A 54826-nucleotide genomic window follows, 5' to 3' on the forward strand; every position below is an offset into this window, starting at 1 on the left:
AGGGGGGGGGGGGGGGGGGGGGGGGGGGGGGGGGGGGGGGGGGGGGGGGGGGGGCGCGGGGGGGGGGGGGGGGGGGGGGGGGGGGGGGGGGGGGGGGGGGGGCCGGGGGGGCCCGGGGGGGCACGGGCGAGGAAGCCGCCCCCGCCCCCGCCGCCCCCGCCCCCGCCGCCCCCGCCAGCGCTACACCCGCCGCACCCGCATCCACCCCCGCGCCCGCGCCCGGGAAGCCGGCCGCCCCCGTCGAAGGCGCTACGCGTCCTTGAACTCCTGGCGCTGCCGCCCGAGCCCCTCGATCTCCAGCTCCACCACGTCACCGGCCCGCAGATACGGCTTCGGCTCCGGCTGCCCCATCGCCACACCCGCCGGCGTACCGGTGTTGATGACGTCGCCCGGGTAGAGCGTCATGAACTGGCTGACGTACCGCACGACCTCACCCACCGGGAAGATCTGGTCGGCCGTCGTACCGTCCTGCCGGACCTGGCCGTTGACGCTGAGCTTCATGGCCAGCGCCTGCGGGTCGGGCACCTCGTCGGCCGTGACCAGCCACGGGCCGAGCGGGTTGAACGTCTCGCAGTTCTTGCCCTTGTCCCAGGTGCCGCCGCGCTCGATCTGGAACTCGCGCTCGGAGACGTCGTTGGACACGGCGTACGCGCCGACATGCGCGAGACCGTCCTCCGCCGACTCCAGATAGCGGGCCGTGCGGCCGATGACGACCGCCAGCTCGACCTCCCAGTCGGTCTTGACGCTCTTGCGCGGTACGAGCACGGTGTCATCAGGTCCGACGACTGTGTCCGGCGCCTTGAAGAAGATGATCGGCTCGGCCGGGGCCTCGGCGCCGGTCTCCCGGGCGTGGTCGTGGTAGTTCAGCCCGATGCATACGATCTTTCCGATCCGGCCGAGCGGCGGGCCCACCCGCTGTCCGGCGCCGCCCTCCAGCACGGGCAGTTCGCCCGCCGCCGCGGCCGCCCTGATCCGGTCGAGCGCGTCGCCGTCGGCGAGCAGCGCCCCGTCGATGTCCGTGACCTGGCCCGACAGGTCGCGCAGGGTCGTACCGTCCTGGTCGAGCAGCGCCGGCCGTTCGGCGCCTGCCGTACCGACACGCAGCAGCTTCATGAATCTGACTCCCTCTGGTCGCACGTGCCCCGGCCGACGGGTTGCGGCCGCCGGCGGGATCGTCCGATCGTCCAAGACATCCGATCACTGTGCAAGGGCCGATTCACACCGTGGACCGGGACCGGACCCCGGCCGGTCCAGGACCGCACCCGGGGGCCCGGGTCAGACGGCGGGCGACATGGCGCCGACGGCAGGCATGTCGCGGTAGAGGAAGTACCGCTCGCACGCCGTCCATGTGGTGCTCGTCACGACGTACAGGGCGGCGGCCAGCGGCACGAAGCCGACGGTGAACAGCGTCGCGAAGGACATCAGCGGCATCAGCTTCGTCATGGCCCCGAGCCCGGCGATCGGCGCTCCGTCGGGTCCTGCCCCGGCCGCGGGGGCGGGCGACTTGGCGAGCTGGATCTTCATCCGCCGGTAGTTGAACGTGGCGACGCCGGCGACGATCGCGAAGAGCGCCAGATACACCAGACCCGCCCCGCCGAACAGCCCGCCGTGCGCGAGCGCGTCGCTCCAGCGGTCGCCGAGCGGAGCGGCGAAGAGGTGGTGGTCGAGCAGCCCGTTGGGCCCGTCACCGATCTGCTTGCGCGAGAAGAGGTGGTACATCAGGAAGAACGCGGGCATCTGGAACAGCCCCGGCAGACAGCCGGAGAGCGGGGAGACCTTCTCCTCCGCGTGCAGTTCCATGATCGCCTTCTGTAGCCGCTCCCGGTCCTTGCCGTGCTTCTTGCGCAACTCGGCGAGCTGCGGCTGCAGCCGGGCGCGCTCCTTCTGGCCGCGCGCGGAGGCGCGGGAGAGCGGATGGATGGCGAGACGTACGCAGGCGGTGAAGACGACGATCGCCGCGGCGGCCGACGAGGCGTGGAACAGCGGCTGGAGCAGATCGGCGAAGTTGGTGACCAGACTGGCGAACACAGACATGAGCCAGGACATATGAGCCCTCCGAGGGGTCTCGTCGTGCCGGATGGAAGACAACTCGGCATGACGACCCGCGCGGGGTCAGGCAGACAACAGGCAGGACCAGCTAGCTGGTCCCACCGCCCCTACGCGGCCGTCGGCAGACGACGGCCGGGCGCTCGGGGCCTCGTACGCCCTCGGGCGTCGGGATCCCGCTGCGGCAGGAAGGCGGTGCGCTGCTCGCGGTCGCGGATGGCGGTGCGCACCCGCTGACGCGGTACGGCGGGCACGGCGCGCGCGGAGATGACGGCGCACACGACGAGCGCGCTGCCGGCCGCGGCTGTGGCGGCGAGGGCGACGGCGGCGGAGAGGCTGCCGGCGTCGACGAGCAGGACTTCGGTGAGGACGAAGAGCAGCAGCCCGGTGGGGTTGGGCAGCCGACGGGGCAACCGGGCCCGGGTCGGTCGCGGTGCGCTGCCGGCCATGGTCCTGCCCCCTCTCGCTTCGTCGGCGTCCTTGAAGACCGCCCTCCAGCCGTTATACACGACGCCCCTCGCGCGGCGGTGGGAACGGCGGAACGGCGGCGGCTACCCGCGCGCAGCCGCCGCCTCGCGCCCGTCAGACCCCATCCGCCAGCGCGCTGGTGTCGGCGAGCACGTCGGCGTCCGGCCGGGGGTCAGGGCGGCCGGCGGGGCCCGCGTACGTGACGGCCACCGCCACCAGCAGGTTCAGGGCGAGCCCCACGATCCCCGCGTTCAGGCCCCACACCGGGTCGTGGTCGGTGAAGACCAGGGCGCACACCAGCGCCACCCCCACCGTGAGCCCGCTCAGCGCGCCGGTCAGAGTCAGCCGCCGCCACACCAGCGCGAGCAGCAGCATCGGCAGCAGTTGCGCCATCCCCTCGTACGAGATGAGCGAGAGCCGCACCAGCGTGTTCGGCACGGCGTACGTCATCACCAGCGCGACCACCCCGGCGACCACGACGACCACCTGCGCTGCGCCCTTCTGCCTGGCCTGCCAGCGCGGTACGAGCGACAGCACGCTGCGTCCCCACATCGTCCCGATGACCAGCATGAACACGGCCATCGGCACGACCGACGACAGTGCGGCGGCGACCCCGACCACGCCCACCACCCAGGCGGGCAGCGAGTCGACGATCAGCTTGAAGAGCGCGAGGTTCGATTCGGCGCCGGCCAGTCCGGGGACGACGAACAGCGCGGCGAGCCCGAGCAGCATCGGGACGAACAGCAGCACGTTGTAGGCGGGCAGCCAGATCGCGTTGCGCCGCAGCACGTCGGCGCTGCGCGCGCCCAGGTAGCCGGCGACGGTGGTCGGGAAGATCACCACGGTGAGCGCGTTCATCAGCGACGTCGTGACGAACCACGCGCTGCCCATCCCGCTGTGCCCGTGCCCCGGCAGCGTCAGCCACTGGCGCTTCTCCGCCACGATCCGGTCGAGGAGCGGCCCGTACCCGTCGAAGTAGTGCAGCGGTACGTAGACGGCGAGGAACGCGAGCGTCCCGATCACCATGACGTCCTTGAGCACGGACACCCACGCGCTGCCGCGCAGCCCGCTCACCACGACGAAGCCGGTGGTGACGGCGAAGGCGATGAAGTAGGCCCAGTTGAGGCTGATCGCGCCGTACGAGATGGTCGAGACGACCACGCCCATGCCGGTGATCTGGAGCTGGATGTACGGCAGCAGGAAGACGGTGGCCAGGACCGCGGTCAGCGCGCCCAGCCAGGGCCGGCCGAAGCGGTGGGCGATCATGTCGGTGATGCCGACGAGCTGGTGGCGGCGGGCGTAGCTCCAGAGCATCGGCCCGACGACGTAACCGACGGCGTATCCGCAGGACATGTACGCGACGACGTACAGCACCGGCGCGCCGAAGTCGTACCCCCAGCCGGCGCCGCCCAGATAGCTGAAACTGGTGTAGCCCTCGCCGGCCATCAGCACCCAGATGAACACGGCCCCGAGGCTGCGCCCGCCCACGGACCACTCGGCGATCCCGCCGGTCTTCCCGCCCCGGCCGCGTACGGCGAGGAGCCCGAGCACGACGGTGGCCACCATGAAGACCCCGAAGATCGAGGTGGCGACGGCGGCGTTCACTCGCTGTCCCGACGCGACTGCGGCTGGTGCCGGTGCTGATGCTCGCGCTGCTTGATCAGCCGCTGATCGCCCCGGTAGGCGCGCCAGACGGCGAAGGGGGTGAGGAGCGTCGACACGAAGAGCCAGAAGGGCAGGAACGGGACGCCGGCGATGACGGGGTCGACGCGGTTGACCCAGGGGACGGCGACGAGGAAGAGCACGAAGGGGACGAGCAGCCAGAGCAGATGAGGACGTCGTAGGAACACGGCAGCACACTACGGGGACACGGAAGGTGAGCGGCGGGGGGACGAGCGCATCCCTGCCAAGGCCAGCGGACGGACGACAGGACCGCTAACAGGTAACGCCCCAGACCGGAACAACCCTGCCCCGGCCCCCGGGCAGCAGTACCGTGAGGAGCATGCGCCCCGACATGTCTGCCGACCACATCACGGAAGCCGAGCGCCTGCTGCGCACGGCGGCCCGGTACCCCGAGGACCACGAGCCCCTGCTCCTCCAGGCCGCCGCCCATCTGGAGCTGGCCGACGCCCGTGACCGCGCCACCGGCCTGTACGACACGCTCCTTGCGGCCTCCCCCGAACACCCTCAACTGGTGAAGGCGCTCCAGGCGGCCAACCTCTGGGAGTACGGCCATGATGCCGAGGCCCGGGTGATCATCGAAGGGCTGCGCGCGGCGGAGCCGCTGGACCCGGCCCCCTGGGAGATCCTGGCCGAGACGCTGGAGAAGCACGACGAGCTTGAGGCGGCCCACGACTCGTTCACCACGGCCCTGAACCTGCTCCTCACCCCGGGCGAGGAGGTCCCGTACCCCACTCACTCGCTGCTGATCGGCCGCCACCGGGTGCGCAGGATGCTGGGCCTGGCCCACGACGACTGGGACGGCCTCGCCGACCGCGTCAACCCGGCGTCCGTCACCCTGGACGAGCTCCACGACCCCAAGCGCCTGTGGACCCTGGGCTCCGACAACCCCGCCGAACTCCAGGCCGAGATCACCCGCCTCCGCGCCGAACTGGGCTCCTACCGCACGGCCCTGTCCCGCCCCTTCCCGGTGGCGGTCCTGCACTGGCCGGCCCCGGAACTCACCGAACTCCTCGCCGCGTACCCGACCCTCTCCGCGGAGTACCCGTCCCGCGAGGCCCACCTGTCGGCCCTGGAGACGTCCCTGCGCGAACTGGCAGCGGCAGGCACCCCGAACCTCGGCATCGTCACGGGCACGGTCCCGTCGTACGAGGCCTTCGCCGCCTCGGAAGCCACACCCCCCTCGGACCCGTACCTCCTCCCCCAGTACGCCACAACCCTGGCAGCCCGAGGCCGAGCCACCCCCTGGCCCCCAGCCAGAAACGCCACCTGCTGGTGCGGCTCAGGCCACCCCTACAGGGAATGCCACGGCGCCGTCTAGGACGTACAGCGGCAGGTCCCTTCATCGTCAAGATGTCAGTCGTTGCTGCTAAGAATCAGGAACGACCGCGCAGCTTCGATGAAGGGACCCGTGGACGATGGGCGTATTGGACGACGACTCTCCGGCCACAGGGCTCTACGAGCAGTTGATCACCCTGCGACTCGCGGCGCAGCTAGAGGCGTTGGACAGCAGAACGCTGCGGCCCATCACCGACGCGGTCGGAGTCGAGTCTCAGCCTCATGTCCTGGCTAGGCACGTTGCCGAGACCGTCAAGCGGGTCCTGCAAGGGCTGCCTGCAGCGGAACGGGTCCATGCCGCGAACCACATTTTGGAGTCAGTCGGCACGCTGGTAGGCGCTCGCGAGTGGGTCGACTTGGTCGCCGACGGGCCCCGACAACTCATGGCTCTCGCCGAGCAGAAGGCGCCAGGCGTCTACGCCATCCGTCCGGCCACACCGTTGTCAGATACCGCGCTCCTCACCAATTCGCCCGAGGATCCCAATCTGGGCTTCGAGCTGCGCGCGGAGTTGGCGACAGCGGACCGAGTTGACCTGTTGTGTGCCTTTGTGAAATGGCATGGGCTTCGGGTACTGGAGGGAGCGCTCCAAGGCGCTCATGAGCGCGGGGTACCCATCCGCGTCATCACGACGACCTATATGGGGGCGACAGATCGGCGGGCGTTGGATCGGCTGGTCCGCGAGTTCGACGCCGAGGTAAAGGTCAACTACGAACTCCGATCAACTCGTCTCCACGCCAAGGCTTGGCTCTTTCGCCGCAAGTCGGGCTACGACACTGCTTACGTGGGCAGCTCCAACCTTTCCAAGGCTGCCCTGCTGGATGGGCTTGAGTGGAACGTTCGCCTTTCCTCGATCTCGACACATGACGTACTGAGGAAGTTCGAAGCGACCTTTGACTCTTATTGGAGCGAAGCCGCCTTTGAGATCTACGACCCTGATCACCACGGCGAACGTCTCACGCAGGCTCTTCGAGATGCGGCAAGGGGCACTCTGGGTACCAGCAGTCGCCGGATCAGCCTCTCTGGCCTGGAAGTACGCCCCTATCCACACCAGCAGGACATGCTGGAGCGGCTTGAGGTCGAGCGGGACGTCTACGACCGCCACCAGAATCTGTTGGTGGCAGCGACAGGTACAGGCAAGACCGTCATGGCTGCGCTCGACTTCAGACGACTACGCAGGAAGCTCGGCCGGGAACTACGGCTGCTCTTCGTCGCGCACCGCAGGGAGATCCTGGATCAGTCGCTGTACACGTACCAAGGAGTCCTGGACGACGGAAACTTCGGAGAGCAGCTAGTCGGCGACGAGATCCCAGCGGAGTGGAAGCATGTCTTCGCCAGCGTTCAATCACTGCATGCTCGCGCACTGGAAAAGCTGGCGCCTGATCATTTCGATGTCGTCGTCATCGACGAGTTCCACCACGGTACGGCTCCGACCTATCGGAAGATCGTCGAGCACTTCAGACCCGTCGAGCTTCTAGGGCTGACAGCGACGCCGGAGCGCACAGATGGAGTGAACGTCCAGAATGAATTCTTCGATGGACGCATTGCAGCAGAGATGCGACTGTGGGAGGCGCTAGAGAACGACCTCCTGTCCCCCTTCCACTACTTCGGAATCACCGATACCACCGATCTGACGGCAGTTCAGTGGAAGCGTGGTTCTTATGACTCGACCGCACTCAGCAACGTTTTCACCGGGAACGATGCCCGAGCCCGACTCATCGTGAAGGCAGTCGAGGACAAGGTCGCTGACCCGGGCAGCATGCGCGCGCTGGGCTTCTGCGTATCCGTTGCCCATGCGCACTTCATGGCCGACTTCTTCCAGAAGGCAGGCGTCAACGCCGTTGCCCTGTCGGGTGCCACACCCGGCACCGAGCGCCGGGCAGCGCTGGACGCGTTGAAGGCCGGCGAACTACAGGTGATCTTTTCAGTCGACCTCTTTAACGAGGGCCTCGACGTTCCGAACGTCGACACTCTGCTACTTCTGCGCCCAACCTCCAGCGCGACTGTCTTCCTGCAGCAACTGGGCCGTGGTCTGCGCCGTGACGAGGGCAAAGCTGTCCTCACAGTGCTGGACTTCATCGGCCAGCACCGAAAAGAGTTCCGCTTCGAGGAGCAATTCCGCGCTCTCACCAACCTCACGCGGCACCGTCTGACCGACGCCATTGAAGATGGCTTCCCCCAGCTCCCTACCGGCTGTCAGATCATCCTTGAGCCCAAGGCCAAGAAACTGATCATCGAGAACATCCGGCAGCAGATCGACATCAACATCACCCAACTGACCAACGAGGTGCGGCAGTACGCGCTGCCGGACCTCTCCACGTATCTGTCGGAGAGCGGTCGTGACATCAAGGAGCTCTACAAGGGATCTAACCGCTCCTGGACCAGGCTCCTCCGAAGGGCCGGGCTGCTCTCCGCCGCGGAGCCTGAGGGGGAAGACACGCTACTGAAGCGCGCGGCAGCCTTCCTTCATGTGGACGACCCAGTCCGTGCCGCTGCCTATACGCAGCTCCTAGAGGACGATGCACCCTCTTACGACGAACTAAGCGAGCCAGAGCGGGCCTTCGCCCGCATGCTGTACTTCACCTTCTGGCCCCACGGCGGCTTCACCACCTACCAAGCTGGCCTCTCATCCCTCCGTGACCACTCCGCGCTCCGTAGCGAACTGCGCCAGGTCATCGCCTACGTCCAAACCCGCCTGGACCATGTGACACCCGCTCTACCTATCCCGCACAGCACCCTGCCCCTGCGGATCCACGCCTCGTACAGCCGCGAGGAGATTCTCACCGCGCTCGGTGTTTCCACCATCGGGGGCTTCATGCCAGGCCACTTCCGCGAGGGAGTGCGCTGGTGCGAGCAGGCGAAGATCGACGCCCTGCTGATCACGCGAGAGAAGGACGAAAGAGACTTTTCCCCGCAGACGCGCTACAAGGACTACGCCATGAGCGAGACGCGTTTCCATTGGGAGTCCCAGAACCAAACATCAGAGTTGTCCCCCACCGGCAGGCGCTACCAGACGCACCAAGCCAACGGCACCCACGTGCTGCTCTTCGTACGCCGCTACCAGAAGACAGACATCGGCGGCCCGCAGCCCTGGATGCTGCTCGGCCCTGCGGACTATGTGTCTCACCGCGGCAGCAAGCCAATGGGTATCACCTGGGAGCTCAGCACCCCACTCCCCGCGGACGTCTGGACCTACTCAGCCATCGCCGCCAGCTAGAGAGTTCAGCGGCCAGCGCACGCTCGGCGAAATCAATCCGATTCGGAGATTCGCCAATAGGCCTGGTGAGCTAGGGCGAATTTGGATTCTATGCGATGTTGCTTGACCGTGCGCAGGGGCACCCCGTTGTCAACCGACGCATCTCCAAACCGGTCGACCACTCTGAGATCCTCAGTCAGGTAGAGCGCGCCACGGTCAAGTCGAACATGGCAGTTGGGGCACAGGCACAACACGTTGCTTTCGACATCGGGACCTCCATTCGTTCCGCCCAATGCCTGAAGGTGAGCTCCCTCTGCATAGCTCTCGCCGTCGGGCCCAACCGTCAAGGCCAGACCGCAGATCTGGCAGGTGTAGTCATGCCAGCACTTCACCCGTCGGGAGACTGCGGTATCGCGAACTATGCGCGTGATTGTGGCAGTCTTCCTGGAAGGGACCTTGTCGATGAAATCTTGCACTTGTTCGGCAAGGGGTGTCAGTCCTTGGTCCGCGTCCGGGAGGCGCTGCAGCTTGAACTGGCAAATCCTGAAGCCCTCCTTGCCAATCACCGTCGAGGAGTCCACGACCTCGTAGAGACCGTCGTAGCGGTATCCGCTAGAAGGTGAGTACGCCGATTCGCCTTTGTATCCACGGATGACACGGATCGGATATCCCTTGACCTGGCTCCGCAGCAGCCCGGCGTTCCCCGGCTTATCCCACGACTGATCCGCTACCTGCTGCTTCTTGGTGTTCTGACCACCAACGCCCGTGTAGTCAATCTCATCCCAACCATCCTTATCGTCGGGGTAGCCCTTGTTCAACACGATCGCGTCGGCTGCCGGCTGCTTCTCGGCATCAAGGCCCCACGAGATGCCGTCTTGTTCCATCTTGTGGAGCCTGGCGGTCATGACGTCCCGCCGGGAGGCGAATAGAGCTCCGGGAAGAACGTCACCTACGTGTCCGAAGACAGCTTGATACGCAGCCATGCATACATGCTGCCGAACATATGATCGAAGTTGATCGATGCGATCGAACATTTATAAAGTCGTGTCTGAAAATGATGGATCTTTGGCGCGAATCGACCCATCCTGCCCCTCCCACTCCGGGCCGGCTCACACCCGCGGTGCCACGTGTTGGGGACGTCGTTGCTCGGTTGGTGGAGCATCTCGCGTGCAACGAGTACGGGTGGTTCTGCGAGACGTTCGGGCGCGGCGTCGGGACGCTGTGGTTCGATCCCGAAGCCGGGGAGGACATGGGCGTCGAGCCCGACGAGAGCACCGCGAGGATCGTGCACCTCTACGGGCGGTCCCGTACCGAGGCCGGTGGGCGCTCATCCACCTGATCGAGGAGACCGCCCGGCACGCCGGCCATATGGATATTTTGCGGGAGCTGGTCGACGGCGGCACGGGTGATCATCCGCCGCTGTAATCGGTTCGTCGGTGATCCCCATGAGCCGGTACGGTACGCGAACTACTCATGGGGAGGGGATCGTTGATGCAGGTGGGAAGACGAAGACCGGTACGTGGCGCCGCGTTGCTGGCGGGGGTGCTGGCCTTGGTTTGCGTCGCGGGGTGCGGGGTGCGCGACGCCGACCGGGCGCGGTCGGGTGAGGGGCGCGGCGGGCACGGGATTGCTGCCGTTTCGGTGGAGGCGTTGCCTGAGCGGTTGGAGACGGACGGGACCACCATCACGGTGGGTGATCCGGCCGCCAAGCACACGTTCGGGCTGTACGAGGATCCCCGGTGTCCCGTCTGCCGGGAGTTCGAAGTGACCGGCGGCGCTGAGGCGATGGTGGCGGCCGCGCGGAAGGGCCGGATCAGGATTCAGTTCACACTGGCTTCCTTCCTGGACGACGGGCTGGGCGGACACGGGTCGGTCAAGGCCGTGAACGCGCTGCGGGCCGCTCTGGAGCAGGGCAAGTTCTTGGAGTACCACGACGTGCTCTACGCGAACCAGCCTCCCGAGCAGATCGACGGATTCACCGACCGCACTCTGCTCGCGCTCGCCGCGAAGGTGCCGGGGCTGCGGGGTAAGGAGTTCGACACCGCGGTGAGGACGATGCGGTACCGGGGCTTCGTGACAGCGTCGGAGCTGGCGTTCGAGGTGGACGGCGCCGCCGGGACGCCGGCGTTGCGGATCGACGGGTCGCTGCTGTCGGAAGCCGAGACCGAGTTCATCTTCGACAAGGACATGACCGCGAGACGCATCCTGGCCGTGATCTGACCGGCCCTCCACGAGGGTGTTGACGGGGCGTCAGGGGTGCGGGCGTACCACTACCGACGGGGGGTCCTTGCGGGCTTCCGCCAGGCGGAGTTTGGTGAGGACCGCCGCCACCAGCTCCTGCGGGTGGTCGCGGACCAGGGCCGGGACCGCGCTCACCACGTCCACGCCGTGGGATTCCAGGAGCAGTCGGCGGCGGAGCGTCGCGCGATACGCGGTGATGCCCAGGTGGTACTCCTCCGAGTCGACCTCCAACGCGACCCCCGCGTACGGCCAGTACGCGTCGGGTCTCGCCAGGAACGCGCCCGCGGCGGTGAGCAGCGTGGGGTTCCACAGGGCCGGCGGGACGCGGGCCGCGGTGAGGACGTCGCGGGTCTCGCCTTCGGCGATCGACCGTACGCCCACGCGCAGTTCGTGGATGACCGCGCGCAGCGCCGGGTTGCGCAGGGCGTGGGACGCGCGGAGTTCGGCACGTAGATCGTCCGGGTGGCAACTGGCCCGCTGCACGGTGTTGGCGAGCACCGCGCGCACCCGGTCCGCGGACGGTTCGTGGCGCGCGAAGTCGGACGCGGCACGGACCGGGCGTACGCACGGGATGCCGTTGACGAGGAGCGTCGGCGGCCAGCGGGTGGTGCGGCGCAGTTGGACGTACGAGGCGTCGCGCAGGCTGCGGCGGGACGCGACCAGCACCTCGGCGCGGTCCGTCGCCACCCCCCGTACCCCGTACAGCGCGAGCGCCGCCTCGCCCGTCAGCACCGCCGTCGCACCGGACATCGCGCCCGGCCCGACCCCGGCGTCGTCTATGGGGCAGGCGCCCGCGCCTCGTGCCGTCACCGCGTACAGGACCGCGCCCAGCAGCCGCTGCCGCGCGTCCGGGTCGCCCGTCTGTATCAGCACCACCCCCGGCAGCAACCGCTGCCACGGGCCGCCGCTCGCACAGCGGCGCGCCGCTGTGCTGGGGCTCAGCCCCGTGGCCCGCAACTGGCGCGTGGTGGCCAGCCGCAACTGGCTGCGGGCTAGGCGGTTGACGGCCGCGTCCGCGGCTGTGGTCCTGGGCATGTCCGTTCCGTGCCCGTCCGAAACGGGTGGGTAACCAGACGCTACGCTCTGTTACTTTCTTTTGCGTCCCCCGTTGCGTTCCGCGCCTCGTTACGCTCGACAGCGACCAGGAACAGCTACACGAGAACAGCTACACAAGGGTGGGCAGCAACATGGCCAAGATTCCGGCCGCAGCCGTAGCCGCAGGCGGGCTCGTCGGCGGCTACGCCGTCGCACGCTGGACGAAGAAGCGTCCCCTCGGCGGCGCGGCGCTCCTCGCCGCGGGTGCCGTGGCCGCTACGCAGTGGCAGCAGGCCGCGGGGACCAAGGCGACGGTCGCCCTGAGCAGCGCGTACGTCGCCGCCTTCGCCGGGTCGCACCCGCTCGCGAAGAAGCTCGGCGCCTGGCCCGCGGTCTTCACCGCGGCCGGCACGGTCGCCGCCGCCTCCTGGGCCGTCACCCGGCGCGCGCAGAGTTCCTGAGACCAGGATTTCCACGTGATTTTCGCGTCGCTCTGAACGGTCTCGGGGCGCGCTCCGTACCTAAGAGCAACTCCCCCATGGTGATCGGGCGCGTGAGCGGATCAAAGGGATCCGCTCACGCGCCCGGTGCTTTCGTCCGGAGGTCCTACGCGCCCAGCGCGTGCGTCACCACGTAGATGACCAGCCCAGCCAGCGCGCCGACCACCGTGCCGTTGATCCGGATGAATTGCAGGTCACGGCCGATGTGCGCCTCGATCTTCTTCGACGTGTCGTCCGCGTCCCAGCTCGCGACCGTGTCCGAGATCAGCGACGTGATCTCCGAGCGGTACGTGGAGACGACGTACGCGGCGGCGTCCTCGATCCAGCCCTCCAGCTTCCCCTGGAGCCTGCTGTCCGTCGCCAGCCGCGCGCCGAGCGAGAGCAGTGAGGCGCGCGCCCGCAGGCGCAGCTCGCTGTGGTCGTCGTCCGCCGCCGAGATGATCATGGCGCGTACGGATGACCAGGCCGAGGCGATGACGTCCTGCACCTCGGGACGCGACAGCAGGTCCGACTTCAGCCGCTCGACGCGCTCCTTCGTCTCCGCGTCCGACTGAAGGTCGGCTGCGAAGTCCACCAGGAAGCGGTCGATGGCGCCGCGCGCCGGGTGGGCGGGCATGTCGCGCATCTCCGTGAGGAAGCGCAGCAGCTCCTTGTAGACGCGGTCGCCGATCTTGCGGTCCACGAACCGCGGCGTCCAGCCCGGCGCGCCGCCCTGTACCGCGTCCATCACCGAGTCGCCGTGCATGACCAGCCAGTCGTGGGCGCGGGAGCAGATCAGGTCCACGGCGCGGTGGTGCGCGCCGTCCGCCACGACCTTGTCGAGGGTCTTGCCGATACCCGGCGCGACCTCGGCAGCGTTGGCCCTGCGGGTGATCGCCTCGCCGACGACGGCCTGTACGTCGGAGTCGCGCAGCACGGTCAGGGCGCCGCGCAGCGCCGTCGACAGCTCGGCGGTGACGCGGTCGGCGTGCTCGGGCTCCGCGAGCCAGGCGCCGAGCCGGCCGCCGATGCCGAGGGCGCGCAGCCGGGCCCGTACGACGTCGGCGGAGAGGAAATTCTCCCCGACGAACGCGCCGAGCGACGTCCCGAGCTGGTCTTTCTTGTTCGGAATGATCGCGGTATGCGGGATGCGCACGCCCAGGGGGTAGCGGAAGAGCGCCGTCACGGCGAACCAGTCGGCCAGCGCGCCGACCATGCCCGCCTCGGCCGCCGCCGCGACGTAGCCGGGCCAGCCGCTCACACCCGAGTTCTTCGCCCAGGTGGCGAGTACGTAGATCACGGCGACCAGCAGCAGCAGGCCGGTGGCCGTGGTCTTCATCCGGCGCACACCGCGCCGCTTCTCCTCGTCCGCCGCCGTGTACGAGAACGCCGGCAGCGGCGACCGCCCGCCGGGGCCTCGTGAACCGGGCCCCGGTCCTCCGGGCCCCGGTCCTCCGGGCCCCGAGCCCCCGGATCCCGGACCCTCCGCCCCCGACCCTCCAGCGGAATTCGGCGCGCCGGGAACCTCCGGGGCCTCCACGGCCTCTTCCCCTCTGCCCGCTTCCGCCGAGGCGCCGTCCTTGGACGCCTCGACCGGATTCGTACGTTCCATGCGCTCCACCCGTCCGCGTACGCATTCGTTCTTCAGACCTGCCCCTAAGACCTGCCCGTACGCATTGTCCCTCTTGAGGTACTCCCGGGGCGCACGACGAGTTCCCTCGTCATGTCGGATGATTGTCAGTGCAGCGAAGAGTGAGGGGAGCCGGGGGAATGACCAGAAGAAACGGATATGTGCTGTTCGGGTCGCTCATCGGGGTCGTGGCCCTGGTGTGCGCCGCCATATTCGCCGGGTTCACCTACCTCGGGCCCTCGCCCGTCCGCGCCACCGACCAGTCGAAGAACCCCGGCGAGACGCATAACCGGCTGAGCAGGGCGGCCCCCGCGGCGTCCGGCGCCTGGGTCGGCACCTGGGCCGCGGCGCCCTCCGGGGCCGAGCCGGGGCTGCCGAACGGGCTCCCCGGCCGCTCCATCCGCAACGTGGTGCACACCAGCGTCGGCGGCACCGGCGCCCGGATCACCTTCTCCAACCGCTACGGCTCCGCGCCCCTCATGATCGGCCACGCGTCCGTGGCGCAACAGTCGCAGCAGTCCGACCCCCGCGGCCGGAACGGCGGCGCCCAGGCCGTCGCCGGCACCATGCGGCGGCTGACCTTCGGCCGCCACGCGGTCGTGACGGTGGCCCCCGGCCGGCAGATCGTCAGCGACCCGGTGCGGCTGCGCGTGCCGGACGACAGCGACCTGCTGGTGACGCTGTACACACCGGTCGCGGGCGGCTCCGTCACGTACCACGCGCACGCCCAGCAGACCTCGTACCTCGCCACCGGCGACCGTACGGAAGACCCCGGCGGCGCCGCGTACACCCGGCCGACCACGCACTGGCGCTACATCACCGGCGTCGACGTCCTGAACCAGCGCGCGCGGGGCGCCGTCGTCACCTTCGGCGACTCGATCACCGACGGGCAAGGCTCGGCGCAGGGCCGCAACCACCGCTGGCCCGACGTGCTCGCCGACCGGCTGCGCGAGAGCCGCTACGGCGTACTCAACGAAGGCATCGGCGGCAACCAGCTCCTGGACAACGGACTGGCCAGGGGCGCGGGAGCGAGCGGGCTCGCCCGCTTCGACAGCGACGTGCTCGAACGGGCCGGCGTCAGGACCGTCGTCATCGACCTCGGCATCAACGACATCCTGCGCGGACAGCAGCGCGACCCGTCCAGGATCACCGCGGGTCTCCGTTCGCTCACCCGGCGCGCACACGCCCACGGGCTGCGCGTGGTGGGCTCGACGCTGACCCCGATGGGCGGGCACCTGGGCTTCGACACCGGCCAGAAAGCGGTACGTGACCAGGTGAACGCCGCAATCCGCGCGGGCGGGATCTTCGACTCGGTCGTCGACTTCGACAAGACACTGCGCGACCCGTACGCCCCCGACCGGCTCGCCCCCCGCTACGACTCGGGCGACGGACTGCACCCGAACGACGCGGGTTACGACGCGATGGCACACGCCGTCGACCTGGCACAACTGACGGGCAAGGCGAAGGCGACGCAACTCTGACGTGGTTATGGCTTGGGGGTGCGGGCGCCGAGGGGGGGCAGGGTGCTGGGCTCCGGCTCGCGCCCACGCTGCGGCTTCCGGCTCGCGCCCACGCTGCGGCTTCCGGCTCGCGCCCACGCTGCGGCTTCCGACTCGCGCCCACGCTGCGGCTTCCGACTCGCGCCCACGCTGCGGCTTCCGACTCGGGCTCCCGCCCCGCCCCGCCCCGCCTAAGGCTCCGAGCCGCAGGCTCGGGCCCCCGCTCACAGCTCCTTGCGCGGCGTCCTCTTCTTCTCCAGTCGTTCCCGCTCCCGCTGCTCCTTGAGCCGTCGCTTGTCCGCATGCCGCAGTTTGCGGTCGACGCCGACCCCGCCCATCAGCGCGAACCCGGTGACGACCACCTTCGGCGAACCGGGGCTGATGCCGGCCTCCGCGCTGCTGCCCGACTCGCCGAAGCCGCCCATGAAGCCCCAGCCGGTGACCTCGACGTCCATGTCCGGCGGGATGACGACGCCGACGCCGCCCATCAGGGCGAAGCAGCGGATCACGGTGACCCGGTCCTCGAACCGGGCCTCGCGCAGGTCGATCTCGCCGCCGCCCATGAACACCGCCGCGGTGAACTTGCGGCCCACGGTCCAACCGCCCTTGCGGCTGAAGCCGCCCCAGAACGCGAACGCCCCGCCCGAGGTGGCCTTGCCCTGGCCGACCAGGCCCGACCAGCGGTCGCCGCCCTCCCGCAGGGTCGCGGCACCGCCCGGGGTACGGGCCAGGTCCGTCGTCGTGCCCGGCGCGGGCAGATCGCGCACCAGCGGCGTCAACTCACCGTGCGTACGGGCCCGGTAGGCCGCACCGAGGCGTTCGTCGAACTCCTCCATGTCGAGCCGGCCCTCGGCCACAGCCTCGCGCAAGCGCTCGGCGACCTGTTCCCGCTCGGCATCAGAAGCGCGCGTCTCGCCGCGCGTCTCGCCCCGTTCATCGGTCATGTCAGCAGACTAGTAGGCGGCGAGGCGCACGTCACACAGCCGATCGGTCCGCGTACATCTTGGCGATCACGGCCTCGATGTCCGGCTCCCGCACCGACAGGTCGACCAGCGGATACGCGGCCGCCACCCGCGCCACGAGCGGTGCGGCGGACTCCGTCGCCGGGAAGGCCAGCCACTGCCGGGGGCCTTCGACCCGTACCACCCGGGCGCCCGCCGCCTCGATCGGCGGCAGCTCGCGCTCCAGGTCCACCACCAACGTCCGCTCACTCTCGCCGACTTCGTGCAGCCCCGCCAGCGAACCGTCGTACAGCAGCCGGCCGTGGTCGATGACCATCACCCGCTTGCAGAGCATCTCGATGTCCGTCAGGTCGTGAGTCGTCAGCAGCACCGTCGTGGAGCGCTCGGCGTTCAACTCCCGCAGGAACTCCCGCACCTTGGCCTTGGAGATCACATCGAGCCCGATCGTCGGCTCGTCCAGGTACAGCACCTCCGGATCGTGCAGCAGCGCCGCCGCGATGTCCCCGCGCATCCGCTGGCCGAGGGAGAGTTGCCGTACCGGTACATCCAACAGGTCGGCCAGATCCAGCAGTTCGACACAGCGCTCCAGATTGGCCCGGAACCGCGCGTCCGGCACCCGGTACATCCGGTGCATCAGCCGGTACGAGTCGATCAGCGGCAGATCCCACCACAGCGTCGTCCGCTGACCGAAGACCACACCGATGCGGTGCGCGAGTCTCGTACGCTCCCGGGACGGATCGATGCCCGCGACCCGCAGCCGGCCCGCGCTCGGGGTCAGAATCCCGGTGAGCATCTTGATCGTGGTCGACTTGCCGGCCCCGTTCGGGCCGATGTAGCCGACCATCTCGCCGCGCGGCACCTGGAAGCTGATGCCGTCGACCGCCCGCACCTGGTGCTTCTCGCGGCGCAGCCGGCCGACCTTGCGCCGGACGTCGAAGACCTTCTCGATACCGTCCAGTTCGATGAATTCCCCGCCACGCGTACCGCGCTCACCCATGCCCACGCCTCTCCGTCACCGTGCAATCCGTCGGTCAGCTACCTGTACTGCGGTACGCCCGCAGCCCCGCCCGCCACAGCAACCCGGCCAGCGCGCAGCACACCGCCGCCACCACCGGCGGCAGGAATGCCACGAACTCCGGCAGTCCCAACGGGTCCTTCCTGCCGAGCACATACAGCGCGGGCAGCCAGTTGACGAAGGCCAGCGGCACCAGGAAAGTCACCCCGCGCACCAGGTCCTTCGCGAACAGCCCCGGCGGGTACTGGAGCAGCGTCGTCCCGCCGTACGTGAAGGCGTGCTGCACCTGCGAGGCGTCCTGCGCCCAGAACTGGAAGGCAGCGCCCGCGACGAACACCGCGCCGAAGATCACCGCGCCGCACACCACCATCATCGGCACCATCAGCACCCGCAGCGGCGTCCAGTCGACGTCCAGCACGGCGAGCGAGTAGCCGAGCACCAGCGCCCCCTGGAGCACCCGGCCGAACCGCCGCAGGGCGAACCGGTCCGCCGCCATCTGCGCCAGCACCGGCACCGGGCGCAGCAGCAGTGTGTCGAGGGTGCCGTCCCGCACCCGGGACCCGAGCCGGTCCAGCGAGCCCACCGTCAGATCGGTGAGGCCGAAGGCGACCGTCGACGTCCCGTACAGGAAGGCGACCTCCTGGAGCGAGTAACCGCCCAGCGTGTCCACGTGGTTGAACATCAGCAGGATGGTCACGAAGTCGAAGGCCGTCGCGGCGAAGTTGCCGAACGCCGTCATCACGAACGACGCGCGGTACGCCATCGTCGACCGCAGCCACATCCGGACGATCAGCAGGTACGCCGCGAGGCCGTCCCGGGCCGCGGCCCGGCGCGTCGACCTGGGCACCCACACCTCACCGGCGTGCCCCGCCGCCCCCGCGACCCACTCGGCCGTGTCGGCCACTCCGGACTCAACCGCACCGGACTCAACCGCTCCGGACTCAGCCACCCTGGACCACCACTCTCCTCGTCGCGACGCTCTGCAGCGCGCGCCCGGCCGCCAGCAGCGCCACCGCCCAGCCCGCCTGGAACGCGTACGCCTGGACCAGCTCCCACCCGGTGCGCTTGCCGAGGAAGACATCGGCCGGGATCTGGAGCATCGACGCCCAGGGCAGGGCACGCGACACCTCGCCCAGCAGCCCGGGGAAGAGCGTCAGCGGCAGCAGCATCCCGGAGAAGAACATCCCGGCGAGATTGGCGATCTGCGCGGCGCCCGCACCGTCCAGCAGCCAGAAAGCGGACAGCGCGACGAGATAGCGGATCGCGAAGCTCACCACCACACCGAGGGCAACGGACAGCAGGAACGCCAGCCAGGTCAGCGGATTCACCGGCAGCGCCAGCTCGAAGGCGAGTCCGCCGAGCGCCATCGGGGCCACGCCCCGGCCGATCAGATGGAACGCGGCCCGGCCCAGATCGCCCGCCAGCCACCACAGTTGGAGATCGGCGGGCCGGTACAGATCGACGGCGATGTCGCCGGTGCGGATCCGCTCGATCAGCTCGTCGGCGAAGCCGCCGCCCATCATCTCGCAGGTCATCAGCAGGGCCTGGCCGAGCCAGACGAAGGTGATCGCCTGCGACAGGTCGTATCCGCCGAGTTGGGGCCGCTCGTGCCACAACGCGATGTAGGTGTAGGTGATGATGAAGCCGAAGGCCGTGTTCGTGAACACCCCGGCGACCGTGGCCATCCGGTACGTCGCGTAACGGCGGAACCCGCCCCTGGCCACCAGCCAGTACAGCCGCACGGCGCTTCCTCCCCCGATCGAGGCCCCTACAGACAAAAAGAAGCGCCTGTCCAGGCACCGAAGCGCACGAGCCTAGTCCGGCGAAGCGGAGCGGCGCGAGGGATTATCCGCCGGGTCACCCGTACGGGAATCAGGTGCGGCCCGGGGCGGGTTCCCGCTCACCCGGGGCGGGTTCCCGCTCACCCCGAGCGGATTCCTCCCCCACCCCGAGCGGATTCCTCCCCGCTGCCCGTGTTTCATCGCACTCAGCAGCGTTTCTTCAGGGTGTAACGCGATTCGCCTGATACGACACCGTTACGCCGGAGAGTGAACCGCCGGCGGTGGCCGAGGAGTCTTCCCACATATGAGCGACGAGCCACAGCAACAGGGGTGGGCCCCCCGGGACCCCACCGAGGGCGGGCCGGCGCCGGACCCGTCCGGCACGGCGGGCAAGAAGGGCAAGCGGCCGAAGCGCACGGGCTGGCGCCGGCTCTTCCCGACCTGGCGCATGTGGCTCGGCGGCATCGTCACCCTCGCCGTGATCCTCGTCATCGGCTTCATCGTGGGCTACAAGACCGTCGACATCCCGTCGGCCAACGCCGCCGCCACCGCCCAGTCCAACGTGTACCTCTACGAGGACGGCACCCAGATCGCCCGCGACGGCGAGATCAACCGCGAGAACGTCCAGCTCGCGCAGATCCCCAAGCACGTCCAGCGCGCCGTACTCGCCGCCGAGGACCGGGACTTCTACAACGAACCGGCCGTCGACCCGCAGGGCATGGCGCGCGCCGCCTGGAACACCGCGACGGGCAAGGGCACCCAGGGCGGCTCCACCATCACGCAGCAGTACGTGAAGAACTACTACCTCGGCCAGGAGCAGACCGTCCTGCGGAAGTTCAAGGAATTCTTCATCTCGATCAAGCTCAACCGCGAGCAGTCGAAGGCCGAGATCCTCCAGGGCTATCTGAACACCAGCTACTTCGGCCGCAACGCCTACGGCATCCAGGCGGCGGCCCAGGCGTACTACGGCAAGGACGTCGAGGACATCAGCACGGCGCAGGGCGCGTACCTCGCGTCGCTGCTCAACGCGCCCAGCGAGTACGACGTCGTCGCCCACCCGGAGAACAAGGCCGCCGCGCTGGCCCGTTGGAACTACGTGCTCGACGGCATGGTGAAGGAGAACTGGCTCACCTCCGCCGACCGGGCGACGCTGGTCTTCCCGACCCCCGGCAAGTTCAAGCCGTCGACTGCCGGACTCTCCGGGCAGCGCGGCTACATCGTCCAGGCGGTCAAGGACTACCTCACCACCAACAAGATCATCGACGAGAACACCCTGGCCAGCGGCGGCTATCGGATCGTCACGACCCTGGAGCGCAAGAAGCAGGACGCCTTCACCAAGGCCGTCACCGACCAGGTCACCTCGAAACTCGACCCGAAAAAACGCAAGGCCGACCGCAACGTCCGCGTCGGCGGCGCGTCCGTCGACCCCGCGACCGGCAAGGTCGTCGCCATGTACGGCGGCATCGACTACACCAAGCAGTACGTCAACAACGCCACCCGCCGCGACTTCCAAGTCGGCTCCACCTTCAAGCCGTTCGTCTTCGCCTCGGCGGTGCAGAACCAGTCCGAGACCCAGGACGGCGCGCGCATCACCCCCAACACCCGCTACGACGGCACCAATCAGCGCATGGTGCAGGGCCCGGACGGACCGACCGGCTACGCCCCGTCCAACGAGGACGACGTGTCGTACGGCGACATCACCGTCAGCAAGGCCACCGACAAGTCCGTCAACGCGGTCTACGCGCAGATGGCCGAGGACGTCGGCCCGCGCACGGTCAAGGACACCGCCGTCGCGCTCGGCATCCCGGCGACCACGCCCGACCTGTCGGCCACGCCGTCCATCGCGCTCGGCCCGGCCACGGCGAGCGTCCTCGACATGTCCGAGGCGTACGCGACGCTCGCCAACCACGGCAAGCACGGGACGTACTCCCTGGTCACACGAATCAGTAAGAACGGCCACGCGCTGAAGCTCCCCGCGCAGAAGACGCGGCAGGCCGTCAGCAGGCAGGCCGCCGACACCACGACGTCGATCCTGCGCAGCGTCGTCGAAAGCTCCGGCGGTACGGGTACGGCGGCGCAGAGCGCCGGGCGGCCCGCCGCGGGCAAGACGGGCACGGCCGAGAACGACAAGGCCGCCTGGTTCGCCGGGTACACCCCGGACCTCGCGACCGTCGTCGCCATCATGGGCGCCGACCCGGAGACCGCCAAGCAGAAGCCGCTCTACGGGGCGCTCGGCCAGGCGCGTATCAACGGCGGCGGCCCGCCCGCGCAGATCTGGGGCCAGTACACGGCCGACGCGCTCAAGGGCACGCCGGTGAGCAAGTTCCATCTGAAGCTTCAGAAGGGCGCCCAGGCGACCCAGCCGCCGTCCGACAACACGTCGGACGAGCCGTCCGACCCCGGTAGGACGCAGTCGCAGGACCCGGGGACCGGCGGGCAGACCGGCGGCGACACCGGCGACCAGACACAGGGCCAGACGGGCGGCGGCGACACCGGAACCCCCACCCAGGGCCAGACGTCGGGCCCCAGCGGCGGCCAGACCGGCAGCCCCACCACCGGCGGCACCGACCCGACGGGCGGCGGTACGGCCGACGGCGGTACGGGCGACGGCGGCACCGGAGGCGACGGGGGCGGCGACACCGGCGGCGGGGGCAACGGCGGGAACGGCTCCGGGGGTGACGGGAGCGGCGGCAACGCCAACATGGGACCGAGCACGGGAGGCGGCACCGGCGGCCTGCCGGGGCTGACCTTCTAGCCCGAGGAACCTTCTGGCCGACGAAACGCGGGCGGGGGGCTGTCAGTGACCCGAAGTCGCCTTCAGCCCCACCACCGCCACCAGCAGCAGACAGACGAAGAAGATCCGGGCCGCGGTCACCGGCTCGTGCAGCACCGCCATGCCGAGCACCGCCGCGCCCGCGGCCCCGATGCCCACCCACACCCCGTACGCCGTACCGATCGGCAGCGTCTTCGCGGCCTGCGACAGCAGCAGCATGCTCGCGACGATCCCGCCGGCGGTGAACACGCTCGGCCACAGCCGGGTGAACCCGTCCGTGTACTTCATCCCGATCGACCAGGCGATCTCAAGCGCACCGGCGACAACAAGCAGAACCCAGGCCATGACGGCCACCTCCGACGAAACGACGCGGACAACAGGTGCGTCGTCTTTCGGTTCACCCGGTACGGCGCGTCTCGTCGGGGTCCTTCAAAGGTAGCAAACACACATACGGCCCGAGCAAACTACAGATACAGCCCGGTCGAGTCCTGGGTGCCCTCGAAGCGGTCGGCGGCCACGGCGTGCAGATCCCGCTCCCGCATCAGTACGTACGCCACGCCGCGCACCTCGACCTCGGCGCGGTCCTCCGGGTCGTACAGCACCCGGTCCCCCGGCTCCACCGTGCGGACGTTCTGCCCGACGGCCACCACACCCGCCCAGGCCAGCCTTCTGCCCACGGCCGCCGTCGCGGGAATGACGATGCCGCCGGACGAACGCCGCTCGCCCTCCGGGATGTCGGTCCTGACCAGTACACGGTCATGGAGCATCCGGATGGGCAGCTTGTCGTCGCGGGAGGTGTCGTGGGTGTTGTCGCTCACGCCCACGAACCTACCTGCCCGCGACGACCCGATACGCCAGAGGGGTCGTCAGCGGCGCCGGCGCACCGAGGCGAACGTCAACAGCCCCACCACACCCACCGTCAGCAGCACGACAGGAACGATTCGCTCAAGACGCGGCGCACCGTCGTCCGAGACGAACTGCGCCCGCACGTCCGACACCGTCTTGTTCACGGCCACGAACGCCCGCCCGGCCGTCTGGTCCACCGTCGAAGCCACCTTGGCCCTGGCGTCGCCCACGATCGTCTTCGGGTGCACCCGCACCCCGATCTCGTCGAGCGTCTCGGCAAGCTTCCCGCGCCGGCGGACGATGTCCGCCTCGATCTGCGCCGGGGTCCTGGATTCCGACACCGCGCTGCCTCCGTCGTCGTGTCCTGTAGTTCTTCGCCGACAGTCTGTCAGCTCAGCGGCCGCCGCACCTGACGGCACCCCCTATTACGCTCGGCCGCGTACCGGTACCTCCACCGGACACGCCACCGCACAACTTACGGAGAACCATGAGCGAGCGACTTAACCCCGGCGACATCGCCCCCGCATTCACCCTGCCCGACGCGGACGGCAACGACGTGTCGCTCGCCGACCACAAGGGGCGCAAAGTCATCGTTTACTTCTACCCGGCTGCGCTTACCCCCGGCTGCACCAAGCAGGCCTGCGACTTCACCGACAACCTCGAACTGCTCACGGGCGCGGGCTACGACGTCATCGGGGTCTCCCCCGACAAGCCGGAGAAGCTCGCCAAGTTCCGGGACAAGGAGAACCTGAAGGTGACGCTGGTCGGGGATCCCTCGAAAGGCGTCCTCGACTCGTACGGAGCGTTCGGCGAGAAGAAGATGTACGGGAAGACCGTGACCGGCGTCATCCGGTCCACCGTGATCGTCGACGAGGAAGGCAAGGTCGAGCGCGCGTTGTACAACGTGCGGGCCACCGGACACGTGGCGAAGATCATCAAGGACCTCGGGATCTGACACCTTCTGCGACGGGAGCCCCCGCTCGGACGGGGGCTCCGCTCGGACGGAGGCTCCGGTCGGACGGGGGCTCCGGTCGGACGGGGGCTCCGGTCGGACGGGGCTCACGTTTGTGATCGCTCAGGCCGCGCAGAAGGTTCCTTTGGACGTGCGACAGCCGAGGGAAGGAACCACACCATGGCCGGCCAGCACGACGAGGAGACGGCCGACCCGGCGGCGGTCAGGCGCCATCCGACGCTGTTCCGCACGATCAAGCAGCGCAGGAACCCCAAGCTGCGCCGGTCGGACATCACCGTCACCGACGACGCGGCGGTCAAGCGCGCGGTCAAGGCGGCGGCCCTCGGCAACGCCATGGAGTGGTACGACTTCGGCATCTACGCCTATCTGGCGTCCACGATCGGCCGGGTGTTCTTCCCCTCGGGGAACGACACCACGGAGCTGCTGTCGTCCTTCGCCACCTTCGCCGTGGCGTTCCTCGTACGGCCGATCGGCGGCATGGTCCTCGGCCCGCTGGGCGACAAGATCGGCCGCAAGAAGATCCTCTCGCTCACCATGCTGATGATGGCGGCGGGCACGTTCTGCATCGGGCTGATCCCGTCGTACCACTCGATCGGCTTCTGGTCGCCCGTGCTGCTGATCCTGCTCCGGATGGTGCAGGGCTTCTCGACCGGCGGTGAGTACGGCGGCGCGTCCACGTTCATCGCCGAGTACGCCCCCGACAAGCGGCGCGGCTACTTCGGCAGCTTCCTGGAGATGGGCACGCTCGCGGGGTACGTGGGCGCGGCGGGCCTCGTCACGCTCCTCACCGCCGTGCTCGGCGACGGCAGCCTGGACTCGTGGGGCTGGCGCATCCCGTACCTGGTCGGCGGCCCGCTGGGCATGGTCGGCCTCTATCTGCGGCTGCGGCTCGACGAGACGCCCGCCTTCCAGAAGCTGGAGGCGGAGAACGTGCGCGCTTCGGAGGCGGCCGACCCGGTCGAGACGAGCGCGACGGCGGACCTGGGGAACATCTTCCGGCGCTACTGGCCGACGCTGATCCTGTGCATCGCGCTGGTCGGCGCGTACAACGTCACCGACTACATGCTGCTGTCGTACATGCCGACGTACCTCACCGACGAGCTGGGCTACGGCGACACCCACGGGCTGCTGATCCTGCTCGGCGTGATGGTCGCGCAGATGCTGGTCATCAACCAGGTCGGCCGGCTGAGCGACCACTACGGCAGGAAGCCGCTGCTGATGGCGGGCATGCTCGGCTTCCTCGTCCTGTCGCTGCCGGCGTTCCTGCTGATCCGCGACGGCGCGGTCTGGGCGATCATCATCGGCCTGGCCATGCTGGGCCTCTCGCTGGTCTGCCTCCTGGGCACCATGTCGGCGGCGCTCCCGGCCCTGTTCCCCACGGAGGCGAGGTACGGCGGCCTCTCGGTCGGCTACAACATCTCGGCGTCCCTCTTCGGCGGCACCACCCCCTTCGTGATCACGGGCCTGATCGCCCTGGCCGACACGAACCTGATGCCGGCGTTCTACGCGATGGCGGCGGCGCTGGTGGGGGTGATCGCGGTGGCGGTGATGAAGGAAACAGCCCGCCAGCCCCTGGCGGGCTCGCCCCCGTCGGTGGAGTCGAAGGAAGAGGCGGCGCAACTGGCCCGCGCGCAGGTGGTGGAACCGAAGTTCTGACCGGTACGGACGGTTCCGGACCGATGCGATCCGGATTCCGGACGTGACGGCGGGGCGGAGGATTCGTTACTCCGTACGGGGCCGCGAACGTACGGCCGGAACGGAGCAAATCGATGCGCGGCAGATACACCCGCGAGCTGCTGGCGGAGGCGGCACGCGAGACGAGAACGTGGGACGACGCGGTGCGTTGGTGCGGCGGAACACCGACCGCCGGGAGCAGACGGTATCTGCGGGCGAAGATGGCCGAGGCGGGCCTGGACGTCTCGCACTTCCCCACCAGGTGGGTGCGTCACAGCGATGACACCCTGCGCACGCTGGTGGCCTGCTCCAGCAGCGTCGCCGAGGTGGTGCGCAGACTCGGCATCAGCCCGGTGGGCGGCAACCACGCCCATATCGGCCGCCGAATAGCCCGGTTGGGCATTGACACGTCGCACTTCGTACGCGCACCCCGAGGACGCGCCAAGGTCCGGGGAAACAAACTGGCCCTCGGCTCACCGGCGCGGGGAAGGATCCCCGGCGAACGGCTGCGCCGGGAACTGCTGGGTACCGGCGCCGTCTCCGAGTCATGCGCGATGTGCGGCACGGGGCCCGTGTGGAACGGCCGGCCGCTGCGTCTTGAGGTCGACCACATCAACGGCGACTGGTGGGACAACCGGCCGGAGAACCTCCGCCTGCTGTGCCCCAACTGCCACACGGTCACCGACACCTACTGCGGGCGCAGGCGCAGGGCCGTGACATGAGGCGGTCGTATCCACGCGACCTGCTGGTCAGCACCGCGGCCGTCTCCACCAGTCTGGTTGACCTCATGCGCCGACTGGACGCGCCGCTGAGCAGCGGGCCCCGCAGATATCTGCGTGACCGACTGGCCTTCTACGGCATCGACACGGACCACTTCGCCGACGAGGACCTGCCCGAACGCCAACCCCGCGTCTACACACGGGAGCTTCTCACCGAGGCCGCGTCCCGGTCGCGCGGCATCCGCGACATGCTCGACTTCATGGGTGTGCTGCCGTACGACAGCGCGTACCGCCACCTGTGGAAGAAGCTGGACGCCTTCGGGATCGACACGTCCCACTTCGTCGGCCGTCGCGGGGACGGCCCCGGCCGACTCGTACCTCGGGGCGAACTCGGCCGGGCCGTGGGCAGCGCCCGGAGCCTTGCGGATGTCATCCGGGCACTCGGCCTTGTCGACGGCGGCGCGAGCCGGGCCCTGGTGAAGCGGAGCATCGAGTCGTACCGGATCGACACGTCGCACTTCACCGGCCAGGCCCACCGGACGGGCAGGCCCTCCCCCAACCGCCGGGAGGCCGACGACATCCTGAAACGCCTGGAGGCGGGTACGCGCCGGACGAAGACGGCACTGCTTCGCCGGGCCCTGGACGAGGTGGGGGTACGCCACCGCTGCGCCGCATGCGGTACGGGCGACGCCTGGCAGGGCAGGCGGCTGGTGCTGGAGATCGACCACGTCAACGGCGACCGGCTGGACAACCGGCTCGAAAACCTGCGGTACCTCTGCCCGTCCTGCCACAGCCAGACCCGCGGCTTCTCCAGAGGCGCGGACCGGGCTGGGTAGACTGGCCCGGTTGGGCCCGTACCCCAGCAGGCTAGAGGGCGCCGGTTTAGGTCCGGTGTGTCGTGGGTTCGAGTCCCACCGGGCCCACGCTCCGAGGGCGCGGAACCGAAGAGGCTCCGCGCCCTTCGGCGTACGGTCCGTCAGCCCAGCAGTTCGCGCACCACGGGGACCAGCGCGCGGAATGCCTTTCCGCGGTGGCTGATCTCGTTCTTCTCCGTCGGCGACAGCTCCGCGCAGGTGCGTGTCTCGCCGTCCGGTTGGAGGATCGGGTCGTAGCCGAAGCCGTTCGTGCCGGACGGGGTTGGGCGCAGGGTGCCGCGTAGGTGGCCTTCCACGACGCGTTCCGTGCCGTCCGGGAGGGCCAGGGCTGCCGCGCAGGCGAAGTGGGCCGTGCGGTGCGGGGGTGCGATGTCGGAGAGTTGGGCGAGGAGCAGGTCCAGGTTGGCCTGGTCGTTGCCGTGGGTGCCTGACCAGCGGGCGGAGAAGATGCCGGGGGCGCCGCCGAGGACGTCCACGCAGAGGCCCGAGTCGTCGGCGACCGCGGGGTGGCCGGTGGCCTGGGCCAGGGCGTGGGCTTTGAGCAGGGCGTTCTCGGCGAAGGTGACGCCGGTTTCCTTGACGTCGGGGATCTCGGGGTAGGTCTCGGCGCCGACGAGGTCGTGGGGCAGCCCCGCTTCGGCGAGGATGGCTCGGAGTTCGACGATTTTCCCGGCGTTGCGGGTGGCGAGGATCAGGCGGGTCATGCCTCGATTATCCGGGTGTGCAGACCTTGCCGATCTCACCGGCCGCGTCGGTGACGGGCGTGAGGTCGGGGGTGTTGTCGCCGTCGGCTATCGCCTTGCGGACGTTGTCGACGCTCTTGTCGAGGTCGTCGACCGCCTTGCTGAGGTCGGCGTTGTCGGTCTTGTCCTTCAGGCCGGCCAGTTCGCTCTCGATGTTGTCGAGGGCCTGGTCGGCCTGCTGGGGGTCGTTGCCGATGTTGGCGACGGCCGTCTGGAGGCTGTCGACGCTGTTCGCTATGGAGTCGGCGGTCTGGACGCAGTCCAGGGCCTTGTCGAGCGCGGAGCAGCCGGCGGCCGTGCCCATGGTGAGCAGGGTGGCGGTGACAACTGCTGCGACTCGGCGGCGCGTTGGCATGGTGGTTGGTCTCCCCCGGGTGTGTGGACGGGCGCACGGTTCAACCCGTGCGCCCGTACCTGTAACGACGCCCGAGGGGGCCTCTTGGTTCCCTCTTTACCTTCGAACCGGGTCAGTCGGTGAGGGTCTCTTCGAGGGCCTTGGTCTGCAGGGCTGCCAGGTCGACGCAGCCGGCGGTGGCGAGGTCGAGCAGCAGGTTCAGTTCGGCGCGGTCGAACGGCTCGGCCTCGGCCGTGCCCTGGACCTCGACGAAGCGGCCGTCGCCCGTGCAGACGACGTTCATGTCGGTGTCGGCGCGTACGTCTTCCTCGTAGCAGAGGTCGAGGAGCGGCGCGCCGTCGACGATGCCGACGCTGACGGCGGCGACGGTTCCGGTGAGCGGTTTGCGGCCGGCCTTGATGATCTTCTTGCCCTGGGCCCAGCTCACGGCGTCGGCGAGGGCGACGTACGCGCCGGTGATGGCGGCGGTGCGGGTGCCGCCGTCGGCCTGGAGTACGTCGCAGTCGAGGACGACGGTGTTCTCGCCGAGCGCCTTGTAGTCGATGACGGCGCGCAGCGAGCGGCCGATGAGCCGGCTGATCTCGTGGGTGCGGCCGCCGATCTTGCCGCGTACGGATTCGCGGTCGCCGCGGGTGTTGGTGGCGCGGGGCAGCATCGAGTACTCGGCGGTGACCCAGCCTTCGCCGCTGCCTTTGCGCCAGCGGGGTACGCCTTCGGTGACGGAGGCGGTGCAGAAGACGCGGGTGTCGCCGAAGGAGATGAGGACGGAGCCCTCGGCGTGCTTGCTCCATCCGCGTTCGATGGTCACGGGGCGGAGCTGGTCGGGGGTGCGGCCGTCGATTCGAGACATGGCTCCGACCCTATCGGGACATGCGTCGGGGCCTGTTCCCCGGTTCGGGACAGGCCCCCGGCCGGCTGACGGCCGCCGCTACATCATGTCTTCGATGTCGGAAGCGATCGGGTCGGCGTCGGTGCCGATGACGACCTGGATCGCGGTGCCCATCTTGACGACTCCGTGGGCCCCCGCGGCCTTGAGCGCCGCGTCGTCGACCAGGGAAGGGTCGACGACCTCCGTGCGCAGGCGGGTGATGCAGCCTTCGACTTCTTCGATGTTGTCCAGCCCGCCGAGTCCGGCGACGATCTTCTCAGCCTTGGTGGCCATGTCTTTCTCCCTGACTCTCGAAAAGCTCTGCCGCGGCCCAGCGCTGGCCCGTTTTGTCACGTTAACTCACGGTTGGCCCATCTTCGCGGGCGGGTCGTCGTCGCGTAGTCGAAGATGACGAGCACCGGGAGCCTACCGCAACTGGTCTACACCACTTGGTCCCGCTCGCCCGTCCGGGGAGGACGCCGATGAGTTCCGACAGCACGACCGGCGCCGCCGCACGGGGCAAGCGGTGGTGGAACGTGCTGTTCCAGGGACTGCAGAAGATGGGCCGCAGCCTCCAGCTCCCGATCGCGGTGCTCCCGGCGGCCGGCATCCTGAACCGGCTCGGCCAGCCGGACGTCTTCGGCTCCGACGGGCTCGGCTGGGACAACGTCGCGAAGGTCTTCGCGTCCGGCGGCGGCGCCCTGCTCGACTCCTCGCTCGGCCTGCCGCTGCTCTTCTGCGTCGGCGTGGCGATCGGCATGGCGAAGAAAGCTGACGGCTCGACGGCCCTCGCCGCCGTCACCGGCTTCCTCGTCTACTACGCGGTGCTGCACGCGTTCCCCGTCGACTGCGACGGCGGCTCGAAGTTCACCGGCGCCGGCATCTGGAGCGGGGTGTGCGTGACGCCGGACGGTACGACGGTGACGCAGGCCGGCTACCAGAACCCGGGCGTCTTCGGCGGCATCGTGATGGGCCTGCTGACGGCGTGGCTGTGGCGGCGCTTCCACCGCACCAAGCTGGTCGACTGGCTGGGCTTCTTCAACGGCCGCCGGCTCGTGCCGATCATCATGGCCTTCGTCGGCCTGCTCCTCGCCTCCCTCTCCGTCTGGGCCTGGGAGCCGGTCGGCGACGGTCTGACCAGCTTCTCGAAGTGGCTGGTCGACCTGGGCGCGTGGGGTTCGGGGATCTTCGGTCTCGCCAACCGCGCGCTGCTGGTGTTCGGGCTGCACCAGTTCCTGAACACCTTCGTCTGGTTCCAGTTCGGCGACTTCACCAAGCCGGACGGCACGGTCGTGCACGGCGACATCAACCGCTTCCTCGCGGGCGACCCGACGGCGGGCCAGTTCACCACGGGCTTCTTCCCGATCATGATGTTCGCGCTGCCGGCCGCCGCGCTGGCCATCTACCACTGCGCCAAGCCGCACCGGAAGAAGGCGGTCGGCGGGCTGATGCTCTCCGTCGCCCTCACCTCGTTCGTGACGGGCATCACGGAGCCGATCGAGTACTCGTTCCTCTTCGTCGCCCCGCTGCTGTACGCGATCCACGCCGTGCTGACCGGCGTATCGATGTTCGTGAGCTGGGGCCTGGGCGCGAAGGACGGCTTCAGTTTCTCCGCCGGACTGATCGACTACGTCATCAACTGGAGCCTGGCGACGAAGCCTTGGCTGCTGATTCCGATCGGGCTGTGCTTCGCCGCGGTGTATTACGCGATCTTCCGCTTCGTGATCGTGAAGCTCGACCTGCAAACACCGGGCCGCGAGCCGGACGAGGTCGAGGACGACATCGAGCAGGCGAACACCAAGGAATAACCCCAGTTCAGCACCGCCGTCAAGGCCCTCCGGCAGCCGCCGGGGGGCCTTGGTCACGAGTTGGACGCGATGTCTGGAACAGGGGTTTTCGACGGTTCCTTATGCAACCCCTACCGTGTTACAACTGGTCTACACCACTGATTGGTGTAGACCACGTGGCCGCGGCGCCGCGTTCCTTTTCGCTGGAGGAAGTTGATGAGTACGGCCACCGCGCAAGCGGCCCCGGCGCCCGCCAAAAAGCGCGGCTCCGGTCTGTTCCAGGGACTGCAGAAAATCGGCAGGAGCCTTCAGCTTCCGATCGCGGTCCTGCCCGCCGCCGGCATCATGGTCCGGCTCGGCCAGCCCGACATCTTCGGCAAGGACGGTCTCGGCTGGGACCGGGTCGCCGACGTCTTCGACAAGGCGGGCAGCTCCCTCACCGGCGCCCTGCCCCTGCTGTTCTGCATAGGCGTGGCGATCGGCTTCGCCAAGAAGGCGGACGGCTCGACCGCGCTCGCCGCGGTCGTCGGCTTCCTCGTGTACCAGAAGGTGCTGCAGGCGTTCCCGGTCGCCGACGCGGTGATCAACAAGGGCGCCGACACCCCCGCCGTCTACAACGACCCCGGGGTGCTCGGCGGCATCATCATGGGTCTGCTGTCGGCCGTGCTCTGGCAGCGCTTCCACCGCACCAAGCTGGTCGACTGGCTGGGCTTCTTCAACGGCCGCCGGCTCGTGCCGATCATCATGGCCTTCGTCGGCGTGGTCATGGGTGTCTTCTTCGGTCTGGTCTGGGAGCCGATAGGCGACGGCATCACCAACTTCGGTGAGTGGATGACCGGCCTGGGCTCGGGCGGCTCCGCGCTGTTCGGTCTGGTCAACCGCGGCCTGATCCCGATCGGGATGCACCAGTTCGTCAACACCGTCGCCTGGTTCCAGCTCGGTGACTTCACCAACGCGGCGGGCGAGGTCGTCCACGGCGACAACACCCGGTTCCTCGCGGGCGACCCGTCCGCGGGAATGTTCATGTCCGGCTTCTTCCCGATCATGATGTTCGGCCTGCCGGCCGCCGCGCTGGCCATGGCGCACACCGCGCGCCCCGAGCGCCGCAAGGCCGTGACGGGCATGATGCTCTCGCTGGCCCTGACGTCCTTCGTCACCGGTGTGACCGAGCCGATCGAATTCTCGTTCATGTTCATCGCGCCGCTGCTCTACGTCCTGCACGCGGTGCTCACCGCCGCTTCCATGGCGGTCACCTGGGGGCTCGGCGTCCATGACGGCTTCAACTTCTCGGCGGGAGCCATCGACTACGCCCTGAACTGGAACCTCGCGACGAAACCCTGGCTGATCATCCCCATCGGCCTGGTGTTCGCGGCGATCTACTACGTCGTGTTCCGGTTCGTCATCGTCAAGTTCGACCTCAAGACCCCGGGCCGCGAGCCCGAGGAAGAGGTCGAGGACCTCACCAAGGCGTAAGCGCAACGCACACGTTGAAGCCCCGCTCCCCTCTCGGGGACGCGGGGCTTCCGTCGCTGCGTGAGCGTCAGATCTCGTACACCGCGCCGGGCGCGGCCAGTTCGACCGGACCTTCGTAGACCGCGCGTGCGTCGTTGAGGTTCCGCTGGGCGTCGGTCCACGGCGGGATATGCGTGAGGACGAGCCGGGCGGCACGGGCGCGGGCGGCGTGTGCGCCGGCCTCGCGTCCGTTGAGATGGAGTCCCGTGATGTCTTCCTTGCCATGGGTGAAGGCGGCTTCGCACAGGAAGAGATCAGTGTCTTCCGCGAGCTCCACCAGCGGTTCGCATACGCCGGTGTCGCCCGAGTAGGTGAGGGAGCGTCCGTTGTGCTCGACGCGGATGCCGAAGGTCTCGACGGGGTGCGCGACCTTCTCCGTACGCACGGACAGCGGCCCGATGTCGAACGAGCCCGGCTTGAGCGTGTGGAAGTCGAAGACCTCGCTCATGGACTTGTCGGTCGGGGTGTCGGCGTACGCGGTGGTGAGGCGCTCTTCGGTGCCCTCGGGTCCGTAGACGGGGATCGCGTCGCAACGCCCGCCCTCGAACCGGTAGTAGCGGGCGACGAAGTAGCCGCACATGTCTATGCAGTGGTCCGCGTGCAGATGGCTGAGGAAGATGGCATCGAGGTCGTAGAGACCGACATGGCGCTGCAACTCGCCCAGGGCGCCGTTGCCCATGTCGAGGAGCAGCCGGAAGCCGTCGGCCTCTACGAGGTAGCTGGAGCAGGCCGATCCCACGGCGGGAAAGGAGCCCGAGCAGCCGACGACGGTGAGCTTCATGGAGCGTGAACCTCCGTGCGTGGACGGTGGGCGACGGGGGTCGTTCAGTTTGTCGAGCGTAAGGCGCGAAACGGCTGGTCGCTTCCCCAGGACCCCGCGTTGTGGGGGAACTCACCTGCTGTGTCACCGGTTCGGATGGACGGCGCGCACGCGGGTGACGGGCGCGGGCGCGGGTACCTTCGGAGACATGAATACGTGGTGGTGGCTCGCACTGATCGCCGTACTGCTGCTGGGGGCGATCGCGTCGCTCGTGGACGGCAGGGCCCGCAGCCCGCGCCGCCCCGGCGGCCGCACCCGCCCGGCGGGCCGCCCCGACCGCACGGGCCCGCGCGCGCCGCGGCCGGGTCAGATCTGGTGGGCCATGGTCCCGTTCGAGGACGGCCCGGGATCCAAGGACCGGCCCTGCCTGGTCCTGTCGGTACGCGGCCGCTCGGCACGCGTCGCGAAGATCACGACGAAGGGCCACACGGAACGGCCCGGCGTGATCGCCCTCCCGCCGGGCATGGTGCACGACGCACAGGGCCGCGCGAGCTTCCTGGAGATGGACGAGCTGCGCGACGTACGCCTGAAGGACTTCCGCCGCCGGACGGGCGAGGCGGACGCCGAACTGTGGAAGCGGATCCAACGACTCGCGGGCTGACGCGGGACGTCCCGCCGGTGCTCGCGGGGCAGTGACGCGGGGGCTGAAGGGGGGCGTGCAGGGGTGGTGTCCGGAGCGTAAAGCGTGATTTGCGGCGCATCTCGACGTTCGCTCCACGTCTCGGGAGCACGCGCCGTAAATCGTGCAGCGCAGGACACGACCCCGGAACGGCCCCCGGCGACAACCGCAACCAAAACCCGCCAACGCAACCGCGCCGGACGGCGGCTACGCCCAGAGCTGCCCGTGCAACGTCTCGATCGCTTCCTCCGTCGTCGCCGCCGTGTAGACCCCCGTCGACAGGTACTTCCACCCGCCGTCGGCGACGATGAACGCGATGTCCGCGCTCTCGCCCGCCTTCACGGCCTTCTTGCCGACCCCGATCGCCGCGTGCAGCGCGGCTCCCGTGGAGACGCCGGCGAAGATCCCCTCCTGCTGGAGGAGTTCGCGGGTACGGGTGACCGCGTCGGCCGAGCCGACCGAGAAGCGCGTGGTGAGCACCGACGCGTCGTACAGCTCGGGGACGAAGCCCTCGTCGAGGTTGCGCAGCCCGTAGACGATGTCGTCGTAGCGCGGTTCGGCCGCCACGATCTGGATGCCGGGGCGCTGTTCGCGCAGGTAGCGGCCGACGCCCATCAGCGTGCCCGTCGTGCCGAGTCCGGCCACGAAGTGCGTGATGGAGGGCAGGTCGGCGAGGATCTCCGGGCCCGTGGTCGCGTAGTGCGCGCCCGCGTTGTCGGGGTTGCCGTACTGGTACAGCATCACCCAGGACGGGTTCTCGGCCGCCAGCTCCTTGGCCACGCGCACCGCCGTGTTGGAGCCGCCGGCCGCCGGTGAGGAGACGATTTCCGCGCCCCACATGGCGAGCAGGTCGCGCCGCTCCTGCGAGGTGTTCTCCGGCATGACGCAGACGATGCGGTAGCCCTTGAGCTTGGCCGCCATGGCGAGCGAGATGCCGGTGTTCCCGCTGGTGGGCTCCAGGATCGTGCAGCCCGGGGTGAGCCTGCCGTCCTTCTCGGCCTGTTCGACCATGTGGAGCGCCGGCCGGTCCTTGACGGAGCCGGTCGGGTTGCGGTCCTCCAGTTTGGCCCAGATCCGCACGTCGTCCGAGGGCGACAGCCGCGGCAGCCGCACCAGGGGGGTGTTGCCGACGGCGGCCAGCGGGGTGTCGTACCGCATCAGACCGTGTGCGCTTCGAGGGCGCCGCCGGCCACGGCGGGCAGGATCGTGACGCTGTCGCCGTCGGCGACGGGGGTCGAGACGCCGTCGAGGAAGCGGACGTCCTCGTCGTTGAGGTAGACGTTCACGAAGCGGCGGAGCTGGTTGTCGGCCGCCGGGTCGATGAGGCGGCCGCGGATGCCGGCGTGGCGGGTGTCGAGGTCGGCGAACAGCTCGGCGAGGGTGGCGCCGCTGCCCTGGACGGCCTTGGCTCCGTCGGTGTAGGTGCGGAGGATGGTCGGGATGCGGACCTCGATGGCCATGGCGTTCGGCTCCTGTCGGGGGGAGGGTGCACTGTCCGGGAAGGTGGCGCGCGGCTCGGGCCCCCGCGCGGGGGTGGTGCGAGTTCGGGATGGTGCGCATGCGGCTGGTGCCTGGAGCGGCAGGCAGCCGGGCGGCCGGGCGGGGCCGGTCAGCCGGCGGTCGCGCCGCCGGGACAGATGGCGCTGGCGAGGCGGCACAGGTCGACGTGCAGCCGCGCCACGAGCAGCGGTGTGCTCGGCGTCTTGTCGCTCACGTCCTGGGGAACCATGAGGTCATCGTATCGATTCCCGGTTCGCTTCCAGGTAGGCGATCTCGACTGGTGGACGAGGCGTGTTCGCCAGTTGGACGGATTGGGGGAAGCCGCCCCGGTTACGGCAGATATGTGACGGTCGGCGCGCCGGTCGCGGGGTGCGTGCTGACCTCGGCCGACACCTCGTAGACGGCGGCCAGCAGCCCGGGGGTGAGGACGTCGCGGGGTGTGCCGGACGCCACGACGCGGCCCGCCTGGAGGACGTAGAGCCGGTCGCAGTAGTACGCGGCGAGGTTCAGGTCGTGCAGGGCCAGCAGGTTGGTGGTGCCCGAGCGGCTGATCAGGGTGAGGATGTCGAGCTGGTAGCGGATGTCGAGGTGGTTGGTCGGCTCGTCCAGCACGAGCAGGGAGGGTTGCTGGACGAGCGCGCGGGCGACGAGCGCGCGCTGGCGTTCGCCGCCGGACAGCGACGGGAAGGCGCGGTCGGCGAGCGGCCCGATACCGACGCGGTCGAGCGCGGCGTCGGCGAGGGCGGTGTCCGCCGCGTTGTCGGCTTCCCAGAAGCGCTTGTGCGGGGAGCGGCCCATGGCGACGACTTCGCGGACGGTGAGTTCGAAGTCGCTCCCGCCGTCCTGCGGGACGGTGGCGAGCCGCTGGGCGCGGGCCTTGTGGGTCATGGTGTGCAGATCGGCGCCGTCGAGGAGGGCGCGTCCCGCGGTGGGCCGCAGCGTGCCGTAGACGCAGCGCAGGAGGGTGGTCTTGCCGCTGCCGTTGGGCCCGACGAGCCCGACCGTCTCGCCGGGGGCCGCCGTCAGGTCGACGGCTCGGACCAGTTCGCGGCCGGCCACGGTGTAGGACAGCCCTGCCACCCGCAGCTCGGCGGTCATACGGGGGCTCCTTCGGGCCGGCGGCGCATCAGCCACAGGAAGAACGGGCCGCCGATGAGCGCGGTCAGCACGCCGACGGGGACGTCCTGCGGCGCAGCGACGGTACGGGCGGCGAGGTCGGCGACGACCAGCACCACGGCCCCGCCGAGCGCGGCGACCGGCAGCAGGCCGCGGTGTCCGGCGCCGACGACCGCGCGGGCCGCGTGCGGTACGAGCAGTCCGATGAAGCCGACGGCGCCGCTCGCCGCGACCATGACGCCGGTCACGAGCGAGGCGACGACGAAGACGGCCGCCCGGAACGCCCCGGTGTTCAGGCCGAGCACGCTCGCGCCCTCCTCCCCCGCCAGCAGCAGGTCGAGCGGCCGGGCCAGGGTCATCAGCAGCGCCGTCCCCGCGGCCAGCACGACGCCGGGCAGGACGAGCGTGCCCCAGCGGGCGCTGCCGAGACCGCCGAGCGTCCAGTACAGGGCCTCCTGGAACTGCTCGGGCCGGGCGGCGACGACCAGCAGCAGGGTGGTGAGCGCGGAGAGGATGTACGAGACGGTCACCCCGGCCAGGACGAGTCTGCCGCCGGTCATGGCGCCGCCCCTGCGGGCGAGGCTGTAGACGAGGGCGAGCGCGACGAGCGACCCGGCGAAGGCGGCGGCCGGCATGGCGACGGTGGTGGTCACTCCCCCGCCGATGCCGAGGACGAGCACGGCCACGGCGCCGGTCGAGGCGCCGGAGGAGATGCCGAGCAGGAACGGGTCGGCGAGCTTGTTGCGCACCAGCGCCTGGAGGACCGTCCCGACGACGGCGAGCCCCGCGCCGACGATCGCGCCGAGCAGTACCCGGGGCAGCCGTACGTCGAGGACGATGGTCCGGTACGGGCTCGGCTCGGCCCGCCCGGTGAGGGCGGCGACGACGTCGCCGGGCCCGATCCGTACGGAGCCGAGCGCGAGCCCCGCGACGACGGCGGCGGCGAGCGCGACGACGAGGCAGCCGACCACGAGCGGGTAGCGCAGCCGCCGGTGCCCGCGCGGGCCGGGCATGCCGCGCGGGCCGGGTATGCCGTGCGGGCCGGGCGTGCCTGATATGCCTCGCGTGCCTGCCGGGGTGGTGCGGGGCACGGCGCTACTTCACGGTTCCGGGGTGGAGCTGGGCCGCGAGTTTCGCGACGGCGTCGGGGGCGCGTACGCCGAGGACGACGCTGGACAGCGGCATCACGGCGAATCGCTTGTTCCTGATCGCGGGGACGTCGGCGAGCACCGGGTCGTCGGTGAGCCGCTTCTCCTTCTGGGCGACCGTCGTGGAGCCGTAGTCGTAGATGACGACGGCCTGCGGCTTGCGGGCGACGACCTGCTCCCAGGTGGCGTCGCCGAACGACTTGTCCAGGTCGGCGAAGACGTTGGCGCCGCCCGCGCGGGTGATGAGTTCGTTGCCGATGCCTGCGCCGCCCGCCGTGAAGGCGGTCTTGTCGCCGCTGTCGTAGACGAAGACCGAGACGGGCTTGACGCCCTTCAGCTTGGCGGCCGTGCCCGCGACGGTCGCGCGGGCCCGCGCGATCCACTTCTCCGCCCGGTCGGGGACGCCGAAGGTGCGGCCGACCTCCCGTACCTCCTGGTAGACGTCGTCCATGGTGACGGCGCCCTTGGTGCAGCTCTCGATGTTGAGCCGGGTGCCGATGCCCGCGCCCTTGAGGTCGTCGCGCGCGCGGCCGTCCTTGGCGTCGAAGGCGCTGGCGTAGCCGCCGTAGACGAAGTCGGGATCGGCGGCGAGCAGCTTCTCCTTGGAGGGGTACTCCTTGGCCAGGACCGGCACGCTCTTGTACGCGGCTGCGTAGGCGGGCGAGATCGTGTCGTCCAGATAGGCGGTGCCGACGAGCGACTTCCGCAGGCCGAGGGCGAGCATCACCTCGGTGGCGTGCTGGTTCATGGTGACGACGCGCTCGGGCGGTGCCTGGTAGGTCGTCCGCACACCGCAGTTGGTGACGGTGTAAGGGAAGCCGGGGGCTGCCGCCTTCGCGGCGCCGGCCGCGGGCTTGTCCCCGGGCTCTTCCGTCGAGCCGCACGCGGCGAGCGGTACGAGCAGGGCGGGCAGTGCGGCGGCTATGAGTGCGCGGCGGAGCGCGGGCGGGACTGGCGGCATGGCTGAGCTCTCCTCCGGGGGGATTTCCGCGTCCCCTGGCTGGTGGAAGAAGGGCGGCAGGTCAGTTCCTGGCTGCCAAGCGCAATCGCTTGGTCACAGTGGCGGGACCGCGCCGGACTCGCACCGGCTTCCTGGCTCCTGCCGCCTCGGGCAGACGGTCAGTCTCTCAGACGACCGTGACGTCCTCTTCGGTGACCTTGCCGTCCACGATCCGGTAGGAGCGGAACTGGAACGGGCCGAGGCCGTCGCTGTCGGCGGTCGAGACCAGCACGTAGTGCGCCTCGGGCTCGTTGGCGTAGCTGATGTCGGTACGGGACGGGTACGCCTCGGTCGCGGTGTGCGAGTGGTAGACGATCACCGGGGTCTCGTCGCGGTCGTCCAGGTCGCGGTAGAGCTTCAGCAGGTCCGCCGAATCGAATTCGTAGAAGGTGGGCGAGCGTGCCGCGTTGAGCATGGGGATGAACCGCTCGGGCCGGTCGGTGCCCTCGGGTCCCGCGACCACGCCGCAGGCTTCGTCGGGGTGATCGCGCCGTGCGTGCGCGACGATCTGGTCGTACAGAGCCTGGGTGAGGGTCAGCATGAGTGAAATATAGGACGGCCGGGGGCCCGCCCACCGGGGAGGCCCTACTCGACGGGTGCGTAGGCGCCCGCTTCTTCCTCGGTGGCGGTGGCGGTGCGGCGCTTGAGGAGCCGCCAGCCGCCCACCAGGCCCACCGCCCACAGGGCGCCCACGTACAGGCAGACGCGCGCTTCGTGGTCGTAGGCGATCAGGCAGGTGACGAAGGCGAGGAAGACGAGGGCGACCCAGCTCAGCGCGGCGCCGCCGGGGGCGGGGAAGGCGGAGGCGGGCAGCCGGCCCGCTTCGACGGCGCGCCGGTAGCGGATGTGGCTGGCGAGGATCATCATCCAGGTCCAGATGCCGGCGGCGGTGCCCACGGACGTCACGTACCCGAACGCCTTCTCGGGGACGAGGTAGTTGAGGATCACGCCGACGCCCATCAGGGCGACGGAGACGCTGATGCCGAAGGCGGGTGTGCGGCGCGAGTTGAGCTTGCCGAACGCCTTGGGCGCCTCGCTGTTGGCGGCGAGGGCGCGCAGCATCCGGCCCGTCGAGTACATGCCGGAGTTGCAGGACGACAGGGCCGCCGTGAGGACGACGAAGTTGACGATCCCGGCGGCGAGCGGGATGCCGATCTTCTCGAAGGCGTAGACGAAGGGGCTGGTGCCGGCCGAGAACTCGGTCCAGCGGACCACGGCGAGCAGGACGGTCAGCGAGCCGACGTAGAAGATGATGATCCGCCAGGGCAGCGTGTTGATGGCCTTGGGGAGGGTCTTCTCCGGGTTCTGCGATTCGCCGGCCGTGACGCCGACGACCTCGACGGCGAGGTAGGCGAACATCACGCCTTGCAGGGTCATCAGGCTGGAGCCGATGCCGTGCGGGAAGACCCCGCCCTGCGAGACCAGGTTGCTGGGGGCGGCGGTGGCGCCGGCGTCGGAGAAGCCGAGGGTGAGCACGCCGAGGCCGATGACGATCATGCCGATGATGGCGGTGACCTTGATCATCGAGAACCAGAACTCGACCTCGCCGAAGATCTTCACGGAGATCAGATTCACCCCGAAGAGCACCAGCAGGAAGACGAGCGAGCTGACCCACTGCGGGATCTGCGGGAACCAGAAGTGGATGTAGATCGCGGCGGCCGTCAGCTCGGCCATGCCGGTGACCACCCACATCAGCCAGTACGTCCAGGCGGTGGCGTAGCCGAAGAACGGGCCGAGGAACTCGCGCGCGTACTCGGCGAACGAGCCGGACACCGGGCGGTAGAGGAGCAGTTCGCCGAGCGCCCGCATGATGAAGAAGATGACGACGCCGGCGAGCGCGTACATCAGGATGATGCTCGGGCCCGCCTTGGCGATGTTGGCGCCGGCGCCCATGAACAGACCGACGCCGATCGCGCCGCCGATCGCGATCATCTGGATCTGCCGGCTGCCGAGCCCGCGTGCGTAGCCCTCGTCGCCTTCGCCGGTCCTGCCGGTCTTGTCGCTCTCGACGGGTTGCGACGGTGTGGTCATCGTGGAGCGCCCTTTCGCCGTGCGGTCAGCACTTCTCAGGACCTATCACGACGAAGGGGACATTACGGGCAACCGCGCTGCCCGGTCAGGGCATCATCGTCTCCACGAGTGTCTCCTGGAGCGCGCCGAGCCACAGATACGCCATGACCATCGGCTTGCGCGGGTCGGAGTCGGGCAGCCGGTACAGCTCGCCGCCCTCGTCCTCGTCCGTGACGTCGAGCCGGGTGCCGATCGTCAGCCGCAGGTCGTTGAGCGCGCCGAGCCAGTGGGCGCACTCGTCGGGGGTCAGTTTCAGAACGGCGTCACCGGCGCCGGACGCGTTGAGCGCGTCCAGGGAGCGGACGACGGCGACCCCGTCGGCGCGCTTGCGGTCGCGCAGGTCGTTCTCGGTGAAGCGCCTGAACTCGGAGGAGAACTCCCGCAGTTCCTCGTCGCCGTCGCCGTAGGCGTCGGGGAAGAGCCGGGCGAGCGCCGGGTCGGCGGGCGGTTCGCTGGGGCCCTCGGTGAACAGCGCGGCGAGCGGGTCCGTGCCCTCGGCCGGTACGTCGGCGGGGCCGATCAGCTCCAGCAGTTGGACGGCGAGCGAGCGCAGGATGGAGATCTCGACCTCGTCGAGCGCGACGGCGGCGCCGCCGCCGGGTACGGCCTCGAAGTGCCCGGCCATCAGTCGCGGTCCTGCGTGAGGGTCGCCCACAGGCCGAAGCCGTGCATCGCCTGCACGTCGCGTTCCATCTCCTCGCGGCTGCCGCTGGACACGACGGCCCTGCCCTTGTGATGGACGTCGAGCATCAGCTTGTTCGCCTTGTCCTTGGAGTAGCCGAAGTAGGTCTGGAAGACGTAGGCCACGTAACTCATGAGGTTGACCGGGTCGTTGTGGACGATCGTCACCCAGGGCACGTCCGGCTCGGGGACGACGGAGGTCTCCTCTGCCGATTCGGGGAGTTCGATCTCAGTCGGAGCAACACTCACGGTTCGGGACGACCTTCTTCTCTCGCCGGTCCTGCCGGATCTCTTCGCGGCGCCGCCGGGCACCCACAGGTCCATGCTGCCACCCAGGAGCCCCTGTCGCACAAACGGACCATCGAAATCGTCACTCTGACGAGTATTGGGGGTAGCATCAAAATATGAACACTCCGGATCTGGGGCTCCCGGTGGACGTGCCGTCGACCGCGCTCTTCACCGACCAGTACGAGCTGACGATGCTGCAGGCGGCGCTGCGCGCGGGCACGGCGGACCGCCGCTCGGTCTTCGAGGCCTTCACCCGGCGGCTGCCCGAGGGGCGCCGCTACGGGGTCGTCGCGGGCACCGGCCGCGTCCTGGACGCCGTGGAGAACTTCCGGTTCGACGCGGACGTGCTGGGCTTCCTGCGGGAGCAGCGGATCGTGGACGAGGCGACACTCGACTGGCTGGCCTCGTACCGCTTCAGCGGCGACATCTGGGGCTACCCGGAGGGCGAGGTGTACTTCCCGGGCTCGCCGATCCTGCGGGTCGAGGGCTCCTTCGCCGAGTGCGTCCTGCTGGAGACCGTGATCCTGTCGATCCTCAACCACGACTCGGCGATCGCCGCCGCCGCCTCCCGGATGTCGGCGGCGGCCGGCGGGCGCGGGCTGATCGAGATGGGCGCCCGGCGCACGCACGAGCTGGCGGCCGTCGCCGCCTCACGCGCCGCGTACGTGGGCGGCTTCGACACCACCTCGGACCTCGCGGCGGGCTTCCGCTACGGCATCCCCACCGTCGGCACGAGCGCGCACGCCTTCACCCTGCTGCACGACAGCGAGCGCGACGCGTTCCAGGCGCAGGTCGACTCGCTCGGCCGCGGCACGACGCTGCTGGTCGACACGTACGACGTGACCGAGGCGGTGCGCACGGCCGTCGAGATCGCCGGGCCCGAGCTGGGCGCCGTACGGATCGACTCGGGCGATCTGCTGCTGGTCGCGCACCGGGTGCGCCAGCAGCTCGACGAGCTGGGCGCGGGCAACACCAAGATCGTGGTCACCTCGGACCTGGACGAGTACGCCATCGCCTCACTGGCGGCCGCCCCCGTCGACGCGTACGGCGTCGGTACGCAGCTCGTCACCGGCAGCGGGCAGCCCACCTGCTCGATGGTCTACAAGATCGTCGCCCGCGCGCAGTCCGCCGACCCGAAGGCGCCGCTCCAGCCCGTGGCGAAGAAGTCCACCGGCGGGAAGACCTCGATCGGCGGGCGCAAGTGGGCGGCGCGCCGGCTGGACGCCGAGGGGTACGCGGAGGCGGAGGTCCTCGGCACCGGACCCGTCCCCGCCGAACTGCTGGACAGGCAGTTGCTGGTCGAGCTGGTCAAGGGCGGCGAGGTCGTCGCACGCGAGCCGCTGGACGCGGTGCGCGAGCGGCACATCGCGGCCCGCGCGGGGCTGCCGATGTCGGCGATCCAGCTCTCCAGGGGCGAGCCGGTCATTCCGACGGAATATGTCTGAGCGCGATACGTACGATGTGCGCCGGTTGCGGCATGGGTGCCCGCTTCCGGGGCAGGCATCCAGACGTTCAAGAGCAGTCGGTCCCTCTCCCGCAAGGCGGTCGCAGACCCTAGGCTCGAAACCACCGGCCACGGCCGATCCCCACGTGAGGACACTTCCGCCATGCATCGCGCACTGATCGTCGTCGACGTGCAGAACGACTTCTGCGAGGGCGGCAGCCTCGCGGTGGCCGGCGGCGCCGACGTCGCCGCAGCGGTCACCGACCTGATAGCCCAGTCGACGGCCGGCTACCGCCATGTGGTGGCCACCCGCGACCACCACATCAACCCCGGCAACCACTTCGCCAAGCCCCCGGCCACGCCGGACTACGTGCACACCTGGCCGGTCCACTGCGTGGCCGGCACGGAGGGCGTGGGATTCCACCCCAACTTCGCCCCGGCCGTCGCGTCAGGCGCGATCGACGCGGTCTTCGACAAGGGCGCGTACTCGGCCGCGTACAGCGGCTTCGAGGGCGCCGACGAGAACGGCGTACGCCTGGCGGAGTGGCTGCGGGCGCGCCATGTCACGGCGGTCGACGTGGTCGGGATCGCGACGGACCACTGCGTACGGGCCACGGCGCTGGACGCGGCCCGCGAGGGCTTCGGTACGCATGTGCTGCTGGACCTGACGGCGGGCGTCGCCGAGCGGACGACGGAGCGCGCCCTTGAGGAGCTGGCGGAGGCCGGTGTCGAGCTGAGCGGCAAGCCGGTGGTCCGCCCGGCCTGATCCCTCCCGCCAACCTGCGGGAGGCTCGGGGCGCTCAGCCGTCACCGAGGGGCCTGGTGCGTGGTCTCAGTGCCCCGCCCTGGCCACGGCGGCCCGAGGGCGCAGCAGGGCCCGTATCGGCTGCCACAGCTCCTCCTGGCACTCCGGGGTGCCCCGCCACAGCAGGCCGTCCGGATGGTGCAGGACGGCCGTGATCTCGTCCAGCGTCGGTGGCTCCGCGTTACCGCGCAGATACACCGCGCGCAAGCCGAGGTTCCGCAGCCTGGTCAGGGCGCGGGCGCGGTTTCCCGCATGGACGAGCACCCGTACGGTGCCGCCCTCGGCAGCGGGTCTCGGCAGGGTCAGTGCCACCACCACGCTGCCGTTCGGAAGCTTGCTGAAGCCTCCACCTGCCATGGTTTTCCTCTCCCCCGGGAGGCGCCGTGAGACGCCGTGTCAATAAGAGATCCGTAGACGCACCTAAACACGAACGGCCGCCGCCCGCTAGAGGGCGACGGCCGATCATGCTCTGACCTGCGGTGATACGGATTATCGGGTGGAGGGGCCCACCTTGACCGTGATCGTCGAGCCGCTGATCGGCTGGTCGACGATGCTGATCTTGGTGTTGGTGTCAGGAACCTGGACGCTGCCGCCCGGGTTGCCTGCGTCCCAGTACTTGCCCTTGTGGTCGTCGAAGGCGGTGAGCCCGCCCTGCGGCTTGACCTTGGTCGGGACATTGGCGTTGTGCAGCGTGAAGCCCGGCGTCGGCCACCAACTGAAGGCCGAGTCGTACGCCTGGATCCTGTTGCGCATCACCGTGCCGTTGGACCACTTCAACGGCTTCGGGTGGGCGTCGACCGGCAGGATGAGACCCGAACCGGGGTGGACGCTGGTGTTGTTGTCCTTCTGCGAGGTGTCCCAGTACCAGATCAGCAGGCCGTTCTGGTACGGGTAGTGCTCGACCCAGTTGTCCTTCGGCGCGGTGAAGCCGAAGTTGTACGGGCCGGTCTTCAGCGTGGTGTCGTACGAGACGTACTGGCGGTTCTCAGCGATGTAGTACTGGTCGTACTCCTTGCTGAAGGACTCGCCGATACGGGAGAAGCCCGCAGCGGTCCACGCCGGGTCCGCGGTCTCCGCGTTGTCGGTGAACAGCGCGGCGCCGTCGGCGTTGACGCTGATCGTGTCGGCGGCGAAGCCCTTCAGGGCCACTCCACCGTCCGTCTGGTAGCGGAAGCGCAGGTCGAACTTCTTGCCCGCGTACGCGTCGAGCGAGTACGACAGCGGCTTGTACGTGCCGGAGGAACCGCTCAGCGCCGGCTTGTCGCTGCCGTCGCGCCCGATGGGCGCACCGTCCGCTGTGCCGTCGAGCACGGTCCAGTTGGCGCCGCCGTCCGTGGACACCTCGGCGTAGAGGTAGTCGTAGCCCTCTTCGATGTCCCACCAGCCCTGGAGGTCCAGGGACGCGGTCGACTTGCCGGTCAGATCAACCGAACGCGTCAGGGTGTTCTTGAGGTTGTCACCCGAGTCGCTCCACCACTGGGTGGCGCCCTCAGCGGGCTTCACCACGGTCGTGGTCTGCGTCTTCTCGGGCAGCTCGACGACGAGCGCCTGGGGGTTCTTCGTGTTGTACTCCGAAACACCCAGCTTGGCGGTCGACTTGGTGGCCGCCTTGCCCTCGGCGTAGTTGAGCCAGCCGAGTTGCAGCTTGTCCCACGCGGTCATGTCGCCCGGCAGGTCACCGATCGCGTTCTTGCCGGTGCCGAGCCAGGAACCCGACGACATCAGGTCCCAGAACGACGTGGAGTTCTCGCCGCCCGCGGTGTCGTAGTTGTCGGGCAGGCCGAGGTCGTGGCCGTACTCGTGGGCGAAGACCCCGAGTCCGCCGTTCTCCGGCTGCATGGTGTAGTCGCCGACCCAGATACCGGTGTTGCCGATCTGGGTACCGCCGGACTTGTTGTCCGCCGGGCCAGTGGCGCCCGCGTCCGTGCCGTACGCGTACCAGCGGTGCGCCCACAGGGCGTTGGTGCCCTCGGCGCCGCCGCCTGCCGACTCGTCCTCACCGGCGTGGACGATCTGGAAGTGGTCGATGTACCCGTCGGGCTCGTTGAAGTTGCCGTCGCCGTCGAAGTCGTACCGGTCCCACTGGTCGTACTGGGCGAGGTCCGCCTTGATCTGGGCGTCCGTCTTGCCCGCGGCCTTCTGCTGCGCCGCGAAGGCGGTGACGCCGTCGCGGACGGTGTCCCAGACGTTGTTGCAGTTGGTGTCGCCGCAGTAGTTCGAGCCGTAACGGGCCTCGTTGTAGGGGACCTTGACCCAGGCGGTGACTTCGCCGTCGACCGAGTAGCGCCCGGAGGACGTCTTCTCGTAGTACGTCTTCAGCGAGTTCTTCTCTTTGCCGGTCTTCTTGTCCTTGCCCTCACCGAAGTAGAGGTCCTGGAAGTGCTGCTGGTTGTAGTCGGCCTGCCAGTCGGTGGAGTTGTCCACCTTGCGGTCGGGCTCGGCTATCTCGTTGTGCTGCGGGCCGGGGGTGCCGCCGTACTTCTTGATCGGCGCCTCGGGCCCGGCGCCGTCCGGGTCGTACATCGTGGTGTTGTCGACCTGGTCGCCGAACTCCGCGAGGATGGTGAAGATCTTGTCGGTCTTCTCGCGGCCCAGCTCGACGTACTTCTTGTTGCCGAGCTTCACGACCTGCGACCCGCCGCGCTTCTCCAGCTTCGCGCGACCGGACAGGACGTTGTTCAGCGCGGCCTTGCGCTCGGCCGCCTGCTTCTTGCTGAAGGGTCCGTCGAGATCGTGGTCGACCTGGCCCTTCTGGGGCTGGGGGTCGTGCCGTTCGATCTGGGCCGATCCAGAGGTGGGGTTCGCCTCGGCCTGGGCCGGTGAGAAGGCGGACGCCGTCGCCGCGGTCGCGGCAAGGGCCACGACCACCGCCCCGAAACGTCTCGCCCGTCGATTGCTGATCACTTGATGGTTGATCCTCCCCCGCGCTCGCTGCTCGCGGACCGGGAGTTGGGGGATCCGCGCGCGTATGCGCGACATAAGTGGCGCTATTTGATCGGAGTTGGAGGAGAAAAGACAGTCTTGACTTGTGCACAGCAAGTGCACTATGCAGTAGCCACTTTCCGGTATCCGGACGTCCGCCATGTCCGACACGGGCGCACTGTCCCCCGAAGTTGGGGGGTCGCGTGAATCGATGCGCCCCCCGTGCACCGGCACCGTGGGTTAGGTCACGCTTACTACACGTGCCAGTCGGGCATTCACCGTCGTAGAGTCGCTTCGTAGTGCGACCTGCGTGCCGAGATACGCGAGACACCCCATACAGACGTTCCGAGGGACGGATACAGCCATGCCGCGTCCGAATGCCGCACAGCTCGCCTACGGTTCCGCCACTGTCATCTGTTCGACGCTGGCCATGCTGCTTCTCTCCGGTACGACCTCCGGCATCGGCGTGGCCGTCATCGGCCTGGCCGCGCTCGCGCTCGGCCTGCTCGTCGCGGTGACCGTACCGATGCCGCGCCGTTCGCAGGCGGCGGCGCAGGAGTCGGCGACCGCCGACAGCGCCCAGACGTCCATGGGGGCCCCGGCGTCGGCGGCTCCGGCGCGTTCTTCACGGCGTACCCAGGTCGCGGCGGTCGGCCGGCCGCACTCCGTGCGCCGGTAGCACGCGCCTTTCTACGGCTCTCCGGCTCTCCGGTTGCCGGGTTGCCCGGCTCTCCGGTTCTAGGTGTTCGCTACGACGACCACCGTTCTCGCCGCCTTGTCGTGCCAGCCCTGTTTGTAGGGCCGACTCGCCAGGATCGTCACGATGATGACGAGCCACCAGATGCAGTAGCAGCAGAGCAGCGCCGGCAGCCACAGCACGGCGGCGCGCAGCAGCGAGGCGTTCATCTTCGGCAGCGTGCCGTCGTTCAGCATGCCCACCCGCAGTCCCAGCCAGCGCTTGCCGAGGGTCTGCCCCGTCCTGCTGACCATCAGCGTGTCGTAGCCGACGTACGCGATGATCGAGATGACCGACCAGAGCCACTGCCTGCCGGTGTTGACCTGGTCGTTGAAGTTGTCCCACTCGCTGTTGCCGTTCGACGTCGACACATGGAAGCCGCCGACCGCCAGCGAGATGATCGCCAGCGGGATCAGGATGATCAGCGCGTCGATGATCCGGGCGAGCAGCCGCCTGCCGAAGGGCGCGAGCGGCGGCATCCCGCTGAGCGGATCCGAACCGTCGCCGCCGTACTGGCCGCCGCCGTACGGACCTCCGCCGCCGTAGGGACCGCCCGCGTACGGGCCTCCGCCGCCGAACTCGTTCGGGTTGTACGGCGGCGGCGAGTCGCCTCCGTACGGCGACCCGGGCGGCGGCTCGTGCGGGGGCTGCGGCCGCTTCCGGAACGGGTCGTCATCCGGCGGCTGACCGGGCGTCGGCTGATCGTTGCTCATGAGGGCAGTGCACCGCGCGCGGAAGGCGCCCGCAACGGCAGCACCCGCCGTTCGGACGAATGGTCACCGGCCGGATGTCACCTGGCCACGAAGGTGCGGGCCGCCTTGTCGTGCCAGCACTGCCGCCACGGCCGGTCGACCAGGCACCACAGCACGTTGAAGACGCCCACGACGAGCACCCCCAGCACGCTGTAGACCAGCCAGCGGCGCAGCGCGGCGCCGAAGCCGGGGGCTTCGTGGGACTCGATGCCGCACACCCGCAGCCCGCAGAGCTTCTTGCCGAGCGTGCGGCCCCATTTACCGGTCGGCAGCGCCTCGTAGAGGATTCCGACGACCAGCAGCGCGCCGACCACGGCGCCGAGGTAGCCGCCTGTCGTGCCGTCGAGCAGCCAGACCGTGACCGTACGGCCGGTCTGCTTCGCCGCGTCGATCTTCTCGTCCAAATGAGTCCTGGCCCTGGCCGCGAGCGGTACGGCGACGGCGCCGACGATCGCGCCGAGGACGACCGTGTCGATCAGTCGCGCCAGGAACCGCCTGCCGAGGCCTGCGGGGCGCGCCGCGGCCTGCGCCATCTGCAGGAACGGGTCGGCGGCCGGCGGCTTCCAGGGGACGACGGGCGGCTCGGCGGCGGCCGGTCCGTGCGCTGCGGCCGGTCCGTGCGCTGCGGCCGGTCCGTGCGCTGCGGCCGGTCCCGGTGAGGCGGGCGGGAGCGCCCGTGACGCGGACGCGGCGGGGGTGGCGGGCGGCTGGGCCAGTTCGTGTACCTGGCGGGCCCAGGGGGCGGACGCTTCCTGCTGGGGCCGGCGGGGCTGCTGAGCCTGGTGGGACTCGGCGGGGAGCTGCGGCCGGTCCTGCGCGGGCGGCGCCGGTGGCGCTTCCTCCTCGCCTTTCGCGCGGCGGGCGGCGCGCAGCGCCCGGATGGCCATGGTGCTGTCCACGGAAGGCGGCCGGCTCTGGCTCTGGTCCGGGTCCGGGTCCGGTCCCGCGTTCTGGGGGCGGTTCGCTTCCGGGCGGTCCGAGCCGATACCGGTGCCGCGCCCGGGGCTGATGCCGCGTCGCATGGCGCGGATCGCGACCGTACCGTCGCTCGGCGGCTCGCCGTCACCGGGGCCGGACGCGGGCGGGGCGATGGCACGGGGCGCACGGGGGGCGGGAGGCGTGTCGGCGGGCATCGGCGCGGGACCTGGGAGGCGGGGGTCCGGCGCGCCCCAGGAGACGCGGCGGTCGCGCTCGCCGCCGAAGCCGGTCTGCCGGGACACGTCTGCCTGCCACACGGAAGCCGGCTCCTGGCGGGGATCCTCGGGCGGGTCCTCGTCGAAGAAGACGGGGCCTGTCTCCTCGACGGCGGGCGTGGCAGCTCCCCGCTCGGGCCGCCCCTGGGCCGCGGGACCCGGCTGCCGCGGGGCCGCGCCGCTGCCCTCGGGGGCGGGCCGGCTCGTACCGGGCACCCAGGCGGCGCCGTTCCAGTACCGGACGTACCCGGGGATCGACGGGTCCGGATAAAACCCTTCCCGGGGTGCGGTCCCACCGTCACCAGGGGGAGTAGCCACTGACCCCAACTCCGTTCAACTCACCAAGCGCCGTGTCCAAGGGAGACATTAACGAAGAACGCACCAGGCGGAAGAAGGAGACCAACACATCGACCGCATTCGGGGGTTGGCTCGCCAGGGTGTGCTATCCACCGACGTCAGTACTTCCCCGCAAAAGCCGGTCCGACCCCTTGACCCCTTTGTATCAGGTGCATGACAGTCGAGGGTGAGAGCGCTCTCAAAACCCCACTCGCGCCTCACGTCCACCTCCTCTCCCACCCTCACCCCCACCCCCATCTCCACTCCCCCCACAACCGAAAGCAGCTCCCATGGCCCCCATGGCACGAAACCCGCGCCGACGTCTGCCGGCGTTCCTGGCCGCCCTGTCCCTCGCTGTGACCGGACTCGTCGGCCTCACGGCCACCTCGGCCACCACCGCCTCCGCCAGCACCGCCCCCGTCGTTTCGGCCGACACGGCCGGAGCGGCGGCGGCCGACTGGACCACCGTCTTCCGGGACGACTTCAACGGCGCGGCCGGCACCGGACTGAACCGGGCCGACTGGCTGTACGACCTCGGCACCAGCTACCCCGGCGGCGCGGGTAACTGGGGTACGGGCGAGATCGAGACCGCCACCGACTCGACCGACAACGTCTACCAAGACGGCGACGGTCATATGGTGATCAAGCCGATCAAGGACGCCGCCGGGCAGTGGACCTCCGGCCGGGTCGAGACGCAGCGCACCGACTTCGGCGCACCCGCCGGCGGCCAGGTCGAGATCAGCGCCTCGCTCCAGCAGCCCAACCCCGCGAGCGGGCTGGGCTATTGGCCCGCCTTCTGGGCGATGGGCGCGGACGCGCGGCCGGTCAGCGCGACCAACTGGCCGAGCATCGGCGAGCTGGACATCATGGAGGACGTCAACGGGCTCAGCCAGCACTCGACGACGTTCCACTGCGGGCAGTGGGCCGGCGAGTGCCACGACCCGGACGGCATCAGCAGTGGTCTGCAGCCGTGCGACGGCTGCCAGACGGGGTACCACACGTACTCCGTCATCGTGGACCGCACGAACGCCGCCGCCGAGCAACTGCGGTTCTATCTGGACGGGGTCCAGACGTTCGCCGTGAACCAGAGCGAGGTCTCGACCCCGACCTGGCAGGCGGCAGTCGACCACGGCTTCTTCGCCATCTTCGACGTCGCGATCGGCGGCTCGTACCCGAACAAGGTCTGCGGCTGCACCTCGCCGTCCGCCGACATCAGCTCGGGCGCCGGCATGAGCGTGGACTGGTTCGCCGTCAACGTCAGCCAGTCGTAGGACGGTTGCGGGCAGTCGACAGGCTGTCGCAGCCGGGTGGGGTGAGGCGGCGGGTCATCGCTGCCGCGCCGTCTCCCACAGGGCGGCGGCCACCGCCACCTCCGTACCGGCGAGGCCGACCGACGAGAACAGCGTGATCTGCTCGGCGTCCGTCCTGCCCGGGATCGCCCCGGCCAGGACGGCGCCGAGGTCCACCATGCGGTCGACCGGCAGGACGTGCGGCTCGGGGTAGCCGGCGGCCTGGGCGACCGAGTCGGTGACGAGCAACGCCGCCCGGTCGGCCAGCTCGGCGGGCACCTCGTGGCGCGAGAGGGTCTTGGGGCCGAGCGTCGTCACATGCGTGCCGGGCGCGACCCAGTCCGCTTCGAGGACGGGCACGCGGCTGTCGGTGGCGACGACGACCACGTCGCGGTCGCGTACGGCCTCCTCGACCCCGGCCACGGCGCGTGCGGTGACGCCCAGTTCGTCGGCGGCCCTGCGGGCGAAGCTCTCGGCGCGCTCGATGTGACGGGCCGTCACCACGACGTCCGTGATCTGCCGGACCTCGCGCATCGCCCACAACTGGGCCCATGCCTGGGTCCCCGCGCCCACCATGCCGAGCGCGACGGGCTCGGGCCTGGCGAGGGTGTCGACGGCCACGGCGCCGATGGCGCCCGTACGCCGCGACCCCAGCTCCGAGCCGTGCACGAGGGCGCGCAGATCGCCGTCGTCCGAGCCCCACACGGCCACGAGCTGCTCGGCGTCGGCCCGGGTGACGTACGCGCGAAAGCCGAGGACGCCCTGCGCGCGGAGCCGGCCCGCGGTGAAGACCAGATGGCCGCCGCCGATGTCGGCGCGCACGCGCGGTGGCGCGTGGAGGGTGCCTTCGTGTCCGGCCAGTATCGCCGCCCGTACGGCGCGTACGGCGGTCGCCGCGTCGAGCCGGGCGCGGACATCGTCATCGTTGAACAGCAGCGGAGGCACCGGCAGAGAATTTCATGCCGAAAGTCGCGTCATAGCGGCGGGGGTACGCCCTCTAAGTAGATACGGCCCGCCACTGGGCCTTCGCCCGGAGTAACGGGAGTATCTGGAGAGGAAGTGCCGCGCATGGACACCGTGGTGGAACGCGAGCTGGAAGTCGATCTGGTCCTGTCACCCGAGCGCAGTATCCCCGTACCCGCGCGGTTGACGTATCGCACCGGCGATCCGTACGCCGTGCACGTCACCTTCCACATCGGCAGCGACAATCCGGTGCACTGGACGTTCGCGCGGGAGCTGCTCGTGGAGGGTGTGTTCCGGCCGTGCGGCCACGGTGACGTACGGATCTGGCCGACGAGGGTCAGCGGCCGTGGCGTGCTGTCGCTGGCGCTGACGTCGCCGGACGGCGACGCGCTGCTCGAAGCGTCGTCGGCGGCGGTCTCGGCGTGGGTGGAGCGGACGCTGCGGATCGTGCCGCCGGGCACGGAGACGGCGCAGCTCGGCATCGACGAGGGGCTGTCCCGGCTGCTGACGCCGATGCCGGCGGACGACCTGTGGCTGCGGGACCCGTGGCCGTCGGACGAGTCGGCGGACGGTGAGGTGTGAAGGGGCGTGGGTGCGGGGGGTGTTCGGGAGCGCGACGGGCTGTTCGGGCGCGCGGCGGGCTTGTTCGGGAGCGAGGGGCAGCGGAGAGGCGGCGTGGCCGTTCCTCTAACCTGGGGCGACCGTTTGCCGAACCGCAGGTGAAGAGGAAACAGCCATGGCGATCGCCCCCGCGTTGACAGAGCTCCGCGAGGTCTGCCAGCCGAACGCAAAGCTTCAGAGCCGCAACGGCGAACACTGGGCGGGCCGCCTGTACATGAGGCGCATCTCGCTGCACGCCACGCGCCAGCTCGTGCGTACGCGCGTCACGCCTGACGCCCTGACCTGGACGATGGTGGTGTGCGGTGTCGCCGCGGGCTTCGCCCTGGCCATCCCTGGCCTGTGGGGCGCCGTGCTCGCCGCCGTACTGTTCCAGCTCTTCCTGCTGTTCGACTGCGTGGACGGCGAAGTCGCCCGCTGGAAGGGGCAGAACAGCGCGGCGGGCATCTATGTCGACCGCCTTGGCGCCTACTTGGCCGACGCGGCGCTGCTGATCGGCGCGGGTTTCCGCGCGGCGCACGGCGGTTCGAACCTGTGGATCTCGGTCGGCCTGGCGGCGGCGCTCGGCATCGTCCTGCTGAAGGCGTCCACGGACCTGGTCGACGTGGCCCGCGCGCGCCGCGGTCTGCCGGTGGCGGACGACGAGTCGACCCGCCCCCGCTCGGAGGGTCTCGCCTCGGCCCGCCGCCTGGCCTCGGCCTTCAAGATCCACCGCATCACGAACGGCATCGAGGCGTCGCTGCTGCTCCTGGTGGTCGCGGTGGCCGACGCCATAGTCGGCGGCCTGGAACCGACCCGCGTCGCGGTGCTGGCCATCACCGCGATCACCTGGCTCATGGTGGTCGCCCACCTGACCTCGATCCTGTCGTCGTCCCGCCTGCGCTGAGCCGAGGGCCAGGAGCGGGGCGAGGAGCGGGCCGACGGTGCGACCGGTGGCCCGCGTCAGCCGGTCGTGGCGAGGTTCTTCTCGAACGCGGCGATGTAGTTGGGCAGATGGTGGTCCTTGATCGCGTCCGTCTCGGGCGCGAACAGGTCGGTCGCGAATCCCTTCACCCGGTCCTGGAGCGCCGCGGCGAGCGGCATGCTGCGGTGGAGCCGGCCGGCCGCGTCGAAGTAGCGCAGTGCGTCCACGTGGGTGTACGCGGGCTCGGGCGGCAGGTGGGGGACGATGTCGTTGTTGTTGACGAAGCGGTAACAGCGGTCGGAGAACGCCTTGTTGTGCGCACCGGCCAGCAGCCGTTCGCAGGTGCGGGGCTGACCGAAGGTGTACACACCGTCGGCGAGCAGCCGGGGCTCCTCGAAGTACAGCCGGGCACCCGCCAGCATCGCCAGCGCGGCGCCGAGGCTGTGCCCGGTGAACCAGACGCTCTGCCCCTGGTCCCGGAACTCCGCGATGGTGTCCCTGACGTGGGGATAGACGGACTGAAGCGCCTGGTGGAAGCCGTAGTGCACGAAGCCCTTGTTCCCCGGTCCCGGCACGGGCGGGGTGTCGACGTCGGTGAGCCAGTCGCGGATCTTCGCCACCTCCGTCCCGCGGAACCCCGTGACGATCATCCGGTCACTGGCCATGACGTACGCCTGGGTGTCCTCGATCGGGAACGGCATCTTGTGCGTCGATTCGAAGTACCGCACGCGGTCGAATCCCCACGCGTGCGCCTGGGCCTCGATCCCGTCCTCGTCCAGCGAGGCCAGTCCGGCGGCCCGGCTCATCCAGTAGGCGTGCGCGAGGGAGTAGCTGGTCGTCGCGTGGTCCAGCGCGGGAATGGTCATGGATGTCCTTCACGAGAGCCGGCTCCGGTCGCCAGCAACGTAACCAGGCACCGACCGCGACGGAGCCGGACGCGCCATCGACCACCCGGACGGGCGCAACCCGCTCCCGCGCTGACGCGGCCCGTCGGGTGACCCGGTGGCAGGGACATACATCCCCTGGCCGGTCAGAAGAGTTTGCCCGGGTTCAGCAGGCCCAGTGGGTCGAAGGTCCGCTTGATGCCGCGTTGCATCTCCAGCCCCACCGGGCCCAGTTCGCGGGACAG

57 protein-coding genes, 1 tRNA gene and 2 riboswitches (1 of these 60 cut by a window edge) are annotated in these 54826 nt (G+C 69.7%); of the genes, 21 read left to right on the top strand and 37 right to left on the bottom strand.

The annotated features are described in order from the left end of the window. Positions 1-249: 249 nt before the first annotated feature. The 5 genes from ACZ63I_RS15875 to ACZ63I_RS15895 all read right to left on the bottom strand — a co-directional run bounded on the left by ACZ63I_RS15875 (position 250) and on the right by ACZ63I_RS15895 (position 4364). Positions 250-1113, bottom strand: a complete 864-nt coding sequence (locus ACZ63I_RS15875) for a fumarylacetoacetate hydrolase family protein (protein WP_469339019.1) — start codon at positions 1111-1113, stop codon at positions 250-252. Between the two features lie 162 nt (positions 1114-1275). Continuing rightward, positions 1276-2046 (bottom strand): YidC/Oxa1 family membrane protein insertase, encoded by a 771-nt coding sequence (locus tag ACZ63I_RS15880; protein ID WP_469339021.1) that lies wholly within the window; start codon positions 2044-2046, stop codon positions 1276-1278. 110 nt (positions 2047-2156) lie between these two features. After that, positions 2157-2495 (bottom strand): DUF6412 domain-containing protein, encoded by a 339-nt coding sequence (locus tag ACZ63I_RS15885; RefSeq protein ID WP_469339022.1) that lies wholly within the window; start codon positions 2493-2495, stop codon positions 2157-2159. A gap of 133 nt (positions 2496-2628) precedes the next feature. Then, positions 2629-4119, bottom strand: a complete 1491-nt coding sequence (locus ACZ63I_RS15890; RefSeq protein ID WP_469339023.1) for a sodium:solute symporter family protein — start codon at positions 4117-4119, stop codon at positions 2629-2631. Further along, a complete protein-coding gene (locus tag ACZ63I_RS15895) occupies positions 4116-4364 on the bottom strand; it encodes a DUF3311 domain-containing protein (RefSeq protein ID WP_469339025.1) in 249 nt (82 codons plus the stop codon). Before ACZ63I_RS15895 ends, ACZ63I_RS15890 begins: the two co-directional genes overlap by 4 nt. 152 nt (positions 4365-4516) lie before the next feature. Between ACZ63I_RS15895 and ACZ63I_RS15900 the strand changes: the two genes are divergently transcribed. Together ACZ63I_RS15900 and ACZ63I_RS15905 are read left to right on the top strand one after the other, a co-directional pair. Beyond that, complete coding sequence (locus ACZ63I_RS15900) at positions 4517-5515, top strand: SEC-C metal-binding domain-containing protein (RefSeq protein ID WP_469339027.1); 999 nt, start codon at positions 4517-4519, stop codon at positions 5513-5515. A gap of 97 nt (positions 5516-5612) precedes the next feature. Beyond that, positions 5613-8747: a DEAD/DEAH box helicase gene (locus ACZ63I_RS15905; RefSeq protein WP_469339028.1), complete on the top strand. Its 3135-nt coding sequence runs from the start codon at positions 5613-5615 to the stop codon at positions 8745-8747. Positions 8748-8779: 32 nt separating this feature from the next. Here the strand turns inward: ACZ63I_RS15905 and ACZ63I_RS15910 are convergent, their stop codons facing one another. Then, positions 8780-9760, bottom strand: coding sequence for a YDG/SRA domain-containing protein (locus ACZ63I_RS15910; protein WP_469339029.1), 981 nt, complete (start codon positions 9758-9760; stop codon positions 8780-8782). On the opposite strand from ACZ63I_RS15910, the gene ACZ63I_RS15915 reads away from it, so the two are divergent. Then, a complete protein-coding gene (locus ACZ63I_RS15915) occupies positions 9747-10151 on the top strand; it encodes a mycothiol transferase (protein WP_469339031.1) in 405 nt (134 codons plus the stop codon). The two genes, ACZ63I_RS15910 and ACZ63I_RS15915, sit on opposite strands and share 14 nt — an antisense overlap. A 216-nt stretch (positions 10152-10367) precedes the next feature. After that, entirely contained in the window at positions 10368-10946 is a 579-nt protein-coding gene (locus ACZ63I_RS15920) for a DsbA family protein (protein WP_469339254.1), read from the top strand. A gap of 30 nt (positions 10947-10976) precedes the next feature. Here ACZ63I_RS15920 and ACZ63I_RS15925 read toward each other — a convergent pair whose 3' ends face one another. Next, on the bottom strand, positions 10977-12002 hold the full coding sequence (locus tag ACZ63I_RS15925; RefSeq protein WP_469339033.1) for a hypothetical protein: 1026 nt from the start codon (positions 12000-12002) through the stop codon (positions 10977-10979). Positions 12003-12154: 152 nt separating this feature from the next. Here ACZ63I_RS15925 and ACZ63I_RS15930 point away from each other — a divergent pair, with 152 nt between their 5' ends. Continuing rightward, entirely contained in the window at positions 12155-12463 is a 309-nt protein-coding gene (locus ACZ63I_RS15930; RefSeq protein ID WP_469339035.1) for a hypothetical protein, read from the top strand. A gap of 145 nt (positions 12464-12608) precedes the next feature. Here the strand turns inward: ACZ63I_RS15930 and ACZ63I_RS15935 are convergent, their stop codons facing one another. Beyond that, a complete protein-coding gene (locus ACZ63I_RS15935; protein WP_469339036.1) occupies positions 12609-14093 on the bottom strand; it encodes a DUF445 domain-containing protein in 1485 nt (494 codons plus the stop codon). Between the two features lie 158 nt (positions 14094-14251). On the opposite strand from ACZ63I_RS15935, the gene ACZ63I_RS15940 reads away from it, so the two are divergent. Beyond that, complete coding sequence (locus ACZ63I_RS15940; RefSeq protein WP_469339037.1) at positions 14252-15592, top strand: SGNH/GDSL hydrolase family protein; 1341 nt, start codon at positions 14252-14254, stop codon at positions 15590-15592. A gap of 242 nt (positions 15593-15834) precedes the next feature. On the opposite strand, the gene ACZ63I_RS15945 is transcribed toward ACZ63I_RS15940, so the two are convergent. The 4 genes from ACZ63I_RS15945 to ACZ63I_RS15960 all read right to left on the bottom strand — a co-directional run bounded on the left by ACZ63I_RS15945 (position 15835) and on the right by ACZ63I_RS15960 (position 19329). Next, positions 15835-16554 (bottom strand): DUF1707 SHOCT-like domain-containing protein, encoded by a 720-nt coding sequence (locus tag ACZ63I_RS15945; RefSeq protein ID WP_469339039.1) that lies wholly within the window; start codon positions 16552-16554, stop codon positions 15835-15837. 31 nt (positions 16555-16585) lie between these two features. Continuing rightward, on the bottom strand, positions 16586-17569 hold the full coding sequence (locus ACZ63I_RS15950; protein WP_469339040.1) for an ABC transporter ATP-binding protein: 984 nt from the start codon (positions 17567-17569) through the stop codon (positions 16586-16588). Between the two features lie 34 nt (positions 17570-17603). Continuing rightward, positions 17604-18440: an ABC transporter permease gene (locus ACZ63I_RS15955; RefSeq protein WP_469339256.1), complete on the bottom strand. Its 837-nt coding sequence runs from the start codon at positions 18438-18440 to the stop codon at positions 17604-17606. 88 nt (positions 18441-18528) lie between these two features. Further along, complete coding sequence (locus ACZ63I_RS15960; RefSeq protein ID WP_469339041.1) at positions 18529-19329, bottom strand: ABC transporter permease; 801 nt, start codon at positions 19327-19329, stop codon at positions 18529-18531. A 343-nt stretch (positions 19330-19672) separates the two neighbouring features. Between ACZ63I_RS15960 and ACZ63I_RS15965 the strand changes: the two genes are divergently transcribed. After that, entirely contained in the window at positions 19673-22123 is a 2451-nt protein-coding gene (locus ACZ63I_RS15965) for a transglycosylase domain-containing protein (protein ID WP_469339043.1), read from the top strand. 42 nt (positions 22124-22165) lie between these two features. Here ACZ63I_RS15965 and ACZ63I_RS15970 read toward each other — a convergent pair whose 3' ends face one another. From ACZ63I_RS15970 to ACZ63I_RS15980, 3 genes are all read right to left on the bottom strand, one after another. Next, on the bottom strand, positions 22166-22486 hold the full coding sequence (locus tag ACZ63I_RS15970; protein ID WP_469339044.1) for a DMT family transporter: 321 nt from the start codon (positions 22484-22486) through the stop codon (positions 22166-22168). A 34-nt stretch (positions 22487-22520) separates the two neighbouring features. Next, positions 22521-22582, bottom strand: a riboswitch (guanidine-III (ykkC-III) riboswitch). A 23-nt stretch (positions 22583-22605) separates the two neighbouring features. Then, complete coding sequence (locus tag ACZ63I_RS15975) at positions 22606-22959, bottom strand: GroES family chaperonin (protein ID WP_041996186.1); 354 nt, start codon at positions 22957-22959, stop codon at positions 22606-22608. Between the two features lie 48 nt (positions 22960-23007). After that, positions 23008-23328: a DUF3618 domain-containing protein gene (locus tag ACZ63I_RS15980; protein ID WP_041989219.1), complete on the bottom strand. Its 321-nt coding sequence runs from the start codon at positions 23326-23328 to the stop codon at positions 23008-23010. Positions 23329-23474: 146 nt separating this feature from the next. On the opposite strand from ACZ63I_RS15980, the gene bcp reads away from it, so the two are divergent. From bcp to ACZ63I_RS16005, 5 genes are all read left to right on the top strand, one after another. Next, entirely contained in the window at positions 23475-23942 is a 468-nt protein-coding gene (gene bcp / locus ACZ63I_RS15985) for a thioredoxin-dependent thiol peroxidase (RefSeq protein ID WP_469339045.1), read from the top strand. Positions 23943-24119: 177 nt separating this feature from the next. Then, on the top strand, positions 24120-25616 hold the full coding sequence (locus ACZ63I_RS15990) for an MFS transporter (protein ID WP_469339046.1): 1497 nt from the start codon (positions 24120-24122) through the stop codon (positions 25614-25616). Positions 25617-25729: 113 nt separating this feature from the next. Then, complete coding sequence (locus tag ACZ63I_RS15995; protein WP_469339048.1) at positions 25730-26356, top strand: HNH endonuclease; 627 nt, start codon at positions 25730-25732, stop codon at positions 26354-26356. After that, positions 26353-27189, top strand: a complete 837-nt coding sequence (locus tag ACZ63I_RS16000) for an HNH endonuclease (RefSeq protein ID WP_469339050.1) — start codon at positions 26353-26355, stop codon at positions 27187-27189. The genes ACZ63I_RS15995 and ACZ63I_RS16000 overlap by 4 nt, the downstream gene beginning before the upstream one ends. 12 nt (positions 27190-27201) lie before the next feature. Next, positions 27202-27276, top strand: a tRNA-Leu gene (locus ACZ63I_RS16005). Positions 27277-27329: 53 nt separating this feature from the next. Here the strand turns inward: ACZ63I_RS16005 and rdgB are convergent. From rdgB to ACZ63I_RS16025, 4 genes are all read right to left on the bottom strand, one after another. Continuing rightward, positions 27330-27932 carry an RdgB/HAM1 family non-canonical purine NTP pyrophosphatase gene (gene rdgB, locus ACZ63I_RS16010; RefSeq protein WP_469339051.1) on the bottom strand — a complete coding sequence of 201 codons (603 nt, stop codon included), beginning with the start codon at positions 27930-27932 and terminating at the stop codon, positions 27330-27332. A gap of 7 nt (positions 27933-27939) precedes the next feature. Continuing rightward, on the bottom strand, positions 27940-28326 hold the full coding sequence (locus ACZ63I_RS16015; protein WP_469339052.1) for a hypothetical protein: 387 nt from the start codon (positions 28324-28326) through the stop codon (positions 27940-27942). Positions 28327-28438: 112 nt separating this feature from the next. Continuing rightward, positions 28439-29176: a ribonuclease PH gene (gene rph / locus ACZ63I_RS16020; RefSeq protein ID WP_469339054.1), complete on the bottom strand. Its 738-nt coding sequence runs from the start codon at positions 29174-29176 to the stop codon at positions 28439-28441. Positions 29177-29254: 78 nt separating this feature from the next. Further along, positions 29255-29548 (bottom strand): PTS sugar transporter subunit IIB, encoded by a 294-nt coding sequence (locus ACZ63I_RS16025; protein ID WP_469339055.1) that lies wholly within the window; start codon positions 29546-29548, stop codon positions 29255-29257. 128 nt (positions 29549-29676) lie between these two features. On the opposite strand from ACZ63I_RS16025, the gene ACZ63I_RS16030 reads away from it, so the two are divergent. Then, the gene (locus ACZ63I_RS16030) at positions 29677-31002 is read left to right on the top strand and encodes a PTS transporter subunit EIIC (RefSeq protein WP_469339057.1); all 1326 of its coding nucleotides are present in this window, start codon (positions 29677-29679) and stop codon (positions 31000-31002) included. Between the two features lie 195 nt (positions 31003-31197). After that, on the top strand, positions 31198-32454 hold the full coding sequence (locus tag ACZ63I_RS16035; RefSeq protein ID WP_041989206.1) for a PTS transporter subunit EIIC: 1257 nt from the start codon (positions 31198-31200) through the stop codon (positions 32452-32454). Between the two features lie 67 nt (positions 32455-32521). Here ACZ63I_RS16035 and ACZ63I_RS16040 read toward each other — a convergent pair whose 3' ends face one another. Continuing rightward, positions 32522-33274 carry an MBL fold metallo-hydrolase gene (locus ACZ63I_RS16040; RefSeq protein WP_469339059.1) on the bottom strand — a complete coding sequence of 251 codons (753 nt, stop codon included), beginning with the start codon at positions 33272-33274 and terminating at the stop codon, positions 32522-32524. 187 nt (positions 33275-33461) lie between these two features. On the opposite strand from ACZ63I_RS16040, the gene ACZ63I_RS16045 reads away from it, so the two are divergent. Further along, positions 33462-33914 carry a type II toxin-antitoxin system PemK/MazF family toxin gene (locus ACZ63I_RS16045; protein ID WP_469339060.1) on the top strand — a complete coding sequence of 151 codons (453 nt, stop codon included), beginning with the start codon at positions 33462-33464 and terminating at the stop codon, positions 33912-33914. Positions 33915-34139: 225 nt separating this feature from the next. Here ACZ63I_RS16045 and ACZ63I_RS16050 read toward each other — a convergent pair whose 3' ends face one another. The 10 genes from ACZ63I_RS16050 to clpS form a co-directional block, all read right to left on the bottom strand. Beyond that, on the bottom strand, positions 34140-35090 hold the full coding sequence (locus ACZ63I_RS16050) for a PLP-dependent cysteine synthase family protein (protein WP_469339061.1): 951 nt from the start codon (positions 35088-35090) through the stop codon (positions 34140-34142). Further along, on the bottom strand, positions 35090-35392 hold the full coding sequence (locus tag ACZ63I_RS16055; protein ID WP_469339062.1) for a MoaD/ThiS family protein: 303 nt from the start codon (positions 35390-35392) through the stop codon (positions 35090-35092). The genes ACZ63I_RS16050 and ACZ63I_RS16055 overlap by 1 nt, the downstream gene beginning before the upstream one ends. A gap of 149 nt (positions 35393-35541) precedes the next feature. Further along, a complete protein-coding gene (locus ACZ63I_RS16060) occupies positions 35542-35661 on the bottom strand; it encodes a putative leader peptide (protein WP_328582152.1) in 120 nt (39 codons plus the stop codon). A gap of 101 nt (positions 35662-35762) precedes the next feature. Continuing rightward, positions 35763-36530, bottom strand: a complete 768-nt coding sequence (locus ACZ63I_RS16065; protein ID WP_469339064.1) for an ABC transporter ATP-binding protein — start codon at positions 36528-36530, stop codon at positions 35763-35765. Beyond that, a complete protein-coding gene (locus ACZ63I_RS16070) occupies positions 36527-37561 on the bottom strand; it encodes a FecCD family ABC transporter permease (RefSeq protein WP_469339065.1) in 1035 nt (344 codons plus the stop codon). Before ACZ63I_RS16070 ends, ACZ63I_RS16065 begins: the two co-directional genes overlap by 4 nt. 82 nt (positions 37562-37643) lie before the next feature. Next, positions 37644-38657, bottom strand: coding sequence for an ABC transporter substrate-binding protein (locus ACZ63I_RS16075; RefSeq protein ID WP_469339066.1), 1014 nt, complete (start codon positions 38655-38657; stop codon positions 37644-37646). A gap of 42 nt (positions 38658-38699) precedes the next feature. After that, positions 38700-38832, bottom strand: a riboswitch (cobalamin riboswitch). Next, the gene (locus tag ACZ63I_RS16080) at positions 38824-39237 is read right to left on the bottom strand and encodes a M67 family metallopeptidase (protein WP_469339067.1); all 414 of its coding nucleotides are present in this window, start codon (positions 39235-39237) and stop codon (positions 38824-38826) included. (Overlaps the previous riboswitch by 9 nt.) Before the next feature lie 44 nt (positions 39238-39281). Further along, positions 39282-40727, bottom strand: a complete 1446-nt coding sequence (locus ACZ63I_RS16085) for an amino acid permease (protein WP_469339068.1) — start codon at positions 40725-40727, stop codon at positions 39282-39284. Between the two features lie 85 nt (positions 40728-40812). Then, complete coding sequence (locus ACZ63I_RS16090) at positions 40813-41391, bottom strand: DUF2017 domain-containing protein (protein ID WP_469339069.1); 579 nt, start codon at positions 41389-41391, stop codon at positions 40813-40815. Next, on the bottom strand, positions 41391-41696 hold the full coding sequence (gene clpS / locus ACZ63I_RS16095; RefSeq protein WP_469339070.1) for an ATP-dependent Clp protease adapter ClpS: 306 nt from the start codon (positions 41694-41696) through the stop codon (positions 41391-41393). The genes ACZ63I_RS16090 and clpS overlap by 1 nt, the downstream gene beginning before the upstream one ends. Positions 41697-41851: 155 nt before the next feature. Between clpS and ACZ63I_RS16100 the strand changes: the two genes are divergently transcribed. Both ACZ63I_RS16100 and ACZ63I_RS16105 read left to right on the top strand, forming a co-directional pair. Then, on the top strand, positions 41852-43180 hold the full coding sequence (locus ACZ63I_RS16100) for a nicotinate phosphoribosyltransferase (protein ID WP_469339071.1): 1329 nt from the start codon (positions 41852-41854) through the stop codon (positions 43178-43180). A gap of 162 nt (positions 43181-43342) precedes the next feature. After that, a complete protein-coding gene (locus ACZ63I_RS16105) occupies positions 43343-43945 on the top strand; it encodes an isochorismatase family protein (protein WP_469339073.1) in 603 nt (200 codons plus the stop codon). A 66-nt stretch (positions 43946-44011) separates the two neighbouring features. Here the strand turns inward: ACZ63I_RS16105 and ACZ63I_RS16110 are convergent, their stop codons facing one another. Then, positions 44012-44341, bottom strand: coding sequence for a hypothetical protein (locus ACZ63I_RS16110; protein ID WP_041989184.1), 330 nt, complete (start codon positions 44339-44341; stop codon positions 44012-44014). Positions 44342-44473: 132 nt separating this feature from the next. Next, positions 44474-46888 carry an immune inhibitor A domain-containing protein gene (locus ACZ63I_RS16115; protein ID WP_469339075.1) on the bottom strand — a complete coding sequence of 805 codons (2415 nt, stop codon included), beginning with the start codon at positions 46886-46888 and terminating at the stop codon, positions 44474-44476. Between the two features lie 382 nt (positions 46889-47270). On the opposite strand from ACZ63I_RS16115, the gene ACZ63I_RS16120 reads away from it, so the two are divergent. Further along, positions 47271-47585: a hypothetical protein gene (locus ACZ63I_RS16120; RefSeq protein ID WP_469339077.1), complete on the top strand. Its 315-nt coding sequence runs from the start codon at positions 47271-47273 to the stop codon at positions 47583-47585. Positions 47586-47644: 59 nt separating this feature from the next. Here ACZ63I_RS16120 and ACZ63I_RS16125 read toward each other — a convergent pair whose 3' ends face one another. Then, positions 47645-48355, bottom strand: coding sequence for an RDD family protein (locus tag ACZ63I_RS16125; RefSeq protein ID WP_469339079.1), 711 nt, complete (start codon positions 48353-48355; stop codon positions 47645-47647). A gap of 77 nt (positions 48356-48432) precedes the next feature. Beyond that, the gene (locus ACZ63I_RS16130; protein WP_469339081.1) at positions 48433-49905 is read right to left on the bottom strand and encodes an RDD family protein; all 1473 of its coding nucleotides are present in this window, start codon (positions 49903-49905) and stop codon (positions 48433-48435) included. Between the two features lie 317 nt (positions 49906-50222). On the opposite strand from ACZ63I_RS16130, the gene ACZ63I_RS16135 reads away from it, so the two are divergent. Then, on the top strand, positions 50223-51194 hold the full coding sequence (locus ACZ63I_RS16135; RefSeq protein WP_469339082.1) for a glycoside hydrolase family 16 protein: 972 nt from the start codon (positions 50223-50225) through the stop codon (positions 51192-51194). 54 nt (positions 51195-51248) lie between these two features. Here ACZ63I_RS16135 and ACZ63I_RS16140 read toward each other — a convergent pair whose 3' ends face one another. Beyond that, positions 51249-52157: an ornithine cyclodeaminase family protein gene (locus ACZ63I_RS16140; protein ID WP_469339083.1), complete on the bottom strand. Its 909-nt coding sequence runs from the start codon at positions 52155-52157 to the stop codon at positions 51249-51251. Positions 52158-52280: 123 nt separating this feature from the next. Between ACZ63I_RS16140 and ACZ63I_RS16145 the strand changes: the two genes are divergently transcribed. Beyond that, complete coding sequence (locus ACZ63I_RS16145; RefSeq protein WP_469339085.1) at positions 52281-52757, top strand: SsgA family sporulation/cell division regulator; 477 nt, start codon at positions 52281-52283, stop codon at positions 52755-52757. Between the two features lie 154 nt (positions 52758-52911). Then, positions 52912-53679 (top strand): CDP-alcohol phosphatidyltransferase family protein, encoded by a 768-nt coding sequence (locus ACZ63I_RS16150; RefSeq protein WP_469339086.1) that lies wholly within the window; start codon positions 52912-52914, stop codon positions 53677-53679. Between the two features lie 56 nt (positions 53680-53735). Here the strand turns inward: ACZ63I_RS16150 and ACZ63I_RS16155 are convergent, their stop codons facing one another. Together ACZ63I_RS16155 and ACZ63I_RS16160 are read right to left on the bottom strand one after the other, a co-directional pair. Next, positions 53736-54563, bottom strand: coding sequence for a lipase family protein (locus tag ACZ63I_RS16155; protein WP_469339088.1), 828 nt, complete (start codon positions 54561-54563; stop codon positions 53736-53738). A 164-nt stretch (positions 54564-54727) separates the two neighbouring features. Continuing rightward, positions 54728-54826, bottom strand: partial view of an FAD-binding oxidoreductase gene (locus ACZ63I_RS16160; protein WP_469339090.1) — the 3' end only. It continues 1278 nt past the right edge of the window; the window shows 99 of its 1377 coding nt (coding positions 1279-1377); its start codon lies off the right edge, out of view; the stop codon is at positions 54728-54730.

It is taken from the genome of Streptomyces sp. NPDC087906 (assembly GCF_055584925.1).

Bases quoted from the DNA above. Each gene is read 5' to 3' on its own strand.
- ACZ63I_RS15875 (WP_469339019.1), bottom strand. From the start codon at position 1,113: ATGAAGCTGCTGCGTGTCGGTACGGCAGGCGCCGAACGGCCGGCGCTG.
- ACZ63I_RS15880 (WP_469339021.1), bottom strand. From the start codon at position 2,046: ATGTCCTGGCTCATGTCTGTGTTCGCCAGTCTGGTCACCAACTTCGCC.
- ACZ63I_RS15885 (WP_469339022.1), bottom strand. From the start codon at position 2,495: ATGGCCGGCAGCGCACCGCGACCGACCCGGGCCCGGTTGCCCCGTCGG.
- ACZ63I_RS15900 (WP_469339027.1), top strand. From the start codon at position 4,517: ATGCGCCCCGACATGTCTGCCGACCACATCACGGAAGCCGAGCGCCTG.
- ACZ63I_RS15905 (WP_469339028.1), top strand. From the start codon at position 5,613: ATGGGCGTATTGGACGACGACTCTCCGGCCACAGGGCTCTACGAGCAG.
- ACZ63I_RS15915 (WP_469339031.1), top strand. From the start codon at position 9,747: ATGCGATCGAACATTTATAAAGTCGTGTCTGAAAATGATGGATCTTTG.
- ACZ63I_RS15910 (WP_469339029.1), bottom strand. From the start codon at position 9,760: ATGTTCGATCGCATCGATCAACTTCGATCATATGTTCGGCAGCATGTA.
- ACZ63I_RS15925 (WP_469339033.1), bottom strand. From the start codon at position 12,002: ATGCCCAGGACCACAGCCGCGGACGCGGCCGTCAACCGCCTAGCCCGC.
- ACZ63I_RS15930 (WP_469339035.1), top strand. From the start codon at position 12,155: ATGGCCAAGATTCCGGCCGCAGCCGTAGCCGCAGGCGGGCTCGTCGGC.
- ACZ63I_RS15935 (WP_469339036.1), bottom strand. From the start codon at position 14,093: ATGGAACGTACGAATCCGGTCGAGGCGTCCAAGGACGGCGCCTCGGCG.
- ACZ63I_RS15940 (WP_469339037.1), top strand. From the start codon at position 14,252: ATGACCAGAAGAAACGGATATGTGCTGTTCGGGTCGCTCATCGGGGTC.
- ACZ63I_RS15945 (WP_469339039.1), bottom strand. From the start codon at position 16,554: ATGACCGATGAACGGGGCGAGACGCGCGGCGAGACGCGCGCTTCTGAT.
- ACZ63I_RS15950 (WP_469339040.1), bottom strand. From the start codon at position 17,569: ATGGGTGAGCGCGGTACGCGTGGCGGGGAATTCATCGAACTGGACGGT.
- ACZ63I_RS15965 (WP_469339043.1), top strand. From the start codon at position 19,673: ATGAGCGACGAGCCACAGCAACAGGGGTGGGCCCCCCGGGACCCCACC.
- ACZ63I_RS15970 (WP_469339044.1), bottom strand. From the start codon at position 22,486: ATGGCCTGGGTTCTGCTTGTTGTCGCCGGTGCGCTTGAGATCGCCTGG.
- bcp (WP_469339045.1), top strand. From the start codon at position 23,475: ATGAGCGAGCGACTTAACCCCGGCGACATCGCCCCCGCATTCACCCTG.
- ACZ63I_RS15990 (WP_469339046.1), top strand. From the start codon at position 24,120: ATGGCCGGCCAGCACGACGAGGAGACGGCCGACCCGGCGGCGGTCAGG.
- ACZ63I_RS15995 (WP_469339048.1), top strand. From the start codon at position 25,730: ATGCGCGGCAGATACACCCGCGAGCTGCTGGCGGAGGCGGCACGCGAG.
- ACZ63I_RS16000 (WP_469339050.1), top strand. From the start codon at position 26,353: ATGAGGCGGTCGTATCCACGCGACCTGCTGGTCAGCACCGCGGCCGTC.
- rdgB (WP_469339051.1), bottom strand. From the start codon at position 27,932: ATGACCCGCCTGATCCTCGCCACCCGCAACGCCGGGAAAATCGTCGAA.
- ACZ63I_RS16015 (WP_469339052.1), bottom strand. From the start codon at position 28,326: ATGCCAACGCGCCGCCGAGTCGCAGCAGTTGTCACCGCCACCCTGCTC.
- rph (WP_469339054.1), bottom strand. From the start codon at position 29,176: ATGTCTCGAATCGACGGCCGCACCCCCGACCAGCTCCGCCCCGTGACC.
- ACZ63I_RS16030 (WP_469339057.1), top strand. From the start codon at position 29,677: ATGAGTTCCGACAGCACGACCGGCGCCGCCGCACGGGGCAAGCGGTGG.
- ACZ63I_RS16035 (WP_041989206.1), top strand. From the start codon at position 31,198: ATGAGTACGGCCACCGCGCAAGCGGCCCCGGCGCCCGCCAAAAAGCGC.
- ACZ63I_RS16040 (WP_469339059.1), bottom strand. From the start codon at position 33,274: ATGAAGCTCACCGTCGTCGGCTGCTCGGGCTCCTTTCCCGCCGTGGGA.
- ACZ63I_RS16045 (WP_469339060.1), top strand. From the start codon at position 33,462: ATGAATACGTGGTGGTGGCTCGCACTGATCGCCGTACTGCTGCTGGGG.
- ACZ63I_RS16050 (WP_469339061.1), bottom strand. From the start codon at position 35,090: ATGCGGTACGACACCCCGCTGGCCGCCGTCGGCAACACCCCCCTGGTG.
- ACZ63I_RS16055 (WP_469339062.1), bottom strand. From the start codon at position 35,392: ATGGCCATCGAGGTCCGCATCCCGACCATCCTCCGCACCTACACCGAC.
- ACZ63I_RS16060 (WP_328582152.1), bottom strand. From the start codon at position 35,661: ATGGTTCCCCAGGACGTGAGCGACAAGACGCCGAGCACACCGCTGCTC.
- ACZ63I_RS16065 (WP_469339064.1), bottom strand. From the start codon at position 36,530: ATGACCGCCGAGCTGCGGGTGGCAGGGCTGTCCTACACCGTGGCCGGC.
- ACZ63I_RS16070 (WP_469339065.1), bottom strand. From the start codon at position 37,561: ATGCCCGGCCCGCGCGGGCACCGGCGGCTGCGCTACCCGCTCGTGGTC.
- ACZ63I_RS16075 (WP_469339066.1), bottom strand. From the start codon at position 38,657: ATGCCGCCAGTCCCGCCCGCGCTCCGCCGCGCACTCATAGCCGCCGCA.
- ACZ63I_RS16080 (WP_469339067.1), bottom strand. From the start codon at position 39,237: ATGCTGACCCTCACCCAGGCTCTGTACGACCAGATCGTCGCGCACGCA.
- ACZ63I_RS16085 (WP_469339068.1), bottom strand. From the start codon at position 40,727: ATGACCACACCGTCGCAACCCGTCGAGAGCGACAAGACCGGCAGGACC.
- ACZ63I_RS16090 (WP_469339069.1), bottom strand. From the start codon at position 41,391: ATGGCCGGGCACTTCGAGGCCGTACCCGGCGGCGGCGCCGCCGTCGCG.
- ACZ63I_RS16100 (WP_469339071.1), top strand. From the start codon at position 41,852: ATGAACACTCCGGATCTGGGGCTCCCGGTGGACGTGCCGTCGACCGCG.
- ACZ63I_RS16105 (WP_469339073.1), top strand. From the start codon at position 43,343: ATGCATCGCGCACTGATCGTCGTCGACGTGCAGAACGACTTCTGCGAG.
- ACZ63I_RS16110 (WP_041989184.1), bottom strand. From the start codon at position 44,341: ATGGCAGGTGGAGGCTTCAGCAAGCTTCCGAACGGCAGCGTGGTGGTG.
- ACZ63I_RS16120 (WP_469339077.1), top strand. From the start codon at position 47,271: ATGCCGCGTCCGAATGCCGCACAGCTCGCCTACGGTTCCGCCACTGTC.
- ACZ63I_RS16125 (WP_469339079.1), bottom strand. From the start codon at position 48,355: ATGAGCAACGATCAGCCGACGCCCGGTCAGCCGCCGGATGACGACCCG.
- ACZ63I_RS16135 (WP_469339082.1), top strand. From the start codon at position 50,223: ATGGCACGAAACCCGCGCCGACGTCTGCCGGCGTTCCTGGCCGCCCTG.
- ACZ63I_RS16145 (WP_469339085.1), top strand. From the start codon at position 52,281: ATGGACACCGTGGTGGAACGCGAGCTGGAAGTCGATCTGGTCCTGTCA.
- ACZ63I_RS16150 (WP_469339086.1), top strand. From the start codon at position 52,912: ATGGCGATCGCCCCCGCGTTGACAGAGCTCCGCGAGGTCTGCCAGCCG.
- ACZ63I_RS16155 (WP_469339088.1), bottom strand. From the start codon at position 54,563: ATGACCATTCCCGCGCTGGACCACGCGACGACCAGCTACTCCCTCGCG.